Consider the following 57,086-nt stretch of genomic DNA (forward strand, 5'->3'; position numbering starts at 1 on the left):
GCAGGGGATGCCGGGTCTCAAAGAGGGTGGGTGCGCGTGCGAGTGAGTGCCCGCAGCAAGAATTCTACATGAGATAGAACTGTGATGTTAACGCGCCGTCATGACGTCGTCCGGCTGCCCCTGCGGGCGAAGTACGGCCACCCCGTGACGACGGCCATGACGAGTGCCGCCGCGATGTCGAGGGTGAGCACGATCTGCCACGGGAAGATCGCGAAGGCGAGGCCGCCGAAGGCCAGGATGGCCGTCCAGACATACATCATCAGCACGGCAGTCCGGTGTGTGTGGCCCAGTTCGATCAGCTTGTGGTGCAGGTGGCCGCGGTCCGCAGACCACGGCGACTGCCCGCGGGCCGTCCGGCGGACGACGGCGAGGCCGAGGTCCAGCAGCGGCAGGGACAGCACGGCGAACGGCAGCAGGATGGGGATGATGGTGGGGATACCGTTGATGCGGTCGTACAGCCCTGAACTGATCTGGCCGGTGGAAACGACACCGGCCGCGGCCATCACAAGGCCCAGCAGCATCGCCCCGGAATCCCCCATGAAGATCCGGGCGGGAAACCAGTTATGGGGCAGGAAGCCGATGCAGCAGCCCACCAGGATGGCCATCAGCAGGGCCGCGAGATCGGAGCGGTCAAGGAGTACCGCGTTGCGGTGCACCCAGTAGGCGGTCAGGAAGAACGCCACTCCCCCGATGGCGGCGACGCCCGCCGCCAGGCCGTCCAGTCCGTCGATGAAGTTGACGGCGTTCATGGTGGTGACGATCAGCAGGGCCGTAACCACGATGCTCAGCAGTTCGGACTTGATGTGGATCGGCTCGGGGATGAAGGGAATCACGGTCATCCGCACGCCCCAGACGGCCACCACGGTGGCGGCCAGCGCCTGACCGATCAGCTTGATCCACCAGCGGATGTCCAGGAGGTCGTCGGCGAGCCCGACGGCGACAATCACCAGCACGCCGGCCAGGATCCCCCACGGCGCGGTGTTGCCCCGGAAGATGTCCTTGACGAAGAAGGAATTGCTGGCCACCACCAGTGCTACGGCAAAGCCGGCGCACAGCCCCAGGCCGCCCAGGCGCGAGATCGGCACGGAGTGCATGTCGCGGCTGCGGATCGGGCCGAACAGCCGCAGCTTCTTCGCCAGCAACCGTGCCCCCCAGGTGGTCACGTACGCCACCACGGCAGCCGTGAGCATCATGAGGGAATACATGATCACGTGGCGGCTCCTGTAGACGGTGATGGATTTGCGCCCTTGGGATGCGTTGCGGGAGACGCCCGCAACGCCCTGCGCACCGCCGGATATTGCTGTACTACAGTTGGACTCTGTCCAAGATACTAGCGGCAACAGCAGCCGTGCTCCGGCACTCGCGCCCTCAGGGCGAGCCGGTTGATATGCTCCGCCGCTCCGGAAGGATCCCTCAATGCCCGTGCCGGTTGCCGTAGCCGCCGTGACCTTCGACCGCCCCCGCGAGCTGGGAATCCTGCTCGACGCAATCCAGTCACAAAGCACTCCGGTCCAGTCCATCTGCCTGGTGGACAGCGGCACCGTCCCGGCCCGCGAGGTGGCGGCGAGGCATCCGGACGTTGACTATGTGCGCTCCGAGGCGAACCTCGGCGGGGCCGGCGGTTTCGCACTGGCCATCCTCAAGGCCGTGGCCAGCGGTGCCGAATGGGTCTGGATCATGGACGACGACGCCGAACCAACCGATCCTGCCTGCCTTGAGACGCTGCTGCGGGAAGCCGAAGCCCGCAACCTCGACGCCGTGGTGCCGCTGGTGCTGGCACCCGGCCAGCCGGACAAGCTGTCCTTCTTCTTCCGGATCGACGGCAAAGTGACCCATGATCGCGCCGAGGTCGAAAAGGCGGGGTTCCTTCCCGACGTCGGGCATTTCTTCAACGGCGCCCTGATCCGCTCGGATGTCTTCTTCAAGGTGGGCGTGCCTGACATCCGGCTGTTCATCCGGGGCGACGAAGTGGACTTCATGATCCGCCTGCGCAAGGCCGGCATCCGTTTCGGCACGGTGGCGACGGCATCGATCAGCCACCCGCACGCGTTCTCCGAAACGAAGCACGTCTTCGGTGCCCGCTGGCATGTGATCGTTCCGGAAGGCGCGTTCAAGCGCTACTTCTACTACCGGAACCGCGGCTACCTCATCCGCCGGTACCGGCGCGTGAAATCCCTCGTGGCCGACGTCGGCGGCTACCTCGGCTATTTCCTGCAGCGGGGCGATTTCCGCGGATTGGCGGAATGGTTCCGTGCATTCTCCGCCGGACTGCGCGGCAAGGGCTTCGGTCCGCTGGACCAGCAGAAATTCTAGGGGCGGCTCAGCGGCCCAGCAGGCGCCTGCGCAGCAGGAGGCCAAGCAGCACCCAGGGCTCGCCGAACACCCGGTAGGCAACCCTTCCCGGGTGCAGCAACAGGCGCCACGCCCACTCCAGCCCCAGCCGCCCCAGCCAGCGGGGCGCGAGTTTCTGGACGCCGCCCAACTGCTCGATGGCACCGCCCACGGCGGCGTAGACCGCGGGCGGCAGCTGGTCCAGGCGGCGCAGGAGCACCGATTCCTGCAGCGGCATGCCGAGGCCGAGCAGCACCAGCTGCGGCCGGAACTCCCCCAGCCATGCGACGGCGGCTTCTTCCTTGGCCTCGTCCCAGGCCTCTCCTGGCCGGCCGGCGACTTCGGCGCCGGGAACAATCCTGCGCAGCTTCTCCACGGCCTTGGCGTTGGCGCCGGCGCCGGCACCGATGACGGCGATGCGCTCCAAACCCTCCAGCCGGCCGAGTGCGGGCAGCCAGTCGGTGGAACCCAGCCGGTAGGCCATGGCGGCACTCCGGGTCTGCCGGCCGTGGGCCTTGCCCCACAGCATGGCCACGGGGGCGCCGTCGAGGAGGATCACGTCGCTGCGCTCATAGAGGGCACGGAAGTCAGGCCGGGAATGCATCAGCGTGATGCTGTGCAGGTTGTGGCCCACGATGAGCCTGGTGCCCTCCCCGGCCAGGAAGCCACTGAGAACCTCCAACAGTTCGTCCACCCGCAGCGCGGTGACGTCAACATCCAGGAAGGGAACGCGGTCCTTCTTCAATTCCATGCGGTCCACCCCGTCCGACGACGCCCTGCCCCCATGTGCCGGTCCAGGAGTCATCCGGCAGCAGGCCCGCTGGATGGTAGAGTGCCCGGCCGGGCGTCATCGGCGTCCGACGACGGTGCTTCGGTTTCGTCCGGTGCTGTGGTTTCCGCCGGCGCTGCGGTTGCGTCCGGTGCCTCGGATACCTCCGGCCCTTCCGCCAGCCCCTCAAGGGGACCTTCCTGGGTCTCCTCAGGCGGCAGCGGCACGGCTTCGGCCTCGGGCATCGGCTCGGGTGCGACTTCGCCCAGGGCGAGGACGCCGGGAACCAGCTGCCGGAGCTGCTCGAGGGAAATCGCCCCCTCGCGCACCACGCGCAGGGGCAGCGAGGTGGCGTCGACGATCGTGGACGGCACGCCTTCCTCCCCGTCGACCGGCCGCAGGCCGCCTTCGAGGTAGACCTCCACGGATTCGGCCAGTTGCTCCTGCGCCTCGGCAGCGGTGCGCGCGGCGGTGTGGCCGGTGCGGTTTGCAGAGGAAACGGCCAGCGGGCCGGTGCGGTTGAGCAGCTCGAGCGCGATCGCGTCGTCGGGCATCCGCAGCGCCACCGTGCCGCGGGTTTCACCGAGGTCCCAGTCGAGGGACGGCTGGGCGTGGCAGATCAGGGTCAGTCCGCCCGGCCAGAAGGTTTCGGCCAGCTTGCGGGCTTCATCGAAGATCTCGGTGGCAAGGCCGTCCAGGGCGCCGAGGCGGGGAATCAGCACCGGCGGCGGCATCTGCCGGCTACGGCCCTTGGAGACGAGCAGCATGGTCACGGCCTGCGGCGAAAAGGCATCGGCGGCGATGCCGTACACGGTGTCCGTGGGCATCACGATGCATTTCTTCTCGCTGATGGCGCGCTGGGCGTGGTCTATGCCGTCGGCGCGTTGTTCCTCTGACGTGCAGTCGTAGCTAGTGGTCACTGCGTTATTCTTTCACTCCCGCGGGCCGGCCGGTGACAGCACCGCGCTCGTTGCCCGCTGCTTGCCGTTGAGGTCGTTGTGCGAGGTGACGTCGTCCCAGCAGCCCGCCTCCCGCAGGTGGCGGGCGATCCAGCCGGCCTGTACCTCGGCGTGTTCCATCACGAAGTAGCCGCCGGTCTTCAGGAGACGGGCCGCGGAGGCCGCCGCCGCCGTCGGGAGCTCCATGCCGTCCGCTCCCCCGCCGTACAGCGCCTCGGGAGGATCGTGCAGCGCTACTTCGGGCTCGTTCGGAATGGCCTCGGCCGGGATGTACGGCGGGTTCGAGATCACGACGTCGAAGGTGCCGTTGTGTTCGGGCAGCGCGTCGCGCAGATCCCCGTGCACGAGCCTGACGCCCAGCGGCTGCAGGTTCTTCGCCGCCCAGGCGTGCGCAAAGGCGCTGAACTCGACGGCGTGGACTTCGGCGCCCGGTACTTCGTGGGCGATCGAGGCGGCAATCGCGCCCGACCCGGTGCCCAGGTCCACCACCTTAGGGCGTTCGGTTCCGGCGATCCTGTCGATGACGAGCTGGACGACGGATTCCGTCTCCGGGCGGGGAATGAAGACGCCGGGCCCGACGGCGAGCGTCAGGTACCGGAAATGCGCGACGCCGGTGATGTGCTGGAGCGGTACGCGGCTGGCGCGCTCGGCAACCAGTTCGCCGTAGCCCTCCGGTGCCGGGGACTCGCCGAGCAGCATCGCCCGCAGCCGGCCGAGGCCGACGCCGAGGACGTGTTCGGCGAGGAGCTCGGCGTCAACCCGTGGAGTGGGGACGCCGGCATCACTCAGGACGGCAGTGGCCTCGCGGACGGCGTCCGCGAGGCTTTGCCCAGTCTCGAAAGCCATCGGATTCCGGCCCGGAGCTACTCGCCGATGGCGTCCAGGCGCGCCTGCTCATCCATTTCGATGGCGGATTGGATGACCGGTTCCAGGTCACCGTTCATGACGGCGTCCAAATTGTAGGCCTTGTACCCGGTGCGGTGGTCCGCGATGCGGTTTTCCGGGAAGTTGTAGGTGCGGATGCGCTCGGAACGGTCCATGGTGCGGATCTGCGACTTGCGGTGTTCGGCGCTTTCGGCGTCGAGCTGCTCCTGCTGGTGGGCCAGCAGGCGGGCCCGGAGCACGCGCATGGCGGCTTCACGGTTCTGCAGCTGGGACTTCTCGTTCTGCATGGCAACCACGATGCCCGTGGGCAGGTGGGTGATGCGGACGGCGGAGTCCGTGGTGTTCACGGACTGGCCGCCGGGGCCCGAGGAACGGTAGACGTCGATCTTGAGGTCGTTCTGGTTGATCTCGATCTCTTCGGGCTCGTCCACTTCGGGGAACACCAGCACGCCCGCGGCGGAGGTATGGATGCGGCCCTGGGATTCGGTGGCGGGGACACGCTGCACGCGGTGCACGCCGCCTTCGAACTTCAGCCGGGCCCAGACGCCCTCGGCGGGGTCGTTGGAAGAACCCTTGATGGCCATCTGGGCGTCCTTGTAGCCGCCCAGGTCAGATTCCGTGGAGGAGATGAGCTCGGTCTTCCAGCCGCGGGACTCCGCAAAGCGCGTGTACATCCGCAGCAGGTCGGCAGCGAAGAGCGCAGCTTCCTCGCCGCCCTCGCCGCCCTTGACCTCGATGATGACGTTGCGGGCGTCGTCCGGGTCGCGCGGGATGAGCAGGCGGCGCAGCTTCTCCTGGGCTACGGGGAGCTTCTCCTCGATCTGCTCCACCTCGGCGGCGAAATCGGGATCCTCGGCGGCCATTTCCTTGGCGGCCTCGAGATCGTCAGTGAGCCCGCGCCACCTGTTGTACGCCTCCACGATGCCCTGCAGCTGCGCGGAGCGGCGCCCCAGCTTCCGGGCAAGCGACTGGTCGGCATAGACGGCGGGATCGCTCAGCTGCGCCTGGATGGCAGCATGCTCATCAAGCAATCCCTGGACGGACTCAAACATTTTCCAAACCTCTTTCGACTTCTAAAGTCTAATGACTGCAACGCGGGGTCACTTACGGCCCATGTTGTGGGCCCGGATGGGCCGTATCTGACCCCGCGTTGCTCCGGGCAACGCGAAGGGGTGGGGCCGGCAATTATGCTCGACGGCCCCACCCCGGTTCACGCTTACTTGTCGTTGTCCGACTTCGCGCCCAGCGTCGTCTTCTGCACCTGCATGAGGAACTCGACGTTGCTTTGCGTGTCCCGGATCTTGTTGGTCAGCAGCTCAAGGCTCTGCTGCTGCTCAAGCCCGGAGAGGACGCGGCGCAGCTTCCACATGATCTTGACTTCCTCAGCGGAGAGCAGGTTCTCTTCGCGGCGGGTGCCGGAGGCGTTGACGTCCACGGCGGGGAAGATGCGCTTGTCGGCCAGCTGGCGGGACAGGCGCAGTTCCATGTTGCCGGTGCCCTTGAACTCTTCGAAGATGACCTCGTCCATCTTGGAACCGGTCTCCACGAGGGCGGTGGCCAGGATGGTGAGCGAGCCGCCGTTTTCGATGTTGCGGGCGGCGCCGAAGAAGCGCTTCGGCGGGTACAGGGCTGCGGAGTCCACACCACCGGACAGGATGCGGCCGGAGGCCGGTGCTGCCAGGTTGTAGGCACGGCCCAGGCGGGTCATGGAGTCCAGGAGGACCACCACGTCCATGCCCATTTCGACGAGGCGCTTGGCGCGTTCGATCGACAGTTCGGCAACCGTGGTGTGGTCGTCGGCGGGACGGTCGAAGGTGGAGGCAATGACCTCGCCCTTGACCGTGCGCTGCATGTCCGTGACTTCTTCAGGGCGTTCGTCAACGAGCACCATCATGAGGTGGACCTCAGGGTTGTTGGTGGTGATCGCGTTCGCGATGGACTGGAGGATGAGCGTCTTGCCGGCCTTCGGCGGGGAGACGATCAGGCCGCGCTGTCCCTTGCCGATCGGGGCCACGAGGTCGATGACACGGGGGCCGATCTTCTTGGGGTCCGTCTCGAGGCGCAGGCGCTCGGAGGGGTACAGCGGAACAAGCTTGGCGAATTCGACGCGGTCCTTGAGCTCTTCCGGGGTCTTGCCGTTGACCGACGTGACACGGACGAGGGCGTTGAACTTCTGGCGTGCGGACTGCTGGTTGCGGTCCTCGCCGTCGCGCGGGGCGCGGATCGCACCGACGACGGCGTCGCCCTTGCGCAGGTTGTACTTCTTCACCTGGGCCAGCGAGACGTACACGTCGTTGGCGCCGGGCAGGTAGCCGGAGGTGCGGATGAAGGCATAGTTCTCGAGGACATCCAGGATGCCGGCGACCGGCAGCAGGACGTCGTCCTCGGTGATCTCGACGTCGTCGACGTCGGGGCCCTGCGCGCGGCCGCGGCGGCGTTCGTTGCGGTCGCGGAAGCGGTCGCTGCGGGTGTTGGTTTCGCGGCGGTCGCTCTGCTCGCCGCGGTCATTGCGGTCACGACGGTTTCGGCGGCTGCGGCGGCTGCCGCCTTCGTCGCCGTCGTTCTCGTCGCGGCGGGTGCGGGTATCGCGGCGTTCGCGCTGTGCACCCTCGCCGGCTTCGGCAGCCTGCTCGGTGCGGCGCTGTTCGCCCTGCTGCTGACGCTCGCCCTGGGCCTGGCGCTCACCCTGCGACTGGCGTTCGCCCTGTGCCGGGCGCTCAGCCTGTGCCTGCTCGCGGGTTTCAGCGGCCTCGGTGGTCTCGGCGGCAACAGCGTTTTCGCCGCGGCGGCGGTTGCGGGTGCGCGGCTGGCGGCGTTCGCCCGCTGCTTCGGCGCCCTCTGCGGGAGCGGCGGCCGGTGCTGCAGCTTCGACGACGGCGGCCGGTGCCGCAGCCTCGGCGGCTTCGGCTGCCGGGGTGGCAACCACACCGTCGCTGGTGGCGCGGCGGCTGCGGCCACGGGTGCGGGCACGGGGAGCTTCCGGTGCAGCGGTCTCCTGGGGAGCAGCGGCTTCGGCAGCCTCGGCGGGGGCGGCTGCCTTGGCGGCCGAGCGGGGCTTGGGTTCAGCCTCGGCCTTGGCTTCGGTCTTTGCCGGGGCCTGGGCGGTGCTTCCGCCGGCACGGTGGGCCGAGATTGCCGCCACGAGGTCACCCTTGCGCATCCGGGAACCGCCGGAAATGCCCAGCTGGCTGGCGAGGGCCTGCAGCTGGGCGAGCTTGAGCCCGGCGAGGCCGCTGCTCTTGGCAGGTGCGGCAGGGTTTGTGTCCACAGCTGGAGCCAGCTCAGTGGTTTCTGTCACGAAGGATCCTTCCCCCTCGACGTCGCCCGGACTGGAGCCGGGCGCGATGATGTGTTCTGGACTGCAGTTCAGATCTGCAGCCGGGATGTCGGCCTTGCCGCTTATGGAGCCAGCAACGCCCGATTCTGATGACGTCTTCGATCCCCCGGAATGCGGGGTGCGGGCTGGCGCTGAAGGAAACAGAGTCGATCTGCAATGCCTGCGACAGGCCGAAAAGGAGACGACACCGGCAGGGACTTCGACACAGTGGAAGACGGAACGTACCTGTTGCCAGGGTCCAATGTCAGGGAACTGCCCGCGGTTTACCGCCGGTGCAGTTCCACTCTAGCACCTTCGACGTCCACTGCCAGCGTCAGGACGCGCCAGGCGACGCCGGGTGTGCTGTCCGCGGCGAAGTCGGAAATCCGGGAAGCGACGGTTGCAGCTTCCTCTTCGCCGTTGGCCAGGGCCAGGACGGTGGGGCCCGCGCCCGACACGACGGCGGCGTGCCCCTCGGAACGGAGTGCCGCAATCAGCTGCGCGCTCGGCTGCATTGCCTCGGCCCGGTAGCTCTGGTGCAGGTAGTCCTCGGTGCCCGCGAGCAGGAATTCCGGCGCCTTGGTCAGGGCGTGGATCAGCAGCGCGGCCCGGCCGGAGTTCATGGCGGCGGCGTGGTGGCCCACGGAGGCGGGCAGCAGGCCGCGGGCGGTCTCGGTGGAAAGTTCGTAGTCCGGAACCGCGACCACCGGGATGACCGAGGGAACGACGTCGGCCCGGGCGCTGCTGTACTGCTCGCTGTCCTGCCAGGACAGCGCCAGTCCGCCGAAAATCGCGGGAGCGACGTTGTCCGGGTGGCCTTCCATTTCGCTGGTTAGCTGCAGGATCCATTCGCGGCTGCGCTGTGCTTCGGCAGGAACCAGCGAGTTCGCGGCCGTGACGGCGGCAACGACGGCGGAGGCGGAGGAACCGAGGCCGCGACCGTGCGGGTTGACATTGTCCGCGGTGATTCTCAGGCCGTTATGGCGGAAACCGAGTCGCTCAAGAGCGGTGTTGATCGCGCGGATGACCAGGTGGCTGGCGTCGCGCGGCAACGTGTCCGCGCCTTCGCCGGAGAGGTCGAACTCGAGCTCGCCGTTGTCCAGGGTCTCCACGGTCAGGGTGTCGTAGATGGACAGTGCCAGGCCGAGGCTGTCGTAGCCGGGGCCGAGGTTGGCGCTGGTTCCGGGAACCCGCACGGTCAGCTGCTGCCCCGCCGCGAGCGTCGTAAGTTCGCCCGCGGCGGGCTGCGTTGTTTCCACTCTTGGTTTTCTTCCAGTCCTGTTTGCTTCGGAGGCCTAGCGGGCGTCCAGACCCAGTTCGGTTGCCACGGTGACGACGTCGTTCGGCACCTTGACCGGCTGGACTTCGCTGCCGTCGGCGGTGCGGAGGGCCCACTGCGGGTCCTTCAGTCCATGTCCGGTGACGGTGATGACGATCGTCTTGCCGGTGGGTACCTCGCCTGCGGCGTGCTTCTTGATCAGGCCTGCGACGCCGGCGGCGGAGCCGGGCTCCACGAAGACGCCTTCCTTGGAGGACAGCCAGCGGTGGGCGTCCAGGATTTCCTCGTCGGTCACGGCCTCGATGAGCCCGCCGGACTCGTCGCGCGCGGCGATGGCGGTGTCCCAGGAGGCCGGGTTGCCGATGCGGATGGCCGTGGCGATGGTGTCCGGTTCGGTGATCGGGTGGCCGGCAACGAAGGGCGCGGCGCCGGCGGCCTGGAAGCCCCACATGGCCGGGGTCTTGGTGGACACGGCCGGCAGGGTGCCCGCGGTGGCGGACTCGTAGGGAGCGGAGTACTCCTTGTAGCCCTTCCAGTAGGCGCTGATGTTGCCGGCGTTGCCCACGGGCAGCACGTGGATGTCCGGGGCGTCGCCCAGGGAGTCGACCACCTCGAAGGCGCCGGTCTTCTGGCCCTGGATACGGGCCGGGTTCACCGAGTTCACCAGGAACACGGGGTAGGACTCGCCAAGCTTGCGGGCGATGTCCAGGCAGTTGTCGAAGTTGCCGTCGACCTGCAGCAGGGTGGCACCGTGGGCGATTGCCTGGCTGAGCTTACCCATGGAGATCTTGCCTTCGGGCACCAGCACGGCGCATTTCAGGCCGGCCGCGGTGGCGTACGCCGCGGCGGACGCGGAGGTGTTGCCAGTGGAGGCGCACACGACGGCTTTGGCACCGGCCTCGACGGCGGCGGTCATGGCCATGGTCATGCCGCGGTCCTTGAAGGAACCGGTGGGGTTCATGCCTTCGACCTTGAGGTACACCTGGGACCCGGTGAGCTCGGAGAGCTTCTGCGCGTGGACCAGCGGGGTGCCGCCCTCACCGAGGGTGATGACCGTGGTGGCTTCCGTGACCGGCAGACGTTCAGCGTATTCGCGGATTACCCCGCGCCATTGGTGAGCCACTTAGACCCCTTCTACCCGCAGTACGGATGTGACGGAATTGATGACGTCGAGGCCCTTCACGGCCTCGACGGTTGCCGCAAGTGCGGCTTCGGATGCACGGTGCGTGACGATCTTCAGCTCGGCCGACTCGACGTTCGAGGCGGCATCGCGGTGGATGGTCTGGCGCATGATTTCGATGGAAACGCCGTTCTCCGCAAAGATGTGCGCGATCCGGGCCAGGACGCCGGCCTGGTCGGCGACGTCGAGGCCGATGTAGTAGCTGGTCTCGGAGGCTTCCACCGGAAGCGCCGGGACGTGGCCTGTGGTGGTTTCGGTGCGGCCCGGGCCGCCCAGCACCAGGCGGCGCGCGGCGGACACGAGGTCGCCGAGCACTGCGGAGGCGGTGGGGGTGCCGCCGGCGCCCTGGCCGTAGAACATCAGTTCGCCGGCGTTCTCGGCCTCGATGAAAACGGCGTTGAAAGCGCCGCGGACGGCGGCCAGCGGGTGTTCGCGCGGCAGGAGCGTGGGGTGCACGCGCACCGAAACGCCCTCGCCGCCGTCGGCGTCCACCAGCTTCTCGGCGATGGCGAGCAGCTTGATGACAAAGCCGGCTTCCTTCGCCGAGGCGATATCCGATGCAGTCACCTTGGTGATGCCTTCGCAGTGGACGTTTTCCAGGGCGAAGCGGGTATGGAAGGACAGCGAGGCAAGGATCGCGGCCTTCGCGGCGGCGTCATGGCCCTCGACGTCGGCCGTGGGGTCTGCTTCCGCGTAGCCCAGGCGCTGTGCTTCGGCCAGGGCGTCGGCGAACTGGGCGCCGGTGGTGTCCATCTGGTCGAGGATGAAGTTGGTGGTGCCGTTCACGATGCCGAGCACGCGGGTGATGCGGTCGCCGGAGAGGCTGTCGCGGATGGGGCGCAGGATCGGGATCGCACCGGCGACGGCGGCCTCGTAGGACAGCTGCACGCCGGCCTTGTCTGCCTCTTCGTAGAGGGTGGGGCCGTCCTGCGCGAGCAGCGCCTTGTTGCCGGTGACCACGCAGGCACCGTTCTGGATGGCGGTGAGGATCAGGGAGCGGGCCGGTTCGATGCCGCCGAGCAGCTCGATGACGAGGTCGGCGTCCTTGACCAGGGTCTCGGCGTCGGTGGTGAACAGTTCGCGCGGAAGCTCCACGTCACGCTTGGCGTCGAGGTTGCGCACGGCGATCCCGGAGAGCTCCAGGCGGGCGCCGCTGCGGGCGGCCAGGGCCTCGGCGTCGTCAAGCAGAATCCGCGCCACCTGTGCCCCGACGTTGCCACAACCCAGCAGGGCCACTTTCAAGGTGCGCACTTCAGACATTCGCCACTCCCATGTCGCGGTTCAACAGATCTTCTTCGGTTTCCCCGCGGACAATCCACCGGGCCGTTCCGCCGCGCACAGCGACGACGCCCGGCCGGGCAAGGTAGTTGTAGTTGCTGGAGAGGGCCCAGCAGTAGGCGCCGGTACCCGGTACTGCGAGCAAATCACCGGCTGCCACATCCGCGGGCAGATATACATCTCTAACAACTATGTCGCCGCTCTCGCAATGTTTGCCCACTACTCGGGACAGCTGCGGTTCGGCAAGGGTGGTCCGGGAGGCGAGAACGGCCGAATAATCCGCGTCGTAGAGCACCGGACGGGCGTTGTCGCTCATGCCGCCGTCGACCGACACATAGCGGCGCGGGAACGTAACGTTTTCCGCCGCTCCGGCGGCCTCCGGGGCGTCCACGCGCACCGTTTTCAGGGTGCCGACCTCGTAGAGGGTGAAGGTGCTGCTGCCGACGATCGCGCGGCCGGGTTCGATCGAGATGCGCGGCGACGTGATGCCGAGCTGCGCGCAGGTGGAGCGGACGACGGCGGCCATCGCCTGCGCGATTTCCGCCGCGGGGCGGGGGGTGTCCACCGGGGTGTAGGCAATGCCGTAGCCGCCGCCGAGGTCGAGCTCGGGCAGGGTGATGGAGTACTTGGACTGCATCGCGGCCAGGAAGGTAAGCAGCTTTTCGGCGGCCAGGGCGAAGCCTTCGGGTTCGAAGATCTGCGAACCGATGTGGCAGTGCAGGCCCAGCAGCTCCACGCTGTCATAGGCGGTGGCCGCGGCCACGGCTTCTTCCGCTGCGGAGAGGCCGGCTTCCTCGGTGGAGTCCCCGGCCATGGAGAGGCCGAACTTCTGGTCCTCGTGCGCGGTGGCGATGAACTCGTGGGTGTGCGCGTGCACGCCCGGAGTCAGGCGCAGCATCACCTTGGCCACCTCGCCGCGGCCCGAGGCGATCTTGGCCACGCGCTCAAGTTCGTCCAGGCTGTCCACGACGATCCGGCCGAGTTTCATGTCCAGGGCCCGGTTGATCTCGGCGTCGGACTTGTTGTTGCCGTGCAGGCCGAGGTTCGCGCCGTCGATCCCGGCGCGGGCGGCCACGGCGAGCTCGCCGCCGGAGCAGGTGTCCAGGCGCAGGCCCTCCTCCGCCACCCAGGAGGCGACGGCAGTGCACAGGAAGGACTTGCCGGCGTAGTAGACATCCACTCCCCCACAGATGTCCTCGAACGCGGCGTCGAAGGCGTCCTTGAAGGCGCGGGCCCGGGCGCGGAAGTCCGTTTCGCTCATCACGAAGAGCGGGCTGCCGAACTGTGCCTTGAGTTCGCTGACGGGGATGCCGTCGATGGCGAGCTCGCCGCCGTCGTTCCGTTCAACCCCGGCCGCCCACATGGGCGCGTGCAGGGCGTTCAGGTCGGACGGCACGGCGAGCCATTCCGGGGCGAGGGGCGAGGCCCCTGTTGTTTCGGTCATCGGGGTCACATCCGTTCGGGCGCGGAAACGCCCAGCAGTTCGAGGCCGTTGGCGAGGACCTGGCTGGTGGCGTCGTTGAGCCACAGGCGGGTCCGGTTGACGTCGCGCACGGGCTCTTCGCCCTGCGGCGAGACACGGCAGGCGTCGTACCAGCGGTGGTAGGCACCGGCGATCACTTCCAGGTGGCGGGCCACCCGGTGCGGTTCGCGGAACTCGGCGGCCTTGGCCACGATCGAGGGGTAGCTGCCCAGGTAGGACAGGAGCTCGTTCTCCGTGGCGTGGTCCAGCAGCGAGGCGTCGAAGGCGTCCTCGCCGTTGACCTGGCGTTCGACCCCGGCCTCGGCCGCGTTGCGCGCCGTGCCGCGCGAGCGGGCATGGGCGTACTGGACGTAGAACACCGGGTTCTCATTGCTGTTCTTCTTCAGCAACTCCGGGTCCAGCGTCAGCGGCGAGTCCGCGGGGAAACGGGCCAGGGAGTAACGCACGGCGTCGGTGCCGAGCCAGGAGATAAGGTCCTTGAGCTCGATGATGTTGCCGGCACGCTTGGACAGCTTGGCGCCGTTGACCGAGACCAGCTGGCCGATGAGGACCTCGATGTTCGTTTCCGGGTCATCGCCCGCGCAGGCGGCGATGGCCTTGAGGCGGTTGATGTAGCCGTGGTGGTCCGCGCCCAGCAGGTAGATCTTCTCGGGGAAGCCGCGGTCCTTCTTGGACAGGTAGTAGGCGGCGTCGGCGGCGAAGTACGTGGGTTCGCCGTTGGCACGGATCATCACGCGGTCCTTGTCGTCACCGAAGTCGGTGGTGCGCAGCCAGACCGCGCCGTCCTTGTCGAACACGTGGCCCTGTTCGCGCAGGCGGGCGACGGCGGACTCGATGGCGCCGTGGTCGTGGAGGTCCTTCTCGGAGAAGTAGACGTCGAAGGACACGCCGAACTCGGCGAGGGTGGCCTTGATGTCCGCCATCTGGGCTTCGTAGGCGGCCTGGCGGATCACGGGCAGCGCGGCTTCGTCCGTGAGTTCGCGGATGGCCGGGTGGGCCTTGAGGACCTCGTCGCCGAGCTCCACGATGTACTGGCCCGGGTAGCCGCCCTCCGGAACGTCGCGGCCGTGCAGGCGGGACAGCACCGAGTTGGCGAAGACGTTCATCTGGGAGCCGGCGTCGTTGATGTAGTACTCGGCCGTGACGTCGGCGCCGGAGGCGCGCAGCACGCGGGCGATCGAGTCGCCGAGCGCGGCCCAGCGGGTGTGGCCGATGTGCAGCGGGCCCGTGGGGTTGGCCGAGACGAATTCCATGTTGACCACGTGGCCGGCGAGCGCCTGGTTGCTTCCGTAGGCGGTTCCGGTTTCCACGATCACTTTGGCCAGGGCGCCGGCGGCGGCCGCGTCCACGGTGATGTTAAGGAAGCCGGGACCGGCGATGTCCACGGCCGTGACGCCGTCGATCTCCTTGAGCCTGGCGCTCAGGAGGGTGGCGAATTCGCGGGGATTGGTGCCGGCCTTCTTGGCGAGCTGGAGGGCGATGTTCGTGGCCCAGTCACCGTGCTCCCGGTTCTTGGGTCGCTCCACGCGCACCTCATCCGGCAGATCGGATTCGGAAAGGGCAACATCGCCGGCGGCGACAGCGTCCTTCAGGCAGGCGGATATGGCGGCAGAGAGTTCTTCGGGAGTCACCCGTCTAGCGTACCGTCGGGCCTTGCAAGTGGAGGAATTGCAACAGCCGGCGTCACAGCTTAGGCACAGATTGGGCTTCCCCCGCGCACAGGGTGAACCAATACGCTGGTTCGGACGTCAAAGGAATGAACCACTCCGCCATCCTGTCCCGCAAGTTGAAACGAGCACACCATGACCACGCCACTTCGCAAGGGCCTCCTCGCCGGGGTCGCCGGACTCTCCCTCGCCGGAACGGTGGCCGCCTGCGCCCCGACCACCCAAACTCCCACCGTCCAAACCCCGGCCACCCAGACGCCGTCGTCGGTGCCGTCAGCGAGCACAAGCACCAGCGGGGCGTCCGCGGACCCGGGCACCGGCGGCGCAAGCGGCTACAAGGACGGAACCTACAGCGCGGACGGCCACTACGAATCGCCCAACGGCACCGAAACCGTGGGCGTCCAGCTGACCCTGGCGGGCGGGACCGTCACCGCCGTGGAGATCACCACCCATCCCACCAATCCCAACACCCGGAAATTCCAGGGCGAATTCAAGGACGGCATTGCCGCCCAGATCGTGGGAAAGAAGCTCGATGAGCTCAACGTGTCCAAGGTCTCGGGTTCGTCGCTGACCAGCGGCGGATTCAACGAAGCCGTGAAGTCCATCAAGGACCAGGCGAAGTAGCGGCCATGCCGCACCCCGGCTGGGACACCTTCGCGTTCGACGGCATCGGCACCGCCTGGGAAATCTCGACGCCGGCCCCGCTCGCCCCCGTGGTGCACGCCCGCCTGCTGCAGGCCGTGGCCGACTACGACCTCAGCTACTCGCGCTTCCGCCCCGATTCCCTGATCGCGGAACTGGCGCGGGCGGCTGGCTCGGTGTCCCTCCCGGAGCACGCGGAACGCCTCGGCGCCCTCTTCGGCACCCTGTACCGGCTCAGCGGCGGATCGATGACGCCCTTGGTGGGCGGGAGCCTGGAGCAGCTCGGCTACGGCCCGGACTATGCCCTGGTCCCCCGCGGCCCGGCCCGTCCCGCACCGCGCTGGGAGGACGTCCTCCGCTGGGACGGCAACACCGTGACGTGCACGGAGCCGGCGGTGCTCGACGTCGGCGCCGCCGGAAAGGGCCAGCTCGTGGACCTGCTGGCGGAGATCCTGCGGACCGAGGGCATCGCGCAATACCTGGTGGACGGCAGCGGCGACATGCTCCACGCCGGGCCCGCACCGCTGCGGGTCGGCCTGGAACACCCCTACGATCCCGAGCAGGCGATCGGCGTCGTCCAACTCGGCAACCGGGCGCTGTGCGCCTCGGCGAGCAACCGCCGGGCCTGGGGCGACGGACTGCACCACGTGCTGGACGCCACCACGGGCAGGCCCGTGGACACGGTGGTAGCCACGTGGGCCATGGCCGCGGACACGCTCGAAGCCGATGCCCTGGCCACGGCGTTGTTCCTTGTGGAGCCGCGGCTCTTGGAGGAAGAATTCGATTTCGACTGGCTCATGGTTTTTTCGGACGGCAGGGCACGCTGTTCGCAGGGTTTTGAAGGGACGCTGTTCACATGACCACGGTTGACCTCGCCACCCCCAAGTCGCGGCTCGACACGTGGCTGGGCCGCTTCACCATGTACCGGCTGATCCTCTGGGTGCTCGCCATCCTCGCCGCGTACAGCGTGGTGCTCAACGCCCTCGGCTGGCTGACCTTCGGCCTGGCGGACATGCTGGCGCATGCCGTGCTCTGCCTCGGCCTGACATATCTGTCCAACCGCGCCTTCGCCGCGGTGTTCCGGGTCCGGCCGCATTCGGAATCGTCCCTGATCACCGGCCTGCTGCTGTTCTTCCTGTTCTGGCCCAGCGACCTGCTGCCGACGGTCGCCTGGCCGGACCTTGCCGGTGTGGCCTTTGCCTGCGTGCTGGCCTCGGCGTCGAAGTACCTGCTGGCCTTCCGCGGCCGGCACATCTTCAACCCGGCGGCCGCCGGGGCGTTCATCGTCTCGTTGACCGGCCTGAACGTCGCCACCTGGTGGGCGGGCACCCCTGCGATGCTGTGGCTGCTGGTGCCGGCCGTGGCGCTGATCATGTACCGGACCCGCAAGGTGCTGATGGCCTGCGCCTTCCTGCTGGTGTCGGGCTCGATCGTCTTCGGCGAACTGCTGCGCGCCGGGATGTCGCCGGGGTCAGCCCTGTGGCAGCCGTTCGCGCAGCGGCCGCTGCTGTTCTTCGCGGGCTTCATGCTGACCGAGCCGCTCACCCTGCCGCCCCGGCGCTGGCAGCAACTGGCGCTTGCCGCCGTCGTCGGCGTGGTCTTCGCGGTGCCGTACAACCTGGGGTTCGTGGCGAACTCGCCCGAGCTGGCGCTGCTGCTGGGCAACCTGCTGGCCTTCTTCGCCGGACAGCGCGGCGGCATCCGCCTCGAGTTCAAGGGGTCCCGGCAACTGACGCCCACCACCACGGAACTGCGTTTCGCGGCCCGCCGTCCCGTCCGCTTCACGCCCGGCCAGTACATGGAGCTCGACCTGCCGCACTCGTCCTCCGATGGAAAGGGCCGACGGCGGATCTTCAGCATGAGCAGCGCGCCCGGCACCGCGGAGCTGACCTTCGGTGTGGGGACGGCACCGCCGCTGTCCTCGGCGAAGCGCGCCCTGCTGGAGCTCACCCCCGGCGCACCCCTGCGGGCGACTGCGGTGGGCGGGGACTTCGTGCTGCCGCGCGACGGCGGGACCCCGGTGCTGCTGATCGCGGCGGGCATCGGGATCACCCCGTTCCTTTCCCAACTGGGCGCCGGGGCCGCACAGGAGCGGGACATCGTGCTGCTCTATCTTGCGCCGGGGGCCGAGGAACTCGCCGGATCGGAGGTGCTGGCGGCCTCGGGCGCACGGGTGGTCGCCCGGCTCGCCGACGGATCCGCGCCGCCGGCGTTCATGCACGACGCCGGCACGGTACGGATCGACGCTGCCTCGCTCCGGGAGCTGGTACCGGACATCGCACGGCGGACGGTGTACGTTTCCGGGTCTCCCGCGCGGGTGGAAACCCTCCGCGGCGCTGCACGGCAGGCCGGGGCGCGGCGCGTCCGCGTGGATGCCTTCGCCGGATACTGAGCGGTACGCCGGCCGGACTTTCGGCCGCGCCCCGGCAGGACACGGGGCAGGACACGGGTGCCGCGCCGTTTTTTCGCTGCGGCCCGCGGACCTGCTAAGCTCATCAACGTTCCGGAAACAACCGGAAACCCCGGATGCCCTCGTAGCTCAGGGGATAGAGCGTCTGCCTCCGGAGCAGAAGGCCGTAGGTTCGAATCCTATCGAGGGCACCACTCCTTTCGAGGACACAGAAACCCCGCCATTCCCAGGAATGGCGGGGTTTCTGTGTTGCGGGCCAGGCGCCGTTGCGGACAGCGCCAATGCGGACATGCCGGAGGCAGGCCGCCAAATTGTCGGCGGCCGCTCCTAAGCTGATTCGTACCAGCTCCGCCAGACGCCAAAAGGGGTTCGCCACATGATCTGCTCCATCGTTCCTCCGTACATGCTGCGCCGCCTCGCCGCCCGCCCGGAACCCCGGCTCCGCGCCATCGCCCGGGCCGCGAAGGAATCGCTGCTGCACATCAAGGGCCTGCAGGCCGCCCGGGCCCTTCCGGTGCCCGCCACGCCGCCCAGCGCACGCCAGGCCAAGCCCGGTCCGCCGCAGCGCACCATCTTCGACGCCGGATCCACCGAAACCCTGCCAGGCACCCTGGTGCGAAAGGAAGGGATGCCGCCCGTCGGCGATGTCGCTGCCGACGAAGCCTACGACGGCCTGGGCGATACGCACACCCTCTACGCAGACGTCTTCGAGCGGAACTCCATCGACGGCGCAGGCCTGAAGCTTGACGCCACGGTCCATTTCGGCGAGCTTTACGACAACGCTTTCTGGGACGGCCGCCAGATGGTCTTCGGCGACGGCGACGGCCAGATCTTCCAGCGCTTCACCAAGTCCCTGACCGTGATCGGGCACGAGCTTGCCCACGGCGTCACCCAGTACACGGCGGGCCTCGCCTACCGGAACCAGGCCGGCGCCCTGAACGAATCCATGTCCGACGTCTTCGGCGTGCTGGTGGAGCAGTATGCCCGCAAGCAGTCCGTCTCCGAGGCGAACTGGCTCATCGGAGAGGGCCTCTTCACAGATGCCGTGCAGGGTGCCGCGCTGCGTTCCCTGAAGGCGCCGGGAACGGCGTACGACGACGACGTGCTGGGCAAGGACCCACAGCCGGATTCCATGGACAGCTACGTCCGCACCACCGCGGACAACGGCGGGGTGCACATCAATTCGGGCATCCCCAACCGGGCCTTCTACCTGGTGGCGTCCGAACTGGGCGGCAATGCATGGGAGGCGCCGGGGCAGATCTGGTACGGAACGCTGACCAGCGGCGTCCTCCCTGCTGCGTGCACCTTCGGCAAGTTCGCCCGGACCACAATCGCCACGGCCGAGGAACTGTTCGGCAGCGGCTCCGCCGAGCATGACGCCGTCCTGAAGGCGTGGGAAACTGTAAAGGTCAAGGTCTGACTCCAGCGCCGGGTGCCGGTGGTTCCCGCACCGGCGCAGCGCAAAGATCGGTGGGACATGAGAATCACGGTCCGTCGCAGCGGGGGCATCGCTGCCATGACGCGTGTCTGGAGCGTCAACGCCGTGTCCGCGGACGACAAGGAGCGCTGGATGCCGCTCGTCGAAGCCTGCCCTTGGGAGGACGCGAAGGCCCTGTCCCGCGCCGCGAACCATCCGGACCGTTTCATGTACTCCATCCGGGCAGGGCAGCGCCGGGCGACCCTGCCGGACCGGGAAGTCACCGGCCCCTGGGAGGACCTGGTGGAATCCGCCAAGGCGGAGGGCTCCGAGAGCCGCGGGCAGCGCTGACACGCTCCTACGCCACGCCCTGACCTGCGTGGTGCCCGCCGGGGCTAGACCACTTCGGCGAGCTGGCCGCCCCTGAATGCACGTCGGTAGGACTGCGGGCTGGTGTCCAGGACCTTGGCAAAGTGGTGCCGCATCAGCACCGAATGCCCGAAGCCGGCTTCCCGCGCCACCTCGTCGATGTTCAGGTCGCTGCTCTCCAACAGTTCCTGGGCCCGCAGGACCCGTTGTGAGTTGAGCCAGGCGGCCGGTGCTGCCCCGGTTTCGGCGCGGAACCTGCGCGCGAACGTCCGTGGCGACATGTGCAGACGTTCGGCAAGCTCGGCAACGCTGTGCTCCTGGTCCAGGTTCTCCACCATCCAGCGCAGCAGGGCCTCCATCGGTGCCGAGCCGCAGCTGGGCATCGGCCGGTCGATGTACTGGGCCTGCCCGCCGTCGCGGTGCGGCGCTACCACCATGTCGCGGGCGATCGCGGCAGCGACCTTCGCGCCCAGTTCCACACGGACCAGGTGCAGGCAGGCGTCGATGCCCGAGGCCGTGCCCGCGCTGGTGATGATGGTGCCGTCCTGGACATAGAGGACGTTTTCGTCGACCTGGGCCTGTGGATAACGGCTCGCCAGGTCCTGCGAATAGTGCCAGTGGGTGGTGCAGCGGCGCCCGTCCAGCAGTCCGGCCCGGGCAAGGGCGTAGGCGCCGGAGCAGATGGACAGCACCCAGGCGCCCCGTTCGTGGGCGTCCCGGAGGGTTTCCAGGACCTCCTCCGGCACATCGAGGTCACGGCCGTAGGGAGCCATGATCACAAGGTCAGCGTCGGAAGCGGCGTCCAAGCCAAGGCCGACGTGCATCGACAGCCCGGATTTCATGGAGACGTCGCCGGGCTGTGGCGTGCAGACGCGGAAATCGAACTTCGGAACGCCTGTCTCCCGGTCAGAGCGGTCAATGCCGAAGATCTCGAAGGCGGTGCCGAACTCGAAGATCGAGAAACCTGGAACAACGATGATGGCCACTGATTTCAACATACTTCAAGTGTGGCAGAAATTTGTCTAAATGGGTCATTTCTGCCACTGTTTCTTGGGTTCGGCCAGGACGACGATGGAGGCATGGAAATCCTCGTAGCCTTCATCGTCATCATCGTCCTGCTGGCTATCGCAGCCACCATCTCGGCGGTCCTCCGCGACGGCCGCGGCCACATCCCGCCGGTTCGTTCCGAACGCGACTGGCGTGCCCTTGACCTCCCCAGCAGCGCTTACTGGACAATGCGCCTGCTCTGACCCAAAGCGGCCGGCGCCCCCCAGGCGGCAGGGGCCCACGCCGCCTGATGGGCGGCGCGGCTACGCTTGCTCCATGATCCAAAGCTCCGCCCGCCTGCTGCAGTTGCTCTCACTGTTGCAGCTGCGGCGCGAATGGACCGGCCCGGCCTTGGCCGAACGGATGGGCGTCACGGAACGCACCGTGCGCCGCGACATCGACAAACTCCGCACCCTCGGATACCCCATCCATGCCTCGCCCGGAATCGCGGGCGGCTACCAGCTGGGAGCCGGCGCCCAGCTGCCGCCGCTCCTGCTCGACGACAACGAGGCCCTCGCGGTCGCCCTCGGATTGAATTCCGTGGCCGCCGGGCCTGTCGCGGGCATCGGCGAAGCCTCCGTGCGGGCCCTGGCCAAGCTTGAGCAGGTCCTCCCTGCCAGGCTGCGCCCGCGCTTTGCCACCCTCAAGGCCGCCGTGACCACGCTGCCCAGCAACGCGGCCTCGGTGGATCCGCACCAACTCACCGTGGTGTCCTCGGCCATCGCGGACCGGCGCCTGATCCGTTTCGACTACGCCAAACCTGACGGCACGGTGGACCGCCGCACGGCCGAACCTTATCGGCTGGTGGACACAGGCCGCCGTTGGTACCTGGTGGCCTGGGACCTCGAGCGGGAAGACTGGCGGACGTTCCGCGCGGACCGCATCGCCTCCCTGCCCGCAGCCACCAAGAAGTTCCTCCCCCGCGCCCTTCCGGCGGAGGACCTGGCCGCCTACGTCCAACAGTCGGTGACCCGTTCGCCGTACCGTTATGACGTCGTCGTGCGCCTGTTCGCCCCGATCGGCGAGGTGGCCGCCCTGGTCGGCCCACAGCTGGCGACCTTGACCGACGACGGCGGGTCCGCCACGCTGCTGCATGCCGGCTGGGACAGCCTGGCACAGCCCGCGGCGCACCTTGCGGCGCTGGGCATGGAGTTCGAGATCATCTCGCCGCCCGAATTCAAGGAGTACGCCGTGACGCTGGCCGGGCGGCTGGCACGCTCGGCAGGCGTGACGGCGGCGCATCCGGCACAGCAGTAGGCCCGGCGCCACAGTAGACTGGCTTCCAGCCATGACACTTCATATCTCCTACCCCGCAGAGCTGCCGGTCTCCGAACGCCGCGAGGACATTATGGCGGCCATCGCCGCGAACCAGGTCACCATCATCGCGGGTGAGACCGGTTCCGGAAAGACCACCCAGATCCCCAAAATGTGCCTTGAGCTGGGCCTCGGCGAGAAGGGACTGATCGGCCACACCCAGCCGCGCCGCCTCGCCGCACGGACAGTGGCCGAGCGCATCGCGTTCGAGCTCGGCGTCGAGATCGGCCAGGAAGTGGGCTTCCAGGTCCGCTTCACCGGCGAGGTCGGCAAGAGCACCCGCATTAAACTCATGACGGACGGCATCCTGCTGGCGGAGATCCAGCGGGACAAGCTGCTGCGCAAGTACAGCACGATCATCATCGACGAAGCCCATGAGCGCAGCCTCAACATCGACTTCATCCTGGGCTACCTCAAGCGGATCCTGCCGCAGCGCCCGGACCTGAAGATCATCATCACCTCCGCGACGATCGACCCCGAACGCTTCGCCCGGCACTTCGGCAACGACGACGCTCCCGCCCCGATCATCGAAGTATCCGGCCGCACGTACCCGGTGGAGATCCGCTACCGCCCGCTTTCCCAGCCGGCCGGCGGCCCGGCGGACGGCGACGACACCCCCGACGACGAACTCGAGGAAGACCGCGACCCGCTGGACGCGGTGTGCGACGCCGTCGACGAGCTCGCCCAGGAGGCCCCCGGTGACATCCTCATCTTCTTCTCCGGCGAGCGCGAAATCCGCGACGCCGCCGAGGCGCTGAACGGCCGGATCCAGGCGAACCGGCGCCTGGCAGGCACCGAGGTCCTCCCCCTGTACGCGCGGCTCAGCCTCCAGGAGCAGCACCGGGTCTTCAATCCCGGCGGCAAGCGGCGGATCGTGCTGGCCACCAACGTTGCCGAAACCTCGCTCACCGTTCCCGGGATCAAGTACGTGGTGGACACCGGCACTGCCCGCATCTCGCGCTACTCGCACCGCACCAAGGTCCAGCGGCTGCCGATCGAGCGGGTGTCGCAGGCCTCGGCCAACCAGCGCTCCGGCCGCTGCGGCCGTGTGTCCGAGGGCATCGCGATCCGGCTGTACTCGGAAGAGGACTTCGAATCCCGTCCGCAGTTCACCGACCCCGAGATCCTGCGCACCAACCTGGCCGCCGTCATCCTGCAGATGACCGCGATGGGCGTGGCCCGCGGGCCCAAGGACATCGAGGCCTTCCCCTTTGTCGAGCCCCCGGAGTCGCGGGCAATCAACGACGGCGTGACGCTCCTGCGCGAGCTCGGCGCCCTGAAGTCGCCGCAACAAGGGTCGCCGCAACAGGGGGCGAGGGAACAGCAGGGCGGGCTGACCGCCGTCGGGCATAAGCTCGCCCAGCTGCCGGTGGACCCGCGGCTCGGCCGCATGATCGTGGAGGCCGGCAAGCGCGGCTGCGTCAGGGAGGTCATGATCCTCGCCGCGGCGCTGACCATCCAGGACCCCCGCGAGCGCCCCACGGACAAACAGCAGCAAGCCGCCGAGAAGCATGCCCGGTTCCGGGACGAGAACTCGGACTTCACCGGCTACCTGAACCTGTGGAACCACATCCAGGAGCAGCAGCGCGAGCTGTCCTCCACCCAGTTCCGCCGGCTCTGCCGCAACGAGTTCATCAACTACCTGCGCGTGCGCGAATGGCAGGACCTGTTCCAGCAGCTGCGCCAGCTTGCCAAGCCGCTGGGCATCACGATCGACAACAAGCGCGAGGCCGATCCGGTGGGCCTGCACGACGGCATCCACATCAGCCTGCTCGCCGGCCTGCTGAGCCGCATCGGCCTGCTGGACGAGCGGAAGCGCGAATACGCCGGTGCCCGCGGCAGCCGCTTCGCGATCTTCCCGGGCTCGGCCCTGTTCAAGAAGTCCCCCGCGTTCGTAATGGCCGCCGAACTGGTCGAAACCAGCCGGCTGTGGGCCCGGGTGGCCGCGAAGTTCGATCCGCTCTGGGTGGAGCAGGTGGCCCCGGACCTCGTGAAGCGCTCCTACAGTGAACCGCACTGGTCCAGCCGCAACGGCTCCGTCATGGCGCACGAGAAGGTCACCCTCTACGGGGTGCCGGTCATCCCCAACCGGCGGGTCAACTACGGCCGGATCGATCCGGAGCTTTCCCGCGAACTTTTCATCCGGCACGCGCTGGTGGAAGGCGAATGGCGCACCCACCACAAGTTCTTCCACCGCAACCGGGCGCTCCTGAACGAGATCGAGGAACTCGAAACCCGGATGCGCCGCCGCGACATCCTGGTGGACGACCACACCCTTTTCGACTTCTACGACGCCCGGATCGGCAAGGACGTGGTGTCCGAGCGGCATTTCGACAAGTGGTGGAAGGACGCACGGCAGCAGGACCCCGCGCTCCTGGACTTCGACCAGTCACTGCTGATCAGCGAGGACGCCGCGGCGCTGGACGATTCGGCGTACCCGAAGACCTGGCTGCACAAGGGCTTCGAACTGCCCCTCAGCTACGAGTTCCATCCCGTGGCCCCAGGGTCCCCGCCCAACCCGTCCGACGGCGTCACGGCCGAGGTTCCGGTGCTGTTCCTCAACCAACTCGACGACGCCGCATTCCGTTGGCAGATCCCCGGCCAGCGCGTTGAGCTGCTGACCGCCCTGATCAAGTCGCTGCCCAAGCAGGTCCGCAAGAACTTCGTGCCGGCCCCGGATGTCGCACGCCAGGCCGCAGCGGGCCTGGAGGCGGACTTCGATCCCGCCACGGACGAGCTCGAACCCTCGCTCGAACTCGTGCTGCGCCGCCTGCGCGGGCACATCATCCCGCCCGGCTCCTGGAATTGGGCTGCCGTCCCGGCGCACCTGCGGGTCAGCTTCAAGGTAGTGGACAGCCGCGGCAAGGTGCTCGGCGAAGGCAAGGACCTCGCCGCCCTGCAACAGGAACTCGCCCCGGCCACACGCCGGGCCATTGCCGAGTCCCTCGGCGCCACCCCGGCAACGACGGCACGCTCCGGTAAGAAGGCAGCCGGCGGCAAGCCGGGCGGAACCATGGCCGGTGCCGGCGTGCCGGGCGGAGGGGCCCCGGGCGCCGCCGCAAATGGTGCGGGCGCCGCGGCGCACGCGAGCGGCGTCGCAGAACAAACCGGGCTCACCGAGTGGAGCGTCGGCACCATTGAGCGGCAAGTCAGCCGTACGGTGAAGGGCCACCAAGTGACCGGCTTCCCGGCATTGGTGGACGAAGGCAAAAGCGTGGCCTTGCGGGTCTTCCAGACCCGGGCCGAGCAGGAAGCCGCCATGCGCGGCGGCGTCATCCGGCTGCTCTCCCTCCGCGTGCCGTCGCCGGACCGCTACGTCCTGGAGCACCTGAACAACACGGAAAAGCTTACGTTCAGCCAGAACCCGCACGGCTCCGTCAGCGCGCTGATCGCCGACTGCGCGCTCGCCGCGATCGACAAGCTGACTCCCGCGGAACTGCCGTGGGACCGGACATCCTTCGACGCCCTGTACGAGGCCGTGCGCGCCGAATTGATCGACACAGTGTTCACGGTGACCGCCGTCGTCGAACGGGTCCTCGGAAGCGCCCGCCGCATCGAAAAGCAGCTCAAGGGCAGCACCAGCCTGAGCCTGATCAGCGCGCTCAACGACATCAAGAGCCAGCTGGAACAGCTCGTCTTCCCCGGTTTTGTAGCACAGACGGGCTACGCACAACTCAGCCAGCTGCCGCGCTACCTCACCGCCATCGAAAAACGCCTGGACAAGCTGCCGAACAACGTGCAGCGGGACGGCCTGAACATGGCCGCCGTCCAGGCCCTGGAAGACGACTACGACGACGCCGTCGCGGCGCTCCTCCCGGGCCGCCGGGCCGGCAGCGAATTAACCCATGTGCGCTGGATGATCGAGGAACTCCGCGTGAGCCTCTTCGCCGTCGAGTTGGGCACCGCCTACTCGGTGTCCGAGAAGCGCATCCGCACCGCACTGAACCAGGCACTCGCCCCGGCCTAGGCCGAACGCACCGCCTAATACACTCCCGACCCCGGCACCGCACCCCAACCGCGTGCTGCCCACCTGAAAGGACCAGGATGACCCTGCACCTTCCCACCCTGCATCTTCCCCAAGGACCCGCCGGAACGGAGATCCTCGGCCTCGGTCACGCCCAGCCCGTACGGGTGATGGACAACTTCGAGCTCGAGCAGATCCTGGATACCAACGACGAATGGATCCAGCAGCGCACCGGGATCGTCACGCGGCACATTGCCGGTGAAGGCGAAACCGTCGCCACCCTGGCCACGGATGCGGCCCGCATGGCGCTGGCCGATTCCGGGCTGGCGCCCGAGCAGATCGACCTCGTGGTGGTCGCCACCACCACCTCGCAGGAGCGCTCCCCCAACACCGCCGGGCGGATCGCCGAGGGGCTCAGCCTCGGCCTGGACAGCCGCGGACCGGGCGTCATCGAGATCAACACCGCCTGCTCGGGCTTCGAGTACGCGCTCGGCATCGCCGACCAGGCCATCCGCTCCGGCTCCGCGACCCACGCGATCGTGGCCGGCGCCGAGACCCTCTCCGCCGTCACCGACTGGACGGACCGCACCACCGCAGTGCTCGTCGCGGACGGAGCGGGTGCCGCCGTCGTCGGTCTCTCGGAGGAACCGCGGATCGGCCCGGTGGTATGGGGGTCCCGCACGGACATGGCGGATTCGGTGCTGATCGGCCCGCCGAACGGCAAGTTCGCCCAGAACGGCCGCGAGGTGCTCCGCTGGGGCCTCCTCGACGCCGTCGGCCACGCCCGCGATGCCGTCGAACGTGCCGGGCTCACGCTGGATGACATCGAGGTCCTCGTAGCGCACCAGGCGAACCTGCGCATCATTGAACCGCTCGCGAAGGGACTGGGCCTCAGCGACAAAGTAGTGGTGACGGACGTGACCGAATCCGGCAACACCTCCGCGGCGAGCGTCCCGCTCGGCTTCAGCAAGTGGTGGCACGCCGGCCGCATCCCGGCAAACGTGCCGGCGCTCCTCTTCGGCTTCGGCGGCGGTTTCACCTACGCCGGCATGGTGGCCATGACCCCGAACCACCGGTAGATTCACGGGCGCAGCGGGCGCCCGAGGGAAAAGTAGCGGGGAACCTGCGCCGCGTAGGCTGCGAAATCCGCCCCGAACTGCTCCGACAGCTTCCGTTCCTCGGCCAGCACTCCCCGGTGCTCCGCCAAGGCGGCGGCCGGCATGGTGAGCAGTGCCCAGGCCGAGCCCTGCAACAGCCCCGAACCCAGATGAATCAGCCACCAGCCGGCATACATGGGATTCCGGCTGAGGGCATACGGGCCGGTAATCACCAGGCTGCGGGGATGCTCCAGCTCGAACCCTTCACCTTCGGCCCGCCGGCGTTCGGCCAAAGAGCGGAAGTTGACCGCGATGCCGGCAAGCAGCAGCCCCGTGCCTGCGGCAGCGCTGAGCGGGCGCGGGACCGGCAGCCGGGCCGGCCGCACCCGGGCTAGGACAAGGTCGACGGCGATCCCCGCCACTTGGCCCGGGGGCAGGGGCAGGTTGCCGTAAATCTCCCTGAGGCCCATCATGCCCTGCCCCGCACCTGCTGCGGGCGCGCCTTCTGCGGCGAGCGTCCGGCACGGTCACCCGGGCTGTCGATACCGCGGCGCGGAATCCGCCGGGCCAGGTACCCGGCGTCGCGGGCGAGCCCGGGCAGGGTGGCCGACGTCGCCGCGTAGAGGAATTCCTGGCCCATGAAGAACAGGCCCGGAACGTCCTGCGCCACGCCGCGGTACTGCCGCGGCCGGCCGTCGCCGTCGAACGCGTCGGGCTCCATCCAACCGAAATCGTCCCGGTAGCCGGTGCACCAGATGACGTTGTCGACGTCGAGGATGCTGCCGTCTTCCGCCACCGGCCTGCCGTCGCGGACGCCTGTGATCCTGGGAACCCGTTCGACGCCGGCCGCCGCGAGGTCCCTGAGCTTGGTGCGGATCAACGGGGTGCCGTGGCTGAGGAACCCCGGCGCTGCCTTGCGGCCGATGGGCGTGCCGAGCGTGAGGATGTGGAGCCCGGCGAACCGGACGATGGGCAGGAAGAAGCGGGCCGCGGCCCGGCCGTGCTTGACCGGCAGTTCAGCGGTAGGCTTGCCGGCCAGCAGGGTGTGGTGGCTGCGGCTCAGTTCCAGGGCGATCTCGGCCCCGGAATTCCCGACGCCCACCACCAGGACCGGGCCGGGCCGGAGCTGCGCGGGATTCCTGTACAGGCTCGAATGCACCTGGAAAACGGACTCATCCAACTGCGCGGCAAAGCCTGGGACCTTCGGTGCAACGCAGGCTCCAGTGGCCACCACGACGTTCAGGGCCTTCCAGCTCTCCGCGCCCGCTTCCGCCACGTAGTGGCCGTCCTCCTGCCGAAGGTGTTCCACCTTCACGCCGAGCCGGACCGGGAGGCCGAAAAGCGCGGCATAGCCTTCGAGGTAGTCGGCCACCTCGTCCTTGCCCGGAAACGCGAGCCCGTCTCCCGGGAACGGCATCCCCGGCAGGCCGTCGTACTTGGCCGGCGTGAACACGCGCAGGGAGTCCCAGCGTTGCCGCCAAGCGTCGCCCACCCGCTGCCCGGCGTCGAGGATGGCGAAGTCACGTCCCTGCCGGGAGAGGAAATAGCCCAGGGCAAGTCCGGCCTGCCCGCCGCCGACGATGATGGTGTCCAGGACCCGATCGGATGTGTAGTTTTCTCCCGTGTTCATGGCGAAAGAGTTCATGGCGAAGCCTCCTTATGCTCCGAGCAATTCTTCGGTGGAACGGAAACCTTCCCTGGCCGCCGGCCGGTGCGTTGGATTGCCGGGTGCGTGCCGGTAGCGCAGCCACCAGACCAGCATCACGGCGGACGCCAGGACGTAGGAGGCGTGGAGCAGCCAGATCGGCCCGGCCGGCAGGCTGAACACGTAGAGCGAATGGACCGCGTTCGCGATGTTGGCCAGGAGCAGGTTGCCCAGGCTGTACGAGGAGAGGTCCTTGGTGCGTGCCGCCTTGATCAGCATCGGCAGCATGCTCACTGTGAAGAGGACGGTCGAGACGGTTCCGGCGACCATGGGAAGGTTCATGCTTCGACGCTATTGCCGCTGGCCGTGGCCGCGCATCGGATGGATGACGCATCTTGCCAAGGCGCGCATGGGTAATTCGCCGCAGTCCTCAGGCCATCAACCCGTGCTCATACGCATAGCGGCTTGCGGCCACCCGCGATGTCACCTCCAGCTTCAGGAAAATGTTGCTCAGGTGCCGCGCAACGGTCTTTTCGCTCAGGAAGAGTTCGACGGCGACCGCACGGTTGCTCTTGCCGGCCGCCACCAGCCGGAGGACTTCCACTTCGCGGCCGGTCAGCGGGCCGTTCACCACCCCGTCGGGCACCCCGCCGGACGCGCCGGGCTCCGCGGCTTGAACGGCCCCGATCAGCGCATCGACCATGGCGAAGGCCGGCCCGGCACCGAGCTCTTCCAGTTCCTCGCGCGCAGCTTCGAAATCCATGCGGGCGGTTTCTTCGTCGCCCAGGCGGCGGCGGGCCTTGGCCACCAGCACCCGGCAGCGGGCGGCCTCATAGGGATTCTCGAGGGTCCGCCACAGGGTCCAAGCCGTGCGCAGCGGTTTCAGTGCCGCGGCTGGCTCGCCTTCTTCGACGAGCACTGCGCCGTCCGCCTGGGCGGCCAGGGCGCGGGGCATCGGCGCCGGATACCCGGCGGCGAAGCGCCCCAGATCGTCCGCCGCGCTGCGGGCGGCCGCGAGGTCGCCGGCCGCCAGCTCAATCTCGACGAGGCCCGGGAGCAGGCGGCTCCGCCAGGTCGGGTCAGCGGCAGCAACGGCGTCGTTGATCTGGCGGCGGGCAAGCTGCACCTCTCCCCGCGCAAGGTGCAGGAGCGCCATTCCCGGCTGTGGGTCGAAGCCGGAGTCCGCCGCCGCGCGGTAGGAGGCGACGGAAGCTTCAAAGAGTCCGCGCAGCCGCTGCACCTCACCTTGGTAATAGAAGGCCCCGAACCTGGCCTGCGGATCCCCGCGGCTGCACCGTTCCTGGGCCATTGCCGCAGCAGCCATGGCGTCGTCCCATTGGCCGCGTAAAGCATACAGTTCCGCCCGGTGCGCATGGCATTGGCCGCTGAAAAGCACCAGGTCCGGCTGGTTCCGGCACCAGCGGTCGAGCGCCGCCGTCCATTCCAGGGCCCGGGGCAGGTCGAAGACGGACTGGCAGGTTCCGATGGTGACGCAGTAGATGATGCCGCAGGGAATCGCCGAGACTTCTCCTGCGGTGGCTGCCACCATCACCTCGTCGAACAGTTCCAGGCCGGCCGCCGGATTGCCGAGCATGACCTGCGCTTGCCCTTGTCCGAGCTGGGCCAGGGAGGTGACGTCCCGGTCGCGGTATGCCGTGCCGATGCCGTAGGCCTTGCCGAACAGGGCGGCGGCTTCGGCGGCCTCGCCGCCATAGAGCTTCGCGACAGCGGCGGGAATGAGGAGCAGCCCCTCGGCCGCGCCGGGCTCATCGATCTCCGCCAAGAGCCTTGTGCCGCGTGCGAGCCACCCTGAACAGGCCGCCGCCTCACCGCTGTTCAGCAGATGGACGGACAGCCATGCGGCGCAACGCACGGCTCCGGGAACGTCGCCGATGAGCAGATACTCTTCGTAGGCGCGTGTCAGTGCCTCGGTCCCGACCCGGGGATGGCCGGTGAGGACCGCGACGGTGGCAAAGCGTTCGAGGTCGGCCGCGGGAAGGCCGCCTTCGCGGTGGGCGTCCCCGAAGTGTCCGAAGGCTTCGCCCCAGCGGTGATCGTCGTAGGCGGCGCGGCCCAGGTCCAGGCCGGCTTTGGACATTGCCATGACTCCTCCGGCGCACTGCGGCCGCGCTGCTGCGGCGCGGCTTGCGTCCTTGTCTATGCGCCACGGTACGCCTGGGCCCGGCGGCCCACAATGCCCCGCCCGGGGGCTGCGCTGCCCAGGCAGGGCTGCCAGGGAAGAGCCGCTCAGGAGACGGCTGCCTAGGCGACGGGGACGAACTCCCCGTGCCCGGCATCCCGCAGTGCCGTGCGGATCCGCTCGGCGTTGGCTTCCAGCTGCGACGGGTCCGGGTTCTGGTCCGCGGAGCCGAAGTCGTAGTCGGCCATGGAGTTCGACGGCCATACGTGGACGTGCAGGTGGTCCACCTCGTAGCCGGCCACCAGCAGGCCCGCCCGCGCTGCGCCGAACTCCGGCACCAGTGCCTTGCCGATGGTCTGCGCGACGGCGGTCACCCGGCCGAGCACCTCGGCCGGCGCATCGGTCCAGCGGTCCACCTCGAGGCGCGGGACCACCAGGACATGGCCGTCGGCGAGGGGCGCGATGCTCAGGAACGCCACCACGTTCTCGTCCTTCCAGACGAAGCGGCCCGGGATGTCGCCGTTGATGATCTTGGTGAAGAGGGTGCTCATGCGTCTGCCTTTTCGGACGGGGTGTGCAGGGTCTTGGTGTCGAGGACGAAGCGGTACTTCACGTCGCCCGCGACCATGCGGTCATAGGCGCTGTTGAGCCCGGCGGCATCCACGACCTCGATGTCGCTGGCCACGCCGTGTTCGGCGCAGAAATCGAGCATCTCCTGGGTCTCGGCGATCCCGCCGATCAGCGAACCGGAGTAGGCCAGGCGGCGCCGGATCAGGAGCCCCGGGCTGACCGGCGGCATGTCGCTCGGCGGCAGTCCCAGCTGGAAGAGCGCCCCGCCGAGGCGCAGGGCGCGCAGGTACGGGTTGAGGTCGTGCGGCGCGGCCACGGTGTCGATGATGACGTCGATGCTCGCCTTGGCCGCTTCCATGGCCCCGGGGTCCCGGGAAAGGACCACCCGGTCCGCACCGAGTTCGGCCGCGGCCGCCGTCTTGGTTTCCGAACTGGTGAAGACGACTACTTCCGCGCCCATCGCCTTGGCGATCTTCACCGCCATGTGGCCGAGACCGCCCAGCCCGACGACGCCCACCACGTCCCCGGGTTCGACGTCGAAATAGCGCAGCGGCGAGTACGTGGTGATTCCGGCGCAGAGCAGCGGAGCGGTCGACGCGGGGTCCATGCCTTCGGGGACCCGCAGGACGAAGCGGCGGTCCACGACGATGGTGCCCGCGTAGCCGCCCTGCGTGATCGCACCGCCGTTGCGCGGATCCTTCACCCCATAGGTGCCCACGTTGCCGCGCTCGCAGTATTGTTCGAGCCCTTCGAGGCAGCTTTCGCATTCGCGGCACGAGTCCACCAGGCAGCCCACGCCCACGAGCTCGCCGACATGGAAGTCCTCCACCGCGGATCCAACCCGGCGCACCCTGCCCACGATCTCGTGGCCCGGCACCAGCGGGTAGGGACGGCTGCCCCATTCGCCCCGGGTGGCGTGCACGTCGGAGTGGCACAGCCCGCAGTATTCGATGTCGATCTCGACATCGTCGTCCTTGGGTTCGCGGCGGGCCAGCGTCAGCGGGCGCAAACCGCTTCCAGCGGACGTCGCGCCCATCGCGGCCGTGAGGGTGCCCCGTGCTGCCGGGGCATCCGCGGGCGCCGGTTCCACAGGAGGCTCTGCGAGAATCAGGGGCTTGCCGAGCGGAGGGGGTACAGGGCGTCCGGGAGTCATTCTCCGACGCTACCACCGGGCGCGGCACCGACGGCCACCTCGTTCGCCGCCTCGGAGGACCACTGCGAGAAGGAGCCCGGATAGAGCGCCGCCGTGAAGCCGGCGATCTCCAGCGCGGCGATCTGGTGGGCGGCGGTCACGCCGGAACCGCAGTAGACCGCGACGGCGGTGCCGCCGTCGATCCCGGCCCCGGCGAAGCGGGAGCGCAGCTGCGCCGGAGTCAGGAAGCGGCCGTCCGCCGCGAGGTTCTCCCCCGTTGGTGCGCTGACGGCGCCGGGGATGTGTCCGGCCCGGGGGTCGATCGGTTCGATCTCGCCGCGGTAGCGCTCCCCCGCCCTGGCGTCGAGCAGGACGCCCTGACCCGCCCAGGCCGCGGCGCCGGCCATGTCGATGATGGGCATCCGCCCGCGGCCCAGCGTCACGGTCCCGGGCGCGACGGGTTGCCCGCCCGTTTCGACGGGAAGGCCGGCCGCACGCCAGGCGGCCAGTCCGCCGTCGAGCAGGAAAACGGACTCCAGCCCGGCATCGCGGAGCAGCCACCAGGCACGGGCGGCTGCGGTGTTGCCGTTGTCGTCGTACGCCACCACGGTGTCGCCGTCGTTGATTCCCCAGGCCCGGGCGCTGCGCTGCAGGGCCTGCAAGGAGGGCAGCGGATGGCGGCCCTCGCCGGACACCGAGGGGTCGGCCAGTTCGTGGTGCAGGTCCACGAACGCGGCACCCGGGAGGTGGCCTGCCAGGTAGTGCTCGTGCCCGTGCGGATCACCGAGCACCCAGCGGACGTCGAGCAGCACCGTGCGCTTCCCGGAATCCATCCGCTCCTTGAGGGTGGCAACATCCATCAGTGTGCCCATCGGCATCTCCTTCGTTCCCATGGCAGGCAGGCGGTTCCCAGCATATATCCGGCGCGCCGGTAGGCTGGATCGGTGAAGACTGCAGGGAAGCAAGACAGGTCCTGGGCCAGCGAGGCCATCCGCCGCATCGAGGCCGAGAACAACCGTTCGGCAGACACCCACCTCTATTCGGTCCCGCTGCCGGAACACTGGGGCGTCGAGCTGTACCTCAAGGACGAGTCCACGCACCGCTCCGGTAGCCTCAAGCACCGGCTGGCGCGCTCGCTGTTCCTGTACGGCCTGGTGAACGGCTGGATCAACGAAGGCACCACCATCGTGGAGGCATCCAGCGGCAGCACCGCCGTTTCCGAGGCGTACTTCGCCCGGCTCATCGGCCTGCCGTTCATCGCTGTCATGACCCGCACCACCAGCCCGGAGAAGATCGCGCTCATCGAGGAGTTCGGCGGCAGCTGCCTCCTGGTGGACCATGCCTCGGAGGTCTACGCCGCGGCGCAGGAAGCCGCCAGCACGTCCGGCGGGCACTACATGGACCAGTTCACCTACGCTGAGCGGGCCACCGACTGGCGCGGCAACAACAACATCGCCGAATCGATCTTCGAACAGCTGGCCCTTGAGGAGCACCCCGTTCCGGAGTGGATCGTGGTGGGGGCGGGCACCGGCGGAACCAGTGCCACCATCGGCCGCTACCTGCGGTACCACTGCCACGGAACCCGGCTCGCCGTCGTCGACCCCGAAAACTCGGCATTCTACCCGGGCTGGCGGGACGGCGTCGCAGAATTCAGCACCGGCATGCCCTCCCGGATCGAAGGCATCGGCCGCCCTCGGATGGAACCGAGCTTCGTGCCGGCGGTCATCGACACGATGATCCCGGTGCCGGACGCGGCGTCCGTCGCGGGGATGCGGCACCTGCGCAGCCTCACCGGCCTCCAGGCCGGCCCCTCCACCGGCACCAACCTGTGGGGTGTGTGGCAGCTGATTGCCGAGATGGTGGCGCAGGGAAAGCGCGGAAGTGTCGTTTCGCTGATGTGCGACGGCGGCGAGCGCTATGCGGGCAGCTACTACAAGCAGGAGTGGCTGGACGCGCAGGGCCTGGACCCGAAACCGTACGAGGCGGTCCTGGACCGCTTCTTCGACACCGGGAAGTGGCCCGCGGGTTAAGCCCCGGATGCGTTAGACCTCCACGGACTCCCGCGGCGCCAGGCTGGTGTACGTGGTGCCGTACTTGCCGCCGATCCTGCGCACGTGGCCTTCGACCAGCCCACGGCCCAGCTCGTTGAGGAGCGCATCGTGCACCGGGTAGGCCTGCGGCGCACGCACGGCCACCACGAAGTCCACCACTTCGCCCACCTTGGACCATGGCGCATGCAGCGGCACCAGGAGGGTCTTCACGTCGATGCCGTGCGGAACCACGAAGGAGTCACCGGGATGGAAGACGTTCTCCTCCACGAGGTACCCGATGTTCGCCACCACCGGAACCAGCGGGTGGATCAAGGCGTGTTGGCCACCGAAGGACCGGACGGCGAAACCGCCCGTTTCGAAGGAGCTGTCAGGCTCGACGGCGTGTACCCGGCCGCCGTCGTCGCCCGCCTTCGCGGCGAGGTCAGCGGCGAGGCGGGCCGGGGCGTGGACCTGGAGCCCCGGGTTGCCGCGCAGCGCTTCAAGCAGCGCCGGAGCATCCACATGGTCCGGATGCTCATGGGTGATGAGCACGGCATGGGCACCTGCCAGCGCCTCCTCCGCCTCCGAGAACGTCCCCGGATCGATCACGAGCACGTGTCCGTCCTTCTGCAGGCGGACACAGGAATGCGTGAACTTGGTCAGCTTCATGGCCCCAAGACTAGCGCGCGAGGGGCCCCGGGCGAGCTTGCGAGCATGGGGAGCGCGCTTGTCGGTAGCGCGCGAGGGGCCCAAACGGACCGGGCCTTACGGTTGCCCCGAAGGGGGAGTATCCTCGGCGCAGGGTGCTTCACAGGCACCCTTGGAGTTCCTGGGGGGCTTCCATCAACAAAGGTATTTGTTATGGAGGGACTCATGCTTGCCGCCCGGTCCATCGTCGACATCCGAGCCCACCTGGACGAACCGACCTGGGCCTTTGTGGGCAACCCGGTGGAGGTCCTCATCAGCGTGGTGGTTCCTTCCGGCGCGCCGACGGGACCGACGGGAACGCTGACCCTGCTGATGGACGAAGAGGGAGCATCGCCCCAGACGCAACCCCTCCCGGGCGATGCGGCCGAAGTCCACCTCTACATCACTCCTGTCAGTACGGGCACCCGGCAGTACACCGTGGACTACTCGGGGGACGACCGCTACGAGGCCGCAACGAAGTCATTCCCGTATCAGGTGTGGACCGGCCCGCGGACGGAAACATCGCTTCAGCTCAGCACGGAAACAAGCACGGTCAGCGAAAAAGTGACGCTCACGGCCCAGGTCACGGCGGATGACGGCCGGGCATTGACCGGCTACTCGGACGGTCCCATCGTCTTCTACTCCGACGGCAGGTCCATCGGAGAGGGGACTGTCGTTCCCGGCTCGCGCGGCTGGCGGGCCACCCTGACCGCAGGCTATCTCCCTGCGGGAATCCATCAGCTGACTGCCCGGCACGAGTCCGTGATCCGCTACACGGGACCGGAGTCAAAGCCGGTGTCCCTCCGGGTCCTGGCACCGGCGAATCCCCTGCCGCTCGACGCCGCGCTCACCCCCACCGTGACGGGCCCGTACACCGTCCACATGGAGGTGGCCCTCGCCCCGCACCGCGCGGGAACCCCCGTTCCCGGCGGGTACGTCCAGTTCTATTCCGACGGCAGCGAGTTCGGGCTGCCCGTGTCCGTGTCCCGGGGAAGAGCCGCCGCCGACTACTGGCTGCCCACCTGGCCGCGGACGTTCACCTTCAGCGCCGACTATTTCGGCGACAGCCATTACGCCCCGATCCGGTTCCCGGGACAAACCCTCACGGTTCCACTCCCCTAGTCCGGGCACCTTGCCGGCCGGCTGGTAATCTTGATGTCTGCACGACGCCGACAGCGAAATGAGTCCACGCATGCCTCCCGGCCCCAAAGCCGCCACCCAAGCTCCCGGCAACACAGCGTCCGACGCCAAGCCAGGGCGGGAGCAGAGGGTCACCAAGCAGCGCCTCGCCGTCAGCGCGGCCCTCGATGAGCTGGACGATTTCGTCAGCACCCAGGAGCTGTACCGCCTGCTCCAGAACCAGGGCATCTCGGTTTCCCTCGCCACCGCCTACCGGATCCTGCAGTCGCTCGCCGACGAAGGCCTGGTAGACGTCCTGCGCAACGCCGACGGCGAAGCCGTCTACCGCCGCTGCGCGGTCACCGGGCACCACCACCACCTGCTGTGCCGCAACTGCGGCAAGGCGGTCGAGGTGGAGGCTCCCGCCGTCGAGACCTGGGCTGCGCGGACAGCCGCCGAACACGGCTACACCGAGGTGGCGCACACCGTGGAAATCTTCGGCCTCTGCCCGGAGTGCACGGCCAGGAAGGCCGCGGGCGAGCTGTAGATCCCCGCCCGGCCGCACGAACCCGCAGGGATCAGGCGCCGGATTCAGGTGCCGGCGCGTACCCGTGCAGGTGACGAAGCGGCTGTCCGCAGGATCCGGCCGTTGTGGCCACGCCGGGCCCGCACTCCCCCGATGATCCGGCAGACCACGTAGATCAGGAACGACAGCGTGGTGACATAAGGGCTGATCGGGATCCTGCTCCCGAGGGCAAGCAGGATCCCGCCCACAGTGGCGGTCATCGCGAAGGCAACGCTCAGCAGCAGCACCACCTTCGGCGAGGTGCTTACCCGCAAGGCGGCGGCCGCCGGGGTGATCAGCAGCGCCAGGACCAGCAGGGCGCCCACAATCTGGATGGACAGCGCCACGCTGACACCCAGCAGGACCATGAAGCCGATCGCCAGGCCACGCACAGGCACGCCGCGCGCTTCGGCCATGTCCGGATCCACGCTCGCGAAGCTCAGAGGCCGCCAGATCAGCGCCAGTACGAGCATCACCACGACGGCGGTCCCCGCCAGGGCCTGCAGCTGGACGGTGTCGACCGAGACGATCTGCCCGGTCAGGAGGCCGAACTTGTTCGCCGCCCGGCCTTCGTAGAGGGCCAGGAAGAGGATGCCCAGGCCCAGGCCGAAGGGCATGATGACGCCGATGATCGAATTCTTGTCGCGCGCCCGCACGCCCATCACGCCCAGGAGCAGGGCGGCCGCGACCGAACCGACAAGGGATCCGAGGACGATGTCCGCACCGATCAGCAGCGCAAACGCCGCGCCCGCGAAGGAGAGTTCGGAGATGCCGTGGACGGCGAAGGCAAGGTCGCGCTTCATGACGAAGGTCCCCACCATGCCGCCCAGCAGGCCCAGCACGGCGCCGGCCCAGATGGAGTTCTGCACCAGCTGGAGCAGCTCCCCGTAGTTCTCGAAATTGAAGATGGTCTGCAGGATCGTTCCGAAATCCATCAGTGGCCCTCCGCCGATCCTGTGTGCGCGTCGTCATGGAAGTGCGTGGTGGCGTCCGGCAGGCCGACGACGACGATCCGCCCGTTCGCGCGGATGACCTCCACATGGCTGTCGTAGAGCTCCGAGAGGACCTCGGTGGTCATGACCTCCTCCGGAGTGCCTACCCGGAACTGGCCGCCGGCGAGGTAGAGGACCCGGTCCACGTAGTCGATGACGGGGTTGATTTCATGGGTCACGAAGACCACCGCGCTGTTCCGTTCATGGCACTGCTGGTTGATCAGTGCGCTCACGGCCAACTGGTGGTGCAAGTCCAGGGACAGCAGCGGTTCATCGCACAGCAGCACCTGCGGATCGGAGGCGAGGGCCTGGGCCACGCGCAGGCGTTGCTGCTCGCCGCCGGAAAGCTGGCCCAGCGGCACTTTCGCGTAATCGCTGGCACCCACCAGGTCGAGGAGTTCGTCGATCCTGCGGTTGACGCCTTTGCCCGACAACCGCAGCCCCCAGCGGTGCCCGTCGAGGCCAAGGCCCACGAGGTCGCGGGCACGCAGCGGGGTGTCCGGTGCGAAGGATTTCTGCTGCGGGATGTAGCCGATCCGCCGGCTGCCGCGTTCCGCCGGCCGCCCGCCAAGTTCCACCTCGCCGGAATGCAGCTCCTGCAGCCCCAGCAGCACCTTCAGGAAGCTGGTCTTGCCGCTGCCGTTGGGACCGAGTACGGCGAAGAACTCACCGGGGTTGATCTCGAGGTCCAGGCCTTCCCAGAGCACCCTCTTGCCGAATTTCAGGCCGGCTCCGCGGAGGCTCACTAGGGGTGTCAACAACTATCCTCTGTCCAGGTGTTTCAAGGCGTTCCAGGTGTGGGGCAACGAACGCAAGTCTACTTGCTGGCGGCCCGCCGTCGACGTGCCAAATCCGCCGACGTGCCAGTTCCGCCGTCGTGCCGGTTCCGCCGTCGTGCCGGCTACTTGAGTGCGCCGGCCAGCGAGTCGGCGTTCCCCGCCATCCACTGGAGGTAGTCCTTGCCGTCCGGAAGCGTCTCGGTGAAGTCCACCACCGGAACACCGGCGGACGTGGCGGCATCCTTCACGGCTTCGGTCTGCGGACCTTCCGTCTGCTCGTTGTACGCGAGCAGCTTGACACCGCCCGAGGTAAACAGATCCTTGGTCTCCTTGAGCACGGCCGGGGACACGTCGGTGTCCTCCTCGATGGCGGCGCTGTACTCTTCGGGGGTCTTGTTGACCAGGCCGGCGGCTTCCAGCAGGTAGACCGGCACCGGTTCGGTGATTGCCACCGGGGTGTTGGCGTGCTTGGCCTTGATCGCGTCGAGCTTCGCAGTGATGCCAGCGAGGGACGTCTTGAACTTGCCGGCGTTGGCGGTGAATTCCGCTGCGGACGCCGGTTTCAGGGCGCCGAGCCGTGCAGCCACCGCGTCGGCAACCTTCCCCATGGCAGCCGGGTCGTACCAGACATGCTCGTTGAACGCGCCGTGGTCATGGCCATGCTCGTCAGCCGGGTGGGAGGCCCCGTCTTCGTGGTCTTCGTGCGGGGCAAGTCCGGTGGCCTCGACGGCGGTGATGATGTTTGCGTGGTCGAAGCCGGCGTCGTCGGCAAGCTTGTGCAGGAAGTCGTCGTAGCCTCCCCCGTTTTCCACCAGGATCTTCGCCTTGGACACCGCCAGCTTGTCCTGCGCGTTCGCTTCGTAGGAGTGCGGATCCTGGCTGGTCTTGCTGATGATGGAGTCCACGGAGACCTTATCCCCGCCGATGCTCCTGACGATGTCGCCGTAGACGTTCGTGGATGTCACCACCGGGATGGCTCCGTCCGCAGCGGACGACGACGGCGACGTGGCGGCAGGTGCCGAGCATGCGGAGAGGAGGATGGCCAGGCCTGCGGAGGCAGCAAGGGACAGACGGGCGACTGGGCGGCGCACGGGAAACCTCAGATCTATCAGATGAGAATCGACGACGGTTGTTGCTCCCCCGAGTCTAGCCCTAAATAGGAATGATTCCTATTTAGGGCTAGAGCTCCGACGCCGTCACTGCGGGGTCAGGCGTTGTCCACGCCTCCCAGCCGACGGATGCCGGTGGCCTGGGTGGCGTCCCTGATTTCGCCGACGAGCTGCTCGATGACGTCCTCCAGGAACAGGACGCCGAGGGTTGTCCCGGCAGGATCCACGACGCGGGCAAGGTGCGAACCGGTCCGTTGCATGACCGCCAGCGCGTCCTCGATTTCGTCGTCGGGCGCAAGGTTGGCCAGGGAACGGATCCTGCCTTCAGAGATCGGATGCCTCTGCCCCTCCAGGGGGATGGACAGCACATCCTTGATGTGCAGGTAACCGGCCAGCCCGCCGTCGTCGTCCAGCAGCGGGAAGCGCGAGAATCCCGTGCGGCTGACGGCTTTCTCCAGTTCCCGCGGCGTGGACCCCGGTTTGAGGGTCACCAGCTTGTCCACGGGCACCATGATGTGCGCGGCGGTGTGCGCCGAGAACTCCAGGGCACCGCTGAGCAGCCCGGAATCGTCGGCCACGAGCCCGTGCCGGGTGGATTCCTGCACGATGGACTGCACTTCCTCGAGCGTGAACGAGGACGTGACCTCGTCCTTGGGTTCGATCCGCATCAGTCGCAGGATATGGTTCGCACTCCAGTTGAGGGTCCAGATCACCGGCTTCACGAAGCGCGCGATATGGACCAGCGGCGGTGCCAGCAGCAGTGCAGCCCGGTTCGCCACGGAGACCGAAATGTTCTTCGGAACCATCTCGCCGAAGGTCACGTGCAGGAAGGTCACCACCAGCAGGGCTGCGGTGAACCCGGCGGCGTCGGCCAGTTCGTGCGGCGTGCCGAACGCTTCCAGCGGCTCGGCCAGCAGGTGGTGGATGGCGGGCTCCGCCACCTGCAGGATCAGCAGGGAGCACACCGTGATGCCCAGCTGGGCGCACGCCAGCATGAGCGAAACATTCTCCATGGCGTGCAGGGTGGTCCTGGCCCGCTTGGATCCCGCCTCCGCCAGCGGTTCGATCTGGCTGCGGCGTGCCGACATCACAGCGAACTCCGCGCCCACGAAGAAGGCGTTGCCGATCAGCAGGAACACGAGCCAGAGGATTCCGGTCCAGTCGCTCATGCCGCCGCCCCCTTCACGTTCCTGCCGCCCTGGCCGGCGGACGCCTCATCCGGATCGTCCGCCGGGGCCGGCCGGAAGCAGATCCGGTCGATCCTTCGGCCGTCCATCCGGGTCACCGACAGGGTTCCGCCGCCGGCTTCGACCACGTCGCCCGTCATGGCGATACGGCCCAGCCGGCTCATGACGTAGCCTCCCACTGTCTCGTACGCAGGATCGTCGGGCACGGTGAGCCCGGGAATCTGTTCGGACACTTCATCGGGCCGCAGCAGGCCCGGGAAGTACCAGTCGCCGGAGGCACTCTGCAGCAGACCGGGACGCACCCGGTCGTGCTCATCGGCCACTTCGCCCACGATTTCCTCCACGAGGTCCTCGAGGGTGGCAATGCCTGCGGTGCCGCCGTATTCATCCAGCACCACGGCAAGCTGGAGGTTGCCCTCGCGCAGTTCGGACAGCAGGGCGTCCAGGTGGATGGTCTCCGGGACCTGGAGCACCTCGGCCATGATGGCCCCGGCCTCCAGGCCGTCGCGGCGCTCGCGCGGAACAGCCACGGCCTTCTTGACGTGCACCACGCCGCGGATGTCATCCGCGGAGTCCCCGATGACGGGGAACCGGGAGTACCCGGTACGGCGGGCGGCGTCGATGATGTCGGTGACCGGCTGCCCGGCCCCGATGGTTTCCATCCTGATGCGGGGCGTCATGACGTCGGCCGCGGTCCGTTCGGCGAACCTCAAGGTGCGCGCCACGAAGTTGGCGGTACCGGCGTCGAGTGTTCCGAGCTCCGCCGAGCGCCGCACGAGCGATGCCAGTTCCGCGGGCGAGCGGGCACCGGAAATCTCTTCCTTGGCCTCAAGGCCGAAGAGGTGCAGGATCCGGTTCGAGAAGCCGTTCAGCAGCAGGATGGCGGGCTTGAACACGGTGGTGAAGACCAGCTGCGGGCGGGCCAGCGCTTTGCCGACAGGGAACGCCTGGGCGATCGCGAGGTTCTTCGGCACGAGTTCGCCGATCAGCATCGACAGCAAGGTGGCAAGCGCCATGGCGATGAAGAGCGAGACTGAACGGGCGGCAGCCTCCGGCGTGCCGATCAGCACAAGCGGGCCGTGCAGCAGTTCGCCGACGGAGGGTTCCATCACGAAACCCGTCAGCAATGTGGTCAGGGTGATGCCCAGCTGGCAGCTGGAAAGCTGCGTGGACAAGGATTTGAGGCACTTGAGCAGGGGCCGCGCAGCGTGGTCGCCGTCGTTGACCGCGCGCTGGACCGAGGTCTGGTCAAGGGCCACCAGGGAAAATTCGACGGCGACGAAGAAGCCCGTGCCAAGGATCAGAAGGAGGCCGGCAAGGAGCAGGAGCCATTCCATTCAGGCCCCACCACCGGTTCGCCGGGAAGAACGGGCCGGCGGAGGCTGGTCAGCCGTGGCCGAGGACTGGGGCGCAGCTGCGCCGGAGGCGGCAGGAGGCGCGTGATGGGCATGTGTACGGGTATTGCCGGCGCTGTGGAACGCCCGGGGAAGGACAGCCGATCGGCTCCCCCCGCAGCGTCCAGGCCGGCACCTGGAATTACTGTCCATAAGGGCTCCAGTCTACAGCCCGGCCCGGGCTCCTCAGCCGCCGGTTTTGCCCGGCCGGCCGCGCCGCGCGGTGGTGCCCGTGGTTCACTTCGTAGCACAGACATGATTTAGGTCACCACTATTGGCAGACAGGCGCGGTCCGTCACTAGACTGGCAAGGGTCTGAGCCCGAGGGACCGGACCCTGGCCCGAGTCGTTTTTTCAGGCAATTCCACCGGGTCAGCTGGACATCAACACTCATGGAAGAGGCGTATTTCAAGTGCCAGAGCAGCCAAGCCACCGTCTACCAGAGGAATTTGGCGGAAACGAGTGGCTCGTTGACGAACTGTACGAGCGGTACCAGCAGGACAAGAATTCGGTCGACGCCAAGTGGTGGCCCCTCTTCGAATCCTTCACTACCGATGACGGCACTTCTTCCAACGGAACCTCCGCCGCCCCCGCAAACCCCGCAACCCGAGTACTTCCGGTCGTAGCACAGGCGCCGGCGCCCACGGCAACGGCGCCCGCCCCGGCGCCTGCAGCTTCGCCCGCCGCACCGGCTCCGGCCGCAGTTCCCGCTGCCGCGCCGGCCGCCCCCGCAGCACCGGCCGCACCGGCCAAGAAGGCCCCCGCCACTGTCGCCAAAGACGGCGCACAGAAGCCGGGCGCCGGGCAGGCCCAGCCCATTCCGGCCCAGCTGCCCAAGAGCACCAAGGCACCCACCCCGCCCGAGGAAGACGTCGTTTCCGTTCTCCGCGGCCCGGCGAAGGCCATCGCAGCCAACATGGTGACGAGCCTGGAAGTGCCCACGGCCACCAGCGTCCGCGCCGTACCGGCCAAGCTGCTGATCGACAACCGCGTCGTCATCAACTCCAACCTCGCCCGCGCCCGCGGCGGCAAGGTCTCCTTCACGCACATCATCGGCTACGCCGTGGTGCGTGCGCTCTCCCAGTTCCCCTCCATGAACGTGTACTACGACGAGGTGGACGGCAAGCCAGTAGCCGTCCAGCCCGCGCACGTCAACTTCGGCATCGCGATCGATATGCCCAAGCCCGACGGCACCCGCCTCCTGATGGTCCCGAACATCAAGAAGGCGGAGACCATGAACTTCGCCGAGTTCTGGCACACCTACGAGGACCTGATCAAGCGGGCCCGCAACGGCAAGCTCACGGCGGACGACCACGCCGGAACCACGGTCTCCCTGACCAACCCGGGCGGCATCGGCACCGTGCACTCGGTTCCGCGGCTCTCCAAGGGCCAGGCGGCAATCATCGGCGTAGGCGCCCTGGACTACCCGGCCGAATGGCAGGGCGCCAGCGAGAAGATCATCGCCCAGAACGCCATCAGCAAGATCCTCACGCTGACCTCCACCTACGACCACCGAGTCATCCAGGGTGCGGGCAGCGGTGAGTTCCTCAAGCTGGTCCACCAGCTGCTGCTGGGCGCGCAGAACTTCTACGACGAGATCTTCGAAGCCCTGCGCATTCCGTACGAGCCCGTCCGCTGGAGCCCCGACCTGCAGGTCGACCCCGCCGACGAGATCAACAAGGTTGCCCGCATCCAGCAGCTGATCCACTCCTACCGGGTCCGCGGCCACCTCATGGCCGACACCAACCCGCTTGAGTACGTCCAGCGCAAGCACCCGGACCTCGACGTCCTCACCTACGGCCTGACCCTCTGGGACCTGGACCGCGAGTGGCCCACGGGTGGCTTCGGCGGCAAGCCGATGCTGAAGTTCCGCGACATCCTCGGCGTGCTGCGTGACGCGTACTGCCGCACCACTGGCATCGAATACATGCACATCCAGGAGCCCAAGGAACGCCAGTGGTTCCAGGACCAGCTGGAGCACCCGTACTCCAAGCCCAGCCGCGAAGAGCAGCTGCGCATCGTCTCCAAGCTCAATGCCGCCGAGGCATTCGAGACCTTCCTGCAGACCAAGTTCGTCGGCCAGAAGCGCTTCTCGCTCGAAGGCGGCGAATCCCTGATTCCGCTGCTGGACACCATCATTTCCGATGCTGCCGACGACGGCCTCGACGAGGTCGCGATCGGCATGGCCCACCGCGGCCGCCTCAACGTGCTGACCAACATCGCGGGCAAGACCTACGCCCAGGTGTTCCGTGAGTTCGAGGGCACCCAGGACCCCCGCTCCGTACAGGGCTCCGGCGACGTCAAGTACCACCTGGGCACCGAGGGCACGTTCACCTCGGACAACGGCAAGGAGACCAAGGTCTACCTCGCCGCCAACCCCTCGCACCTGGAAGCCGTGGACTCGGTCCTCGAAGGCATCGTCCGCGCCAAGCAGGACCGCCTTGACCAGGGCGAGACCTTCCCGGTCCTGCCGATCATGGTCCACGGTGACGCCGCATTCGCCGGCCAGGGCGTTGTTGCCGAAACCCTGAACCTGTCCCAGCTGCGGGGTTACCGCACCGGCGGCACCATCCACATCATCGTGAACAACCAGGTGGGCTTCACCACCGCGCCGTCCTCCTCGCGCTCCTCCACGTACTCCACGGACGTCGCGAAGATGATCCAGGCACCGGTGTTCCACGTAAACGGCGACGACCCCGAGGCCGTGGTCCGCGTGGCCCAGCTGGCCTACGAATTCCGCCAGCGCTTCCACAAGGACGTCATCGTGGACATGGTGTGCTACCGCCGCCGTGGCCACAACGAGGGCGACGATCCCTCGATGACGCAGCCGCTGATGTACAACCTGATCGAGGCGAAGCGCTCGGTCCGCAAGCTGTACACCGAGTCCCTGATCGGCCGTGGCGACATCACCGAGGAAGAAGCAGAGCAGCTGCTCCGCGACTACCAGGAGCGCCTGGAGCGTGTCTTCGCGGAGACCCACGCCGCCCAGACTTCGCCCATCCCGATCGTCACCGCCGACTCCGCCGCCGTGTCGGGCATCGAACGCCCGATCGCACAGCAGGCGGACTCCGGAACGAACTCCCCGACGTCGACCGCCATCTCCACCGAGGTGCTCCAGCACATCGGCCGCGCCCACCTTGAGATCCCGGAGGACTTCACGGTCCACTCCAAGCTCAAGCAGCTCCTGGAGAAGCGCGAGCAGATGTCCCGCGAAGGCGGCATCGACTGGGGCTTCGGCGAAATCGCGGCCTTCGGTTCGCTCATCATGGAAGGCGTCCCGGTCCGCCTCGCTGGCCAGGACTCGCGCCGCGGCACCTTCGTGCAGCGCCACGCCGTCTTCCACGACCGCCTCAACGGCAACGAGTGGATGCCGCTGGGCAAGCTCAGCGACGACCAAGCCAAGCTGTGGATCTACGACTCCCTGCTGTCCGAATACGCCGCCATGGGCTTCGAATACGGCTACTCCGTGGAACGCCCGGACGCCCTCGTGCTCTGGGAGGCCCAGTTCGGCGACTTCGTCAACGGCGCCCAGACCATCATCGATGAGTTCATCTCCTCGGCCGAGCAGAAGTGGGGCCAGCGTTCCTCGCTCGTGCTCATGCTGCCGCACGGCTACGAGGGCCAGGGCCCGGACCACTCCTCCGCCCGCATCGAGCGTTTCCTGCAGCTGTGCGCCGAGGACAACATGGTGGTCGCCAACCCGACCACCGCCGCCTCGCACTTCCACCTGCTGCGCCGCCAGGCCTACAGCCGGCCCCGGAAGCCGCTCATCATCTTCACGCCGAAGCAGCTGCTCCGCCTGAAGGCCGCGGCGTCCGCCGTCGAGGACTTCACCTCGGGCGGCTTCAAGCCGGTCATCGGCGAGCACGAGGCCCTGCAAAACGTGGACCGCGTGCTGCTGGTCTCCGGCCGCCTGTACTACGACCTGCTGTCCAGCCGCCAGAAGTCCGGCGACACCTCGACGGCGATCATCCGTGTGGAGCAGCTGTACCCGCTCCCGCAGGCGGAGATCGAGGCCGAGCTGGCGAAGTACCCGAACGCCGAGGTTGTCTGGGCCCAGGACGAGCCCGCCAATCAGGGCCCGTGGCCGTTCATCGGCCTCAACCTGCCGCAGGCCCTTGACCGCAAGGTCCGGCTGGTGTCCCGCCCGGCGTCGGCCTCCACGGCCGCCGGTTCCATGAAGCGCCACGCAGCGGAGCAGAGCACGCTGCTCAAGCAGGCCTTCGAACGCAAGTAAACAACAAGGGTGCCCGGCCGGAGCTTCGAAACAAGCTCCTGCCGGGCACTTCTGTTTAAATGGGTAGATATGCCAGGCCGCTCCGGCGGCCGGGCACCCGGCATGGACCGCAACGTTGGTGAAGAGGTAACAGGTGGAAGACAGGAAGCTGCGCATCGCGGCTGTTGGAGACGAACTGCTCGCAGGACTCGGCGATCCCCGCGCACTGGGCTGGCTGGGACGGGTGCTCGCCCGGACACCCCAGGACTCCGTCGCCGTGGAGAGCTACTCACTCCCCTGCCCCATGGAAGGCACCGAAGGCCTCGCCGCACGGTGGCTGGACGAAGCCGGCCGCCGCTTCAGCGACTCCCACGAGAACCGCCTGGTGATCGGCCTCTCCGCCCGTGACATCGAATTCGGCCTGTCCACGGCGCGGAGCCGGCTCAACTTGGCCAACATCCTGGACGGGGCCAGCCAAAACAACGTCGAGGTGTTCGTTGTCGGCCCGCCCCCCGGCCTGGATCCGACACGCAACCGCCGCCTCGCCGACCTCAACGCCGCCTTCTCCGATGTCACCACCCGCCGCAACCACCACTACGTCGACACCTTCTCTCCCCTGCTCAACCACGAACAGTGGCGCACCGACCTCGCCTCCAACGGCGGCACTCCCGGCCAGGCCGGCTATGGCCTGATGGCGTGGCTGGTGCTGCACCGCGGCTGGTTCCAGTGGCTGAGGATCGCCCAGCCCGACTAGGAGCGGCGCCTCCTTCGGCGAAACCATTGCCATCCCCGGTATTGCGATATATCGTGACTTCATCAACGCGATATATCGCAACTCCTGGAGGGGTCATGTCAGAACAGAACTGGACCGTCACCGGTCCGCAGACGATCGACGTCGACGGCGTCCGCTCGCTCAGGCTGGGCATCGTCAAGGGCCGCTTCGACATCGTCACCCATGACGAAGCCACGGCGCGCATCGAGGTATCGGAAATCGCGGGCGATCCACTGAGCGTCACCGTCGTCGACGGCCGCCTCGAGGTCCGCCACCAGCTCCACGGGCCGCAGGGGTGGTTCCGCAACCTCATGGGAACCGTCAACAACACCAGCACCAACTCGGTTGTCATCGGCATCGCCATCCCGGCCGGCATCACGGTTGAGGCCGGCACCGTCAGCGGCGACGGCATGGTCTCCGGGACGTCGGGCACCACCAGGCTCAACACGGTCTCCGGCTCGGTGCTCTCGGATGACACCAGCGGCGAACTGCACGTGAACACTGTCAGCGGGGAAGTGATCGCCCGCGGCCACCACGGGGTGATGACAGCCAAGAGCGTCTCCGGCGAGGTGACGGCCTCCGGCGATTTCAGCAACGTCCGAGCCACCACCGTCAGCGGGGACCTCAGCTTCGACCTGCACGGCCACACGCACGACATCGCCGCCCATTCGGTATCAGGCGATGTCACGGTGCGCCTGCCCCGGGACATCGGCGCGGACATCGCCGCGAAGTCGGCCAGCGGCGCCGTCGTGATCGACGGACAGCTCCATGACCATCCCGGCAACAACGTGCAGGCCACTGTGGGCCCGAGGGAGCGGATCACTTTGGTGCGGAGCAACTCCGTGTCCGGCAAGACCTATGTCATCCACGGCAGCGCCGCAGCCACAGGTTCGACGGCGGCCGGCGGGCAGGTGCCCGGGGGCGGGTTCTGATGCCGCCGGTCTTCGCCCACGGCGCCCTCCGGCTCTACCTGCTGGCCCTGCTGGAATCCGGTCCGAAGCACGGCTACGAAATCATCAAGGCCCTCGGCGAACGCTTCGGCGGCACCTACTCCCCCAGCGCCGGCACGGTCTACCCCCGGCTCGGCAAGCTGGAGGAGGAAGGCCTGGTCGCCACGGAGAATGACGGACGACGCACCAACTATTCGATCACGCGCGCCGGGCTGGCCGAACTGGACAGCCGGCGCGCCGAGCTGGCCGAGGTCGAGGCGGGCATTTCGGCGTCGGTGCGGCGCCTGGCGGACGAGCTGCGGGAGGACATCCGCAGCAACATGCGCGGCCTGCGGGCGGACCTCGCGGCCAGTGCCGAATCGGCCAGGGCTGCGGCCGTGCCGGCGGGATTCGGCGCGGAAGCAAGCGATCCCGGAACAGTTCCGGGTGCGGGGCGGCATTCAGCGGAAAGCATCCGGCTCCTGAAGGAAGCTGAACTCATGGTGCAGTCCTTCCGGGACGACATGAGGGTGGAACTGCGCCGGCACGCCGGCTCTGCCCAGCTGACTCCCGTGGCCCTGGAGACGGTCCGCACCGTGCTGGACCAGGCGCGCATCGCCATCAGGAATTCCATGCGGCCCTGACGCCGGCCCTTGATGACGGACCGGGCGCCGGGTCCGGCACTTGTGTCCGACGCCGGCCCGCCAGTTAGCGGCCCGGCCTCGCCGCCGGTTCGCGGCCCGGGCCCCGCGTGTGGGAGACTGGAGGGCAGCTTTGTTGAGTACAAGAAACGAAGGAGGCCGGCTATGAGCAAGCGTGCACGCAAGCGTCGTGACCGTAAGCGCGGCGGCGCAAACCACGGCAAGCGTCCCAACACCTGAGTTGTTGGAGCAGACGGAAGAGCCCCGGAAACCTGATGGCTTCCGGGGCTCTTTTCGTTGGAACGGCCAGCCGGGCCTAGACTTCCGCTGCATTCATCGAATGAATGCGGTCCAGGATTGAGTTCTTGAGGTTCTCCGGAGCGGCCTCGGTGCAGGAACGCTTGACCACGGTGCGGATGACGCACTCCAGGTCATACTCCTCGGTGCACTCGGGGCACTCCTGCAGGTGCTGCTTGATCTCGGCGATGTCCTCCCGGGTCAGCGCACCGTCAAGGTATTCATAGATGCGCTGCATCCGCGCATCGTCGCAGTCGCCCAGTCCTTGGCAGCTCATTTCCGTTTCTCCTGTTTATTGCTTGCGGCGTCCCCGGCGGGGGTATCCGTGGCGCCCCTGATTCCCCGTTCGGCGGCATAGTCGGCCAGCAGTTCGCGCAGCATCTTTCTGCCGCGGTGGAGCCGGGACATGACCGTTCCGATGGGGGTGTTCATGATGTCCGAAATTTCCTTGTAGGCGAAGCCTTCGACGTCTGCGAAGTACACCGCGAGCCGGAATTCCTCCGGGATGGCCTGCAGCGCACGCTTCACGTCGGAATCGGGAAGGTGGTCCAAGGCTTCCGCCTCGGCCGAACGCAGGCCGGTCGACGTGTGCGATTCGGCCCTGGCAAGCTGCCAGTCCTCGATCGTGTCCGAGTTCGACTGCAGGGGCTCGCGCTGCCGCTTCCGATACAGGTTGATGTAGGTGTTCGTCAGAATCCGGTACAACCACGCCTTGAGGTTTGTCCCTGGGTTGTACTGGTGGAACGCCGAAAACGCCTTCGTGTAGGCCTCCTGGACCAGGTCCTCTGCATCCGAAGGGTTCCGCGCCATGCGCATCGCCGCCGAATAGAGCTGATCGACGTACTGCATGGCGTCCCGTTCGAAGCGGGCCCGCCGCTGTTCGGGCGTTTCGCTTGCGACGTCAATGACGGCGTCGGGGCCGGACTCTTCAGCGGTGTCCTGCAGGCCCGGTCGGGGCTGCTCCGCTGCTTCGTACATGGCCGCTGCGGCCGGGTCCAAGGTGCTCATTGCGTTCAAGTCTACTGTCACCCGGCGCGCGCCTTTCCCCGGCTCCCGCTCCGGTGCCGGCACTTCCTGACGGTCTTTCACCAAGCTCAAGAAAGCGGCTCCTTCCACTCGATACTGGCTTCGCAGGCGTCCGGCACGCGGACTTCCCCGCGCGCTTCCGCGCCTTCTTCTCACAACCGCCCCTCCCGGGCAAATATTCCGCAAAGATGCAAGACTAGAGGCGACTGCACCCTTGACCGTTGTGGCAAGCCATCCAGGAGGCAAGACATGTCCCTCATCCGTTTTCCCGCCCGGCCGATGCTGGCCTCAAGCTTCGTGGTCTCCGGACTCGACAAGCTGAAGAACACGGACGACACCGCCAAACAGCTCTCCCCGCTGCTGCGCCGGGCCTCGGATTCCCTCCCGTTTCCGGCCGATGAGAAGATGATCGCGCGGGTGATCGGCGGAACCCAGTTGGGTGCGGGCGCCCTGCTCGCACTGGGCAAGCTCCCCCGTTTCTCCGCCGGACTGCTGGCAGTCATTTCGGGCCTGAACACCTTCGTCGAGTGGCGCTCGGCGGACATCAGCACCAAGGAAGGCCGGCTGGAGCGCCGCGCCCAGCTGCTGAAGAACATCTCGCTGACCGGCGGGGCGCTGCTTGCCGCCGTCGACACTGCCGGCAAACCGAGCCTTGCCTGGCGCGCCGAGCACCTGGCCATGGACGCCCGCAAGGCGGGCGGCAAGCAATTGAAGAAGGCGGACCGCGCCGTCCGCAAGGCAGTAGACAAGACAGTTGGAGCATAAGAACGCATGACCGGCACCACCGAAGCCACCACCACCGCAGCACCTCTCTGGGACGCTCCTTTTGCGCACCGGCCCGTTGACGCCACAGTCACGGTGCCCGGATCCAAGTCCCTCACCAACCGCTACCTGGTGCTCGCGGCGTTGGCCGACGGCCCGTCCCGGCTCCGCGCTCCCCTGCATTCCCGCGACTCCGCGCTGATGATCGAGGCGCTCCGGGCGTTGGGGGCCACCGTGACCGAGGTGCCGGGCGACGGCAGCTACGGGCCGGACCTGTTGATCAAGCCGATCGACCCGGCGGCGCCGGCTACCGACTGCGCCATCGATTGCGGCCTCGCCGGCACGGTGATGCGTTTCGTGCCTCCGCTTGCCGCCCTGCGCAACGGTTCCTCCGCGTTCGACGGCGACCCGCACGCCCGCAAGCGTCCCATGAACACGATCATCGAGGCGCTGTCCGCACTCGGCGTCGGGATTTCCGCCCCGGATGGCGGCACCGCGTCATCCCTTCCGTTCACGGTGGACGGGAACGGTTCCGTGCGCGGCGGCCACCTGGTGATCGACGCCAGTGCCTCCTCGCAGTTCGTCTCCGCGCTGCTGCTGGTGGGCGCCCGCTTCACCGAGGGCCTGCACCTGGAGCACGTCGGCAAGCCGGTGCCCAGCCTGGACCACATCAACATGACCATCGCCGTGCTGCGCGGCGTCGGCGTCACGGTGGACGATTCCGTCCCCAACCACTGGGTGGTGTCCCCCGGAGCCATCCGGGCCTTCGACGAACGGATCGAACAGGACCTCTCCAACGCCGGCCCCTTCCTGGCCGCCGCCCTCGCCACCAAGGGCACCATCCGGATTCCCAACTGGCCTGCCCACACCACCCAGGTGGGCGACCTCTGGCGGCAGATCCTGCAGGCCATGGGCGCCACGGTCAGCCTCGAGGACGGCACCCTCACCGTGACCGGCGGCCAGGAGATCAAGGGCGCCGACTTCGATGAGACCAGCGAGCTCGCCCCCACGGTGGCCGCCCTATGCGCCCTGGCCACCGGCCCCTCCACGCTCACCGGCATCGCGCACCTGCGCGGACACGAAACGGACCGGCTCGCCGCGCTCGTCGCCGAAATCAACCGGCTCGGCGGCGACGCCGAGGAAACCGAGGACGGCCTGGTGATCCGGCCCGCGAAGCTGCACGGCGGCGTCGTGCACAGCTATGCGGACCACCGCATGGCAACCGCCGGGGCCATCCTGGGCCTCGCCGTCGAAGGCGTGCTCGTGGAGGACATCGCCACCACGTCCAAGACCATGCCGGAATTCCCGCAGATCTGGGCGGCCATGCTTGAGCAGGGCAGCGGCGCGCCCGGGGCCACGGAGCCCGGTCACTGACGATGGGACGCTCCGCACAGTCTTGGGATGAGTCCGACGTCCGGATCCGGCCGAACAAGAAGGGGACCCGCCCGCGCACGAAGGACCGGCCAAGCCACGACGACGCCGTGCTTGGCCGGATCATCACCGTGGACCGCGGGCGTTACACCGCCGTGGTCGCCGAAGACACGCCTGAGGAACGTATTGTCATCGCCGCCCGCGCCCGCGAGCTGCGGCGCAACCCCGTGGTCCCCGGCGACTTCGTGGCACTCGTGGGCGACGTCTCCGGCGCCCCGGACACCCTTGCGCGGCTGGTCCGCGTCGAGGAACGCAAGACCGTGCTGCGGCGCAGCGCCGACGATACCGACCCCGTGGAGCGGGTGGTGGTGGCCAACGCGGACCAGCTGGTGATCGTGGTGGCCGCCGCGAACCCGGAGCCGCGCACCGGATTCATCGACCGCGCCCTGGTGGCAGCCTACGACGCCGGCATCGAGCCGCTGCTGCTCGTCACCAAAGCGGACGTCAAGGATCCTGCGGAACTGCTGGCGAACTACCTCAGCCTCGACTTCCCGGTGATCATCAGCCGCACCGCCGACGCCGAAGCATCAGGCATCGACGCCCGGAGCGACGACGGCCTGTCCGCGAGGCTCGACGGCGGCGCCGTCGGCCGGCTGCGGGAGCACCTCGACGGCAAGGTCACGGTATTGCTGGGGCACTCCGGCGTCGGGAAATCCACCATGGTCAACGCCCTCACCGGCGCCGAACGCGCCACCGGCGGAGTCAACGCCGTCACCGGCCGCGGCCGCCACACCTCCTCCTCGGCCCTGGCGCTGAGGCTGGACGAGGCACCGGCCGGCAGCTGGATCATCGACACCCCCGGCATCCGCTCCTTCGGCCTGGCATTGGTGGATCCGGACCGGATCATGCACGCTTTCCCGGACCTCGAACCCGGCACCGAATCCTGTGAGCGCGGCTGCAAGCACGATGCCAACGCAGTCCGCTGCGGCCTCGACGACTGGGTCGCCTCAGGCTCTGCCGGAGAAGCGGGACCGGCGCGCCTGGCCTCGCTTCGCCGCCTCCTCGGCGCAGATCCGCGCCAGGAAGCCAAGGAAACCAAGGAGCTGGGCACCGTCATCTGACGGGCATGCTCCGCGGGGTCCCCGGACAGGCCGGCTTTTGCCGGTAGTTTGGAACCATGACCCAAGTCGACCCGAATTACAACGACGACCTCCGCCTTGCCCACGTGCTGGCGGATTCCGTCGACGCCCTGACCATGGAGCGGTTCAAGGCCCAGGACCTGCAAGTTGAGTCCAAGCCCGACCTGACCCCCGTGACCGACGCCGACCGCGCCGCCGAGGAAGCCATCCGCGGCCAACTGTCCCGCTCGCGCCCCCGGGACGCCGTCCTGGGCGAGGAATTCGGCAGCACCGGGCACGGCGCCCGGCGCTGGATCATCGATCCCATCGACGGAACCAAGAACTTTGTCCGCGGCGTTCCCGTCTGGGCCACCCTTATTGCCCTTGTCGACGGCGACGAGGTGGTGGTCGGCGTCGTCAGCGCCCCCGCACTGGGCCGGCGCTGGTGGGCCGTGAAGGGCGGCGGCGCCTACACCGGCCGCTCGCTGGCCTCGGCCACGCGGCTCAAGGTCAGCAACGTCTCGCAGCTGTCCGACGCTTCGCTGTCCTACTCGGAAATCTCCGAATGGAAGAAGCAGGGCTCGCTGGATTCCTTCCTGGACCTGGAAGACGCCGTGTGGCGCAGCCGGGCGTATGGCGACTTCTGGTCCTACTGCCTCGTGGCCGAAGGCGCCGTGGACATCGCGGCCGAGCCTGAACTCGAACTCTATGACATGGCGGCGCTGGTGCCGATCGTGACCGAAGCCGGAGGCCGCTTCACCTCCCTTGACGGCCAGGACGGTCCTTTCGGCGGAAACGCCGTGGCCAGCAACTCGATCCTGCATTCCGAGGTCCTGAAGAAGCTCAACCCGTCCATCGACGACTTGCTCTGATCCAACGCCTCCGGGCTTCGGCGAAGATTCATCGGCAGGTGTCCCCAACGCGGGACGCCTGCCGATTTTTGTTCGGCAAACCGCCCCGAATCCGCTTCCCGTAACAATCGACTTAACAAAGCCGGCCGGCTTTGGCGGCTCGCGTATGGTGTCTTAGTCTCAAAGACAGGTCACGAGTGCCAGCGTGAAACCCCGGTTTGCTGGCCGGCAACCCTCCATCGCGGCGGGGTGCCCCGGGTGACGACCCGGCCGGTCCGGAACGGATGCGGCAAGCGCGGATCCCCTGCATGCAGGGTTCCCTTGAATGAGGACTCCATGAGCACTGCCACTTTCACTTCGCCCGAACTCCACCACGACTCGCTGTCTCCGGCTGCCCGCCCGCTGGCCGCCGTCACCGGCGCCGAGCTGCAGGCACCGCTCATCCAGGGCGGCCACGTGCGCTACGCGAACCTGGACTACGGCGCTTCGGCCCCGGCCCTGACCGTAGTGTCCGCCTACCTGAACGAAGTCCTGCCGTTCTACGCAAGCGTCCACCGCGGCGCCGGCTACGCCTCGCAGATCAGCACCTCGGTGTACGAAAACGCCCGCAACATCGTGCGCGAATTCGTCGGCGGCCGCTTTGACGACAGCGTGATCTTCACCCGCAACACCACCGATTCGCTGAACCTGCTTGCCGGCTGCCTGCCCGTCGTGGACGGAAAGCACAGCGGCGAGGTGGTGTACCTCGACATCGAGCACCATGCCAACCTGCTCCCCTGGCAGCATGTGCCGCACCGCAGCATCGTGGCGGCACCCACCTTGGCCGAAACCCTGGCCAACGTCCGCGAGGCCCTCGCCCAGGGCGGGGTCAGCCTGCTCGCCGTCACCGGTGCCTCCAACGTCACCGGCGAGATCCTGCCGGTCAAGGAACTCGCGGCCCTCGCCCATGAGTACGGCGCACGCATCGTCGTCGACGCCGCGCAGCTCGCGCCGCACCGGCGGGTCGACATCGCCGCGGCGGACATCGACTACCTGGTCTTCTCCGGGCACAAGCTCTACGCGCCCTTCGGCGCCGGCGTGATCGTGGGCCGTGCCGACTGGCTTGACGCCGGAACCCCGCACCTCGCCGGCGGCGGCGCCGTCCGCGAAGCCCGCCTCGACTCCGTCACCTGGGCTACCGGCCCGGCCCGCCACGAAGGCGGCTCCCCGAACGTGCTCGGTGCCGCCACCCTGGCCAGGGCCACCCAGGTCATCGCCGAACTGGACCAGGATGAGTGGCACGCCCACGAGTCCGCGATCCGCACCCACCTCGTCGAGGGCCTGAAGGAGATCGAGGGCGTCACCGTCCACCAGATCTTCAGCGACACGGACCCCGCCGACACCATCGGCGTGGTGAACTTCTCCCTCGAGGGCTACGACGCCGGCCTGGTCGCCGCCTACCTCTCCGCAGAACACGGCATCGGCCTGCGGGACGGCCGCTTCTGCGCCCACCCCCTCCTCAAGCGGCTCGGCCTCCCCTCCGGCTCCCTGCGCGCCAGCTTCGGCCTGGGCTCCCGGCTGGAGGACGCCACCCGCCTGATCGCCGGGATCAAGGCGCTCAAGACCGAGGGCCTGGGCTGGGACTACGTCGTCGACTCAGGCCGCTGGGTTCCCGCGAACGACCACCGCAGCTACCCGCACTGGGCTCCGAACACACCCGGCACCGCGGGCGCAGCGCCCTGCAGCACCGACTGAGTGCGGTAGATTCGTAGGGTATTCAAGGACCCTATGAGGAGTGGACGCGTGGCTTTGCGATCCGGTGGACACCGCGGCGGAGCCAGGCTCCACGGCCCGAAGCTGGACCACCGCCGGCGGCGCGAGCTCGGATTGAGCTTCCAGGACGGCGGCGAGCACTACCACCGGGTCCGGCCCGGCTACCCGGACGATTCCGCGGACTGGCTGGTGCCCGACGGCGCCCGGACCGCCGCGGACATCGGCGCCGGGACCGGCAAGTTCACCGCCCTGCTGCTCGAACGCGGCCTGGAGACTACCGCCGTCGACCCTTCCGGGGACATGCTCGCGCAGCTGCGGAAGGACTACCCGGCGGCCACGGCACTCCTTGGCACGGCAGAGGCAACAGGGCTGGCGGACTCAGCATTCGACGTCGTCAGCGTTGCCCAGGCCTGGCACTGGTGCGATCCCCTCCTGGCCAGCACCGAACTGGCGCGGATCCTGCGCCCGGGCGGAGTGCTCGGCCTCGTGTGGAACCAGCTGGACACTTCGGTTCCCTGGGTCCACCGCCTCACCCGCATCATGCATGCCGGCGACGTCCACAAGCCGGACTTCCGGCCTGTAGTGGGCCCGGAATT

Annotated in this window: 51 protein-coding genes, 1 tRNA gene and 1 riboswitch (1 of these 53 only partly in view); of the genes, 25 read left to right on the forward strand and 27 right to left on the reverse strand. The window is 68.1% G+C overall.

All coding sequences use genetic code 11. The features are described 5' to 3' along the window. Nucleotides 1-98: 98 nt before the first annotated feature. Entirely contained in the window at nt 99-1,211 is a 1,113-nt protein-coding gene (locus tag D3654_RS09825; RefSeq protein WP_205571771.1) for an MraY family glycosyltransferase, read from the reverse strand. A 205-nt stretch (nt 1,212-1,416) separates the two neighbouring features. Here D3654_RS09825 and D3654_RS09830 point away from each other — a divergent pair, with 205 nt between their 5' ends. After that, nucleotides 1,417-2,313 carry a glycosyltransferase gene (locus tag D3654_RS09830; protein ID WP_120521317.1) on the forward strand — a complete coding sequence of 299 codons (897 nt, stop codon included), beginning with the start codon at nt 1,417-1,419 and terminating at the stop codon, nt 2,311-2,313. A gap of 7 nt (nt 2,314-2,320) precedes the next feature. Here the strand turns inward: D3654_RS09830 and D3654_RS09835 are convergent, their stop codons facing one another. From D3654_RS09835 to argS, 10 genes are all read right to left on the reverse strand, one after another. Then, entirely contained in the window at nt 2,321-3,082 is a 762-nt protein-coding gene (locus D3654_RS09835) for a WecB/TagA/CpsF family glycosyltransferase (RefSeq protein WP_120521373.1), read from the reverse strand. A gap of 50 nt (nt 3,083-3,132) precedes the next feature. Then, a complete protein-coding gene (locus D3654_RS09840) occupies nt 3,133-4,020 on the reverse strand; it encodes an L-threonylcarbamoyladenylate synthase (RefSeq protein WP_120521318.1) in 888 nt (295 codons plus the stop codon). Between the two features lie 12 nt (nt 4,021-4,032). Next, entirely contained in the window at nt 4,033-4,905 is an 873-nt protein-coding gene (gene prmC, locus D3654_RS09845; RefSeq protein ID WP_120521319.1) for a peptide chain release factor N(5)-glutamine methyltransferase, read from the reverse strand. Between the two features lie 17 nt (nt 4,906-4,922). Further along, nucleotides 4,923-5,996, reverse strand: coding sequence for a peptide chain release factor 1 (gene prfA, locus D3654_RS09850; protein WP_120521320.1), 1,074 nt, complete (start codon nt 5,994-5,996; stop codon nt 4,923-4,925). Between the two features lie 164 nt (nt 5,997-6,160). Further along, entirely contained in the window at nt 6,161-8,242 is a 2,082-nt protein-coding gene (rho, locus tag D3654_RS09855) for a transcription termination factor Rho (protein ID WP_120521321.1), read from the reverse strand. Nucleotides 8,243-8,544: 302 nt separating this feature from the next. Next, nucleotides 8,545-9,519: a homoserine kinase gene (gene thrB, locus D3654_RS09860; RefSeq protein ID WP_120521322.1), complete on the reverse strand. Its 975-nt coding sequence runs from the start codon at nt 9,517-9,519 to the stop codon at nt 8,545-8,547. Between the two features lie 36 nt (nt 9,520-9,555). Next, a complete protein-coding gene (gene thrC / locus D3654_RS09865) occupies nt 9,556-10,662 on the reverse strand; it encodes a threonine synthase (protein ID WP_120521323.1) in 1,107 nt (368 codons plus the stop codon). After that, nucleotides 10,663-11,979, reverse strand: coding sequence for a homoserine dehydrogenase (locus D3654_RS09870; protein WP_120521324.1), 1,317 nt, complete (start codon nt 11,977-11,979; stop codon nt 10,663-10,665). Next, on the reverse strand, nt 11,972-13,441 hold the full coding sequence (gene lysA, locus D3654_RS09875) for a diaminopimelate decarboxylase (protein ID WP_120521325.1): 1,470 nt from the start codon (nt 13,439-13,441) through the stop codon (nt 11,972-11,974). The genes D3654_RS09870 and lysA overlap by 8 nt, the downstream gene beginning before the upstream one ends. 5 nt (nt 13,442-13,446) lie before the next feature. After that, the gene (gene argS / locus D3654_RS09880) at nt 13,447-15,111 is read right to left on the reverse strand and encodes an arginine--tRNA ligase (protein ID WP_120521326.1); all 1,665 of its coding nucleotides are present in this window, start codon (nt 15,109-15,111) and stop codon (nt 13,447-13,449) included. Between the two features lie 171 nt (nt 15,112-15,282). Between argS and D3654_RS09885 the strand changes: the two genes are divergently transcribed. The 6 genes from D3654_RS09885 to D3654_RS09910 all read left to right on the forward strand — a co-directional run bounded on the left by D3654_RS09885 (nt 15,283) and on the right by D3654_RS09910 (nt 19,967). Continuing rightward, nucleotides 15,283-15,771, forward strand: a complete 489-nt coding sequence (locus tag D3654_RS09885; RefSeq protein WP_120521327.1) for an FMN-binding protein — start codon at nt 15,283-15,285, stop codon at nt 15,769-15,771. Between the two features lie 5 nt (nt 15,772-15,776). Continuing rightward, a complete protein-coding gene (locus D3654_RS09890) occupies nt 15,777-16,649 on the forward strand; it encodes an FAD:protein FMN transferase (protein ID WP_120521328.1) in 873 nt (290 codons plus the stop codon). After that, nucleotides 16,646-18,181, forward strand: coding sequence for an FAD-dependent oxidoreductase (locus D3654_RS09895; RefSeq protein WP_120521329.1), 1,536 nt, complete (start codon nt 16,646-16,648; stop codon nt 18,179-18,181). Before D3654_RS09890 ends, D3654_RS09895 begins: the two co-directional genes overlap by 4 nt. 136 nt (nt 18,182-18,317) lie before the next feature. Next, nucleotides 18,318-18,393: transfer RNA gene (locus D3654_RS09900), tRNA-Arg, on the forward strand. A 182-nt stretch (nt 18,394-18,575) separates the two neighbouring features. Beyond that, the gene (locus tag D3654_RS09905) at nt 18,576-19,619 is read left to right on the forward strand and encodes a M4 family metallopeptidase (RefSeq protein ID WP_245413168.1); all 1,044 of its coding nucleotides are present in this window, start codon (nt 18,576-18,578) and stop codon (nt 19,617-19,619) included. 57 nt (nt 19,620-19,676) lie between these two features. Next, nucleotides 19,677-19,967, forward strand: coding sequence for a protealysin inhibitor emfourin (locus tag D3654_RS09910; protein ID WP_120521330.1), 291 nt, complete (start codon nt 19,677-19,679; stop codon nt 19,965-19,967). 44 nt (nt 19,968-20,011) lie between these two features. Here the strand turns inward: D3654_RS09910 and D3654_RS09915 are convergent, their stop codons facing one another. After that, the gene (locus D3654_RS09915) at nt 20,012-20,983 is read right to left on the reverse strand and encodes a GlxA family transcriptional regulator (RefSeq protein WP_120521331.1); all 972 of its coding nucleotides are present in this window, start codon (nt 20,981-20,983) and stop codon (nt 20,012-20,014) included. A gap of 81 nt (nt 20,984-21,064) precedes the next feature. Between D3654_RS09915 and D3654_RS20470 the strand changes: the two genes are divergently transcribed. The 4 genes from D3654_RS20470 (at nt 21,065) to D3654_RS09930 (ending at nt 27,389) form a co-directional block, all read left to right on the forward strand. Beyond that, a complete protein-coding gene (locus tag D3654_RS20470) occupies nt 21,065-21,235 on the forward strand; it encodes a hypothetical protein (RefSeq protein WP_162943697.1) in 171 nt (56 codons plus the stop codon). A gap of 73 nt (nt 21,236-21,308) precedes the next feature. Next, entirely contained in the window at nt 21,309-22,289 is a 981-nt protein-coding gene (locus D3654_RS09920; protein WP_120521332.1) for a helix-turn-helix transcriptional regulator, read from the forward strand. A 31-nt stretch (nt 22,290-22,320) separates the two neighbouring features. Further along, entirely contained in the window at nt 22,321-26,313 is a 3,993-nt protein-coding gene (hrpA, locus tag D3654_RS09925) for an ATP-dependent RNA helicase HrpA (RefSeq protein ID WP_120521333.1), read from the forward strand. 77 nt (nt 26,314-26,390) lie between these two features. Then, nucleotides 26,391-27,389, forward strand: a complete 999-nt coding sequence (locus tag D3654_RS09930) for a beta-ketoacyl-ACP synthase III (RefSeq protein ID WP_120521334.1) — start codon at nt 26,391-26,393, stop codon at nt 27,387-27,389. A gap of 2 nt (nt 27,390-27,391) precedes the next feature. Here the strand turns inward: D3654_RS09930 and D3654_RS09935 are convergent, their stop codons facing one another. The 7 genes from D3654_RS09935 to D3654_RS09965 all read right to left on the reverse strand — a co-directional run bounded on the left by D3654_RS09935 (nt 27,392) and on the right by D3654_RS09965 (nt 33,766). Continuing rightward, the gene (locus D3654_RS09935; protein WP_120521335.1) at nt 27,392-27,880 is read right to left on the reverse strand and encodes a methyltransferase family protein; all 489 of its coding nucleotides are present in this window, start codon (nt 27,878-27,880) and stop codon (nt 27,392-27,394) included. After that, nucleotides 27,877-29,052, reverse strand: coding sequence for a flavin-containing monooxygenase (locus tag D3654_RS09940; RefSeq protein WP_245413169.1), 1,176 nt, complete (start codon nt 29,050-29,052; stop codon nt 27,877-27,879). The genes D3654_RS09935 and D3654_RS09940 overlap by 4 nt, the downstream gene beginning before the upstream one ends. A 12-nt stretch (nt 29,053-29,064) precedes the next feature. Next, a complete protein-coding gene (locus D3654_RS09945) occupies nt 29,065-29,394 on the reverse strand; it encodes a hypothetical protein (protein WP_120521336.1) in 330 nt (109 codons plus the stop codon). An 88-nt stretch (nt 29,395-29,482) separates the two neighbouring features. Next, nucleotides 29,483-31,156: a helix-turn-helix transcriptional regulator gene (locus D3654_RS09950; protein WP_120521337.1), complete on the reverse strand. Its 1,674-nt coding sequence runs from the start codon at nt 31,154-31,156 to the stop codon at nt 29,483-29,485. 158 nt (nt 31,157-31,314) lie between these two features. Beyond that, nucleotides 31,315-31,743, reverse strand: a complete 429-nt coding sequence (locus tag D3654_RS09955) for an HIT family protein (RefSeq protein WP_120521338.1) — start codon at nt 31,741-31,743, stop codon at nt 31,315-31,317. Then, the gene (locus tag D3654_RS09960) at nt 31,740-32,915 is read right to left on the reverse strand and encodes an NAD(P)-dependent alcohol dehydrogenase (RefSeq protein ID WP_120521339.1); all 1,176 of its coding nucleotides are present in this window, start codon (nt 32,913-32,915) and stop codon (nt 31,740-31,742) included. The genes D3654_RS09955 and D3654_RS09960 overlap by 4 nt, the downstream gene beginning before the upstream one ends. After that, a complete protein-coding gene (locus D3654_RS09965; RefSeq protein WP_120521340.1) occupies nt 32,912-33,766 on the reverse strand; it encodes a sulfurtransferase in 855 nt (284 codons plus the stop codon). Before D3654_RS09965 ends, D3654_RS09960 begins: the two co-directional genes overlap by 4 nt. Nucleotides 33,767-33,838: 72 nt before the next feature. On the opposite strand from D3654_RS09965, the gene cds1 reads away from it, so the two are divergent. Beyond that, a complete protein-coding gene (cds1, locus tag D3654_RS09970; RefSeq protein ID WP_120521341.1) occupies nt 33,839-34,924 on the forward strand; it encodes an L-cysteine desulfhydrase Cds1 in 1,086 nt (361 codons plus the stop codon). A 12-nt stretch (nt 34,925-34,936) separates the two neighbouring features. Here the strand turns inward: cds1 and D3654_RS09975 are convergent, their stop codons facing one another. Further along, nucleotides 34,937-35,593 (reverse strand): MBL fold metallo-hydrolase, encoded by a 657-nt coding sequence (locus D3654_RS09975; protein WP_120521342.1) that lies wholly within the window; start codon nt 35,591-35,593, stop codon nt 34,937-34,939. Nucleotides 35,594-35,785: 192 nt separating this feature from the next. On the opposite strand from D3654_RS09975, the gene D3654_RS09980 reads away from it, so the two are divergent. Together D3654_RS09980 and D3654_RS09985 are read left to right on the forward strand one after the other, a co-directional pair. After that, nucleotides 35,786-36,733: an Ig-like domain-containing protein gene (locus tag D3654_RS09980; protein WP_162943698.1), complete on the forward strand. Its 948-nt coding sequence runs from the start codon at nt 35,786-35,788 to the stop codon at nt 36,731-36,733. Between the two features lie 70 nt (nt 36,734-36,803). Then, nucleotides 36,804-37,277, forward strand: coding sequence for a Fur family transcriptional regulator (locus tag D3654_RS09985; RefSeq protein ID WP_120521343.1), 474 nt, complete (start codon nt 36,804-36,806; stop codon nt 37,275-37,277). A 44-nt stretch (nt 37,278-37,321) separates the two neighbouring features. On the opposite strand, the gene D3654_RS09990 is transcribed toward D3654_RS09985, so the two are convergent. The 5 genes from D3654_RS09990 to D3654_RS10010 form a co-directional block, all read right to left on the reverse strand. Beyond that, the gene (locus D3654_RS09990) at nt 37,322-38,230 is read right to left on the reverse strand and encodes a metal ABC transporter permease (protein ID WP_120521344.1); all 909 of its coding nucleotides are present in this window, start codon (nt 38,228-38,230) and stop codon (nt 37,322-37,324) included. Further along, nucleotides 38,230-39,033 carry a metal ABC transporter ATP-binding protein gene (locus D3654_RS09995; protein ID WP_120521345.1) on the reverse strand — a complete coding sequence of 268 codons (804 nt, stop codon included), beginning with the start codon at nt 39,031-39,033 and terminating at the stop codon, nt 38,230-38,232. The genes D3654_RS09990 and D3654_RS09995 overlap by 1 nt, the downstream gene beginning before the upstream one ends. A gap of 155 nt (nt 39,034-39,188) precedes the next feature. Further along, a complete protein-coding gene (locus tag D3654_RS10000; protein ID WP_120521346.1) occupies nt 39,189-40,157 on the reverse strand; it encodes a metal ABC transporter solute-binding protein, Zn/Mn family in 969 nt (322 codons plus the stop codon). A 116-nt stretch (nt 40,158-40,273) separates the two neighbouring features. Next, nucleotides 40,274-41,344, reverse strand: coding sequence for a hemolysin family protein (locus D3654_RS10005; RefSeq protein ID WP_120521347.1), 1,071 nt, complete (start codon nt 41,342-41,344; stop codon nt 40,274-40,276). Beyond that, nucleotides 41,341-42,699 (reverse strand): hemolysin family protein, encoded by a 1,359-nt coding sequence (locus tag D3654_RS10010; protein WP_120521348.1) that lies wholly within the window; start codon nt 42,697-42,699, stop codon nt 41,341-41,343. The genes D3654_RS10005 and D3654_RS10010 overlap by 4 nt, the downstream gene beginning before the upstream one ends. Before the next feature lie 468 nt (nt 42,700-43,167). On the opposite strand from D3654_RS10010, the gene D3654_RS10015 reads away from it, so the two are divergent. From D3654_RS10015 to D3654_RS21020, 5 genes are all read left to right on the forward strand, one after another. Then, nucleotides 43,168-46,992, forward strand: a complete 3,825-nt coding sequence (locus D3654_RS10015; protein WP_120521349.1) for a multifunctional oxoglutarate decarboxylase/oxoglutarate dehydrogenase thiamine pyrophosphate-binding subunit/dihydrolipoyllysine-residue succinyltransferase subunit — start codon at nt 43,168-43,170, stop codon at nt 46,990-46,992. 133 nt (nt 46,993-47,125) lie between these two features. Beyond that, nucleotides 47,126-47,725, forward strand: a complete 600-nt coding sequence (locus D3654_RS10020) for a GDSL-type esterase/lipase family protein (protein WP_120521350.1) — start codon at nt 47,126-47,128, stop codon at nt 47,723-47,725. A gap of 95 nt (nt 47,726-47,820) precedes the next feature. Next, nucleotides 47,821-48,675: a DUF4097 family beta strand repeat-containing protein gene (locus D3654_RS10025; RefSeq protein WP_120521351.1), complete on the forward strand. Its 855-nt coding sequence runs from the start codon at nt 47,821-47,823 to the stop codon at nt 48,673-48,675. Next, complete coding sequence (locus D3654_RS10030) at nt 48,675-49,316, forward strand: PadR family transcriptional regulator (RefSeq protein ID WP_120521352.1); 642 nt, start codon at nt 48,675-48,677, stop codon at nt 49,314-49,316. The genes D3654_RS10025 and D3654_RS10030 overlap by 1 nt, the downstream gene beginning before the upstream one ends. A 162-nt stretch (nt 49,317-49,478) precedes the next feature. Then, complete coding sequence (locus D3654_RS21020) at nt 49,479-49,553, forward strand: 50S ribosomal protein bL37 (protein WP_369299106.1); 75 nt, start codon at nt 49,479-49,481, stop codon at nt 49,551-49,553. A 76-nt stretch (nt 49,554-49,629) separates the two neighbouring features. Here D3654_RS21020 and rsrA read toward each other — a convergent pair whose 3' ends face one another. Together rsrA and D3654_RS10045 are read right to left on the reverse strand one after the other, a co-directional pair. Beyond that, nucleotides 49,630-49,887, reverse strand: a complete 258-nt coding sequence (rsrA, locus tag D3654_RS10040) for a mycothiol system anti-sigma-R factor (protein WP_120521354.1) — start codon at nt 49,885-49,887, stop codon at nt 49,630-49,632. Next, nucleotides 49,884-50,708, reverse strand: a complete 825-nt coding sequence (locus tag D3654_RS10045; RefSeq protein WP_120521355.1) for a sigma-70 family RNA polymerase sigma factor — start codon at nt 50,706-50,708, stop codon at nt 49,884-49,886. The genes rsrA and D3654_RS10045 overlap by 4 nt, the downstream gene beginning before the upstream one ends. Nucleotides 50,709-50,885: 177 nt before the next feature. On the opposite strand from D3654_RS10045, the gene D3654_RS10050 reads away from it, so the two are divergent. The 6 genes from D3654_RS10050 to D3654_RS10075 all read left to right on the forward strand — a co-directional run. Next, nucleotides 50,886-51,401: a DoxX family protein gene (locus D3654_RS10050; protein ID WP_120521356.1), complete on the forward strand. Its 516-nt coding sequence runs from the start codon at nt 50,886-50,888 to the stop codon at nt 51,399-51,401. A gap of 6 nt (nt 51,402-51,407) precedes the next feature. Continuing rightward, nucleotides 51,408-52,772 carry a 3-phosphoshikimate 1-carboxyvinyltransferase gene (aroA, locus tag D3654_RS10055; protein ID WP_120521357.1) on the forward strand — a complete coding sequence of 455 codons (1,365 nt, stop codon included), beginning with the start codon at nt 51,408-51,410 and terminating at the stop codon, nt 52,770-52,772. A gap of 2 nt (nt 52,773-52,774) precedes the next feature. Next, nucleotides 52,775-53,890 carry a ribosome small subunit-dependent GTPase A gene (gene rsgA, locus D3654_RS10060; RefSeq protein ID WP_120521358.1) on the forward strand — a complete coding sequence of 372 codons (1,116 nt, stop codon included), beginning with the start codon at nt 52,775-52,777 and terminating at the stop codon, nt 53,888-53,890. Nucleotides 53,891-53,946: 56 nt separating this feature from the next. Continuing rightward, nucleotides 53,947-54,759, forward strand: a complete 813-nt coding sequence (gene hisN, locus D3654_RS10065) for a histidinol-phosphatase (RefSeq protein ID WP_120521359.1) — start codon at nt 53,947-53,949, stop codon at nt 54,757-54,759. A gap of 168 nt (nt 54,760-54,927) precedes the next feature. Next, nucleotides 54,928-55,040, forward strand: a riboswitch (SAM riboswitch). 34 nt (nt 55,041-55,074) lie between these two features. Further along, the gene (locus D3654_RS10070; RefSeq protein WP_120521360.1) at nt 55,075-56,472 is read left to right on the forward strand and encodes an aminotransferase class V-fold PLP-dependent enzyme; all 1,398 of its coding nucleotides are present in this window, start codon (nt 55,075-55,077) and stop codon (nt 56,470-56,472) included. A gap of 48 nt (nt 56,473-56,520) precedes the next feature. Beyond that, on the forward strand, nt 56,521-57,086 hold the 5' portion of the coding sequence (locus D3654_RS10075) for a class I SAM-dependent methyltransferase (RefSeq protein ID WP_425359402.1). Its footprint extends 226 nt past the window's final position; only the first 566 of its 792 coding nucleotides appear in the window; it begins with the start codon at nt 56,521-56,523; its stop codon lies beyond the right edge, outside the window.

Origin of the sequence: Arthrobacter celericrescens (assembly GCF_003614925.1) — a bacterium.
Taxonomy (GTDB): Bacteria; Actinomycetota; Actinomycetes; order Actinomycetales; family Micrococcaceae; genus Arthrobacter; species Arthrobacter celericrescens.

What these genes read in the sequence shown, in the direction of transcription:
- prmC (WP_120521319.1), bottom strand. Translation starts at nt 4,905, where the DNA reads ATGGCTTTCGAGACTGGGCAAAGCCTCGCGGACGCCGTCCGCGAGGCC.
- aroA (WP_120521357.1), top strand. Translation starts at nt 51,408, where the DNA reads ATGACCGGCACCACCGAAGCCACCACCACCGCAGCACCTCTCTGGGAC.
- D3654_RS09930 (WP_120521334.1), top strand. Translation starts at nt 26,391, where the DNA reads ATGACCCTGCACCTTCCCACCCTGCATCTTCCCCAAGGACCCGCCGGA.
- D3654_RS10050 (WP_120521356.1), top strand. Translation starts at nt 50,886, where the DNA reads ATGTCCCTCATCCGTTTTCCCGCCCGGCCGATGCTGGCCTCAAGCTTC.
- D3654_RS09980 (WP_162943698.1), top strand. Translation starts at nt 35,786, where the DNA reads ATGGAGGGACTCATGCTTGCCGCCCGGTCCATCGTCGACATCCGAGCC.
- D3654_RS09910 (WP_120521330.1), top strand. Translation starts at nt 19,677, where the DNA reads ATGAGAATCACGGTCCGTCGCAGCGGGGGCATCGCTGCCATGACGCGT.
- hisN (WP_120521359.1), top strand. Translation starts at nt 53,947, where the DNA reads ATGACCCAAGTCGACCCGAATTACAACGACGACCTCCGCCTTGCCCAC.
- D3654_RS09960 (WP_120521339.1), bottom strand. Translation starts at nt 32,915, where the DNA reads ATGACTCCCGGACGCCCTGTACCCCCTCCGCTCGGCAAGCCCCTGATT.
- D3654_RS09940 (WP_245413169.1), bottom strand. Translation starts at nt 29,052, where the DNA reads ATGAACTCTTTCGCCATGAACACGGGAGAAAACTACACATCCGATCGG.
- D3654_RS09965 (WP_120521340.1), bottom strand. Translation starts at nt 33,766, where the DNA reads ATGGGCACACTGATGGATGTTGCCACCCTCAAGGAGCGGATGGATTCC.
- D3654_RS10070 (WP_120521360.1), top strand. Translation starts at nt 55,075, where the DNA reads ATGAGCACTGCCACTTTCACTTCGCCCGAACTCCACCACGACTCGCTG.
- D3654_RS09870 (WP_120521324.1), bottom strand. Translation starts at nt 11,979, where the DNA reads ATGTCTGAAGTGCGCACCTTGAAAGTGGCCCTGCTGGGTTGTGGCAAC.
- rsgA (WP_120521358.1), top strand. Translation starts at nt 52,775, where the DNA reads ATGGGACGCTCCGCACAGTCTTGGGATGAGTCCGACGTCCGGATCCGG.
- D3654_RS09890 (WP_120521328.1), top strand. Translation starts at nt 15,777, where the DNA reads ATGCCGCACCCCGGCTGGGACACCTTCGCGTTCGACGGCATCGGCACC.
- D3654_RS09920 (WP_120521332.1), top strand. Translation starts at nt 21,309, where the DNA reads ATGATCCAAAGCTCCGCCCGCCTGCTGCAGTTGCTCTCACTGTTGCAG.
- D3654_RS09895 (WP_120521329.1), top strand. Translation starts at nt 16,646, where the DNA reads ATGACCACGGTTGACCTCGCCACCCCCAAGTCGCGGCTCGACACGTGG.
- D3654_RS09835 (WP_120521373.1), bottom strand. Translation starts at nt 3,082, where the DNA reads ATGGAATTGAAGAAGGACCGCGTTCCCTTCCTGGATGTTGACGTCACC.
- D3654_RS10030 (WP_120521352.1), top strand. Translation starts at nt 48,675, where the DNA reads ATGCCGCCGGTCTTCGCCCACGGCGCCCTCCGGCTCTACCTGCTGGCC.
- D3654_RS09975 (WP_120521342.1), bottom strand. Translation starts at nt 35,593, where the DNA reads ATGAAGCTGACCAAGTTCACGCATTCCTGTGTCCGCCTGCAGAAGGAC.
- hrpA (WP_120521333.1), top strand. Translation starts at nt 22,321, where the DNA reads ATGACACTTCATATCTCCTACCCCGCAGAGCTGCCGGTCTCCGAACGC.
- D3654_RS09955 (WP_120521338.1), bottom strand. Translation starts at nt 31,743, where the DNA reads ATGAGCACCCTCTTCACCAAGATCATCAACGGCGACATCCCGGGCCGC.
- D3654_RS09830 (WP_120521317.1), top strand. Translation starts at nt 1,417, where the DNA reads ATGCCCGTGCCGGTTGCCGTAGCCGCCGTGACCTTCGACCGCCCCCGC.
- lysA (WP_120521325.1), bottom strand. Translation starts at nt 13,441, where the DNA reads ATGACCGAAACAACAGGGGCCTCGCCCCTCGCCCCGGAATGGCTCGCC.
- D3654_RS09885 (WP_120521327.1), top strand. Translation starts at nt 15,283, where the DNA reads ATGACCACGCCACTTCGCAAGGGCCTCCTCGCCGGGGTCGCCGGACTC.
- D3654_RS09990 (WP_120521344.1), bottom strand. Translation starts at nt 38,230, where the DNA reads ATGGATTTCGGAACGATCCTGCAGACCATCTTCAATTTCGAGAACTAC.
- D3654_RS09915 (WP_120521331.1), bottom strand. Translation starts at nt 20,983, where the DNA reads ATGTTGAAATCAGTGGCCATCATCGTTGTTCCAGGTTTCTCGATCTTC.
- prfA (WP_120521320.1), bottom strand. Translation starts at nt 5,996, where the DNA reads ATGTTTGAGTCCGTCCAGGGATTGCTTGATGAGCATGCTGCCATCCAG.
- D3654_RS10010 (WP_120521348.1), bottom strand. Translation starts at nt 42,699, where the DNA reads ATGGAATGGCTCCTGCTCCTTGCCGGCCTCCTTCTGATCCTTGGCACG.
- rsrA (WP_120521354.1), bottom strand. Translation starts at nt 49,887, where the DNA reads ATGAGCTGCCAAGGACTGGGCGACTGCGACGATGCGCGGATGCAGCGC.
- D3654_RS10005 (WP_120521347.1), bottom strand. Translation starts at nt 41,344, where the DNA reads ATGAGCGACTGGACCGGAATCCTCTGGCTCGTGTTCCTGCTGATCGGC.
- D3654_RS09905 (WP_245413168.1), top strand. Translation starts at nt 18,576, where the DNA reads ATGATCTGCTCCATCGTTCCTCCGTACATGCTGCGCCGCCTCGCCGCC.
- D3654_RS09945 (WP_120521336.1), bottom strand. Translation starts at nt 29,394, where the DNA reads ATGAACCTTCCCATGGTCGCCGGAACCGTCTCGACCGTCCTCTTCACA.
- D3654_RS09985 (WP_120521343.1), top strand. Translation starts at nt 36,804, where the DNA reads ATGCCTCCCGGCCCCAAAGCCGCCACCCAAGCTCCCGGCAACACAGCG.
- D3654_RS10025 (WP_120521351.1), top strand. Translation starts at nt 47,821, where the DNA reads ATGTCAGAACAGAACTGGACCGTCACCGGTCCGCAGACGATCGACGTC.
- D3654_RS09950 (WP_120521337.1), bottom strand. Translation starts at nt 31,156, where the DNA reads ATGGCAATGTCCAAAGCCGGCCTGGACCTGGGCCGCGCCGCCTACGAC.
- D3654_RS09935 (WP_120521335.1), bottom strand. Translation starts at nt 27,880, where the DNA reads ATGATGGGCCTCAGGGAGATTTACGGCAACCTGCCCCTGCCCCCGGGC.
- D3654_RS20470 (WP_162943697.1), top strand. Translation starts at nt 21,065, where the DNA reads ATGGAAATCCTCGTAGCCTTCATCGTCATCATCGTCCTGCTGGCTATC.